The following is a 57,671-nucleotide window of genomic DNA, read 5'->3' as shown; positions in this document are numbered from 1 at the left end:
ATAGTCACCACCGGATGGGCGATAACGCCGACCTCGACCGCCGGCTGGCGCAGCATGCGCATTAAATGATGCTGAAACTCATCGTCACCAATGAACGGCGCCAAATGGTCGGGATGGCCGTTTCTCAAATAACCGATGCTCAGAGGTTGTATGTCCACGCCTGCATCCGCCGCGGCGTGAAGCAGCCGGCTATGGAAGGGCAGGACGGTCACTCCGGCTGTGGTGGTGCCTTCGGGAAACACCAGCACCGATTGCCCGTTCAGAAGGGTGCGGGCAATTTCGTCGCGGGCCTGGCCGGCTTTGCCACTGCCGCGCTGAATGAACAGCGTGCCCGCCTGCGTGGCCAGCCAACCGATCACCGGCCAGCGGCCTACTTCCGCTTTGGACAGGAAGCGCAGGGGCACCTGTCCGCCAAGTACAGGAATGTCCGACCAGGAGATGTGGTTGCTGACATAGAGCACGGGCCTGTTGCTGAAGGTGCCCTGCGTGGACATGCGAAAGCCAAGGCAGCGACTGGCTCCGTTAAAGCAGATGCGGGCGAAGGGCGCGCGGTCGATTTGGCAACGGAACAGGGTCTCAACCAGTAACAGAGTGCCGGCAAGCGTTGCCGTCAGGCCCATGAAGCCGGTAAAGAGTACCAGTCTTGCGGTCAGGCGTATCAGTTCCATAACCAATCCTCGGGTTGCCAGGGTAGTCCCGGTTGTCTACTGGGCCTGTTTGCGCATGAAATGGCGGCTGTAGCGACTGGCCAGGTTGTTGACGTCCAGCACCACCAACAGGTCTGCGCAACGGAAGTCCGGGTCCCAGCAGGGCTCGCCGCAGACGCGGGCGCCGAGGCGCATGTAGGCCTTGATCAGCGCGGGAACGTCCACCGGGCGATCCTCGCTGACAGTGTGGGTCAGGTGCGGCATTGCCCGTAACGGGGTTACCCGGTACTCCTCGCCGGCCAGGAATTCCCGCTGCAGGTATCGGGCTATGCGCCAGGCTTTCAGGCCGCCATCTGACATACCGATACTGGCGCAGCCAATCAGGTAATCCACGTTTCGCGATACCAGGTATTCCGCAACGGATGCCCACAACAGGCTGATGGTCGCACCATTACGATAGTCCGGGTGCACGCAGGTTCTCCCAAGCTCGGCGACAGTCCCGGGGAGTTGGTAAAGGGAAGAGAGTTCGAACTCACCCTCGGAATAGAAGCCTCCGGCTTCCATGGCCTGGCTGTGGTGAAGCACTCGTGTTGTAGCGACCAGTTCACCGGTGTTCTCATCGGTGACAATCAGATGATCGCAGAATCGGTCAAACTCGTCCGCATCAATGCCAGGGACGGTAGCCCCCAGGTCAGAACCATACTCTTCCGAGAAAACCTGATAGCGCAATTTCTGAGCGGATTCAACGAGATCCGGCTGTTGGGTAATGACGGTTTTGAGCTGTCGGGCCGAGCGTGACAGGCGGGCGGTCTGGGCGTTCATGGCAATGTCTCTTTGTTTCCACTTTTCGACAAGGCTATGAATCCCGTGTGACATCGGAATGAACGGGGGATGACGACTTTGTGACAAGTCCCGTTATCGGTGTGGAGGTGTGACCTTTGTCACGGGCTGTAACGAACAGGCGGTTCCATGTATATTTCTGAATAGCATGTATAATTGCTGTTACAGGAGGTAGCCTGTATTGTCAGTTGGGTAGCTGATCTTCTGACAGGCAGCTCTGTTCCGGCCATGTGGGGTGACGTTGGCCGGACGTTTCAGAAACCGGAAAAACAAAATCAGAGATGGATGGCGTGGAACAGACGAACGAAAGTTGGCGGATTCTTATAGTCGAAGATGATGAGAGGCTGGCAGAGCTGACCAGGGAGTACCTGGAGAGTAACGGGTTGACTGTCACCCTCGAAACTCACGGTGGGAACGCGGTGGAGCGCATTCGCAAGGAACAGCCGGACCTGGTCGTGCTTGACCTGATGTTACCGGGTGAGGATGGACTGTCTATCTGCAGGCGTGCGCGGCCTTTTTATCCAGGCCCGATTATCATGCTTACTGCCCGCACGGACGATCTGGACCAAGTGCTCGGCCTGGAAATGGGTGCCGACGATTACATCGGCAAACCGGTTCAGCCAAGGGTGCTGCTGGCGAGAATCCGCGCCTTGCTGAGGCGGGTTACCGAGAATGGTTCGGTGGCTGCGGAAGAGGGTAGCGGTGAAGAACCGGTCAGGCTGCAGTTCAACAACCTGGTGGTGGACAGGTCAATGCGTGAAGCATGGTTGAGCGACGACAGTATCGACCTCACCAGCGCGGAATTCGACCTGCTCTGGCTATTGGCAAGCAATGCTGGCCGAGTGCTCAGTCGGGAGGAAATCTTCACCGCCCTGAGAGGGATCGAATACGATGGCCAGGACCGTTCGATCGATGTCCGGGTTTCGAGGATACGTCCCAAGATTGGCGACGATCCCATCCACCCGAGGCGCATTAAAACCGTACGCAGCAAAGGCTACCTGTTCGTAAAGGAAGCCTGACTGTTCAGTCTCTGGCGCTGGCCCGGCGGGGCCGGCGTTCATTGCCAGGGTTATCGCAATGCCCCTCAAGTTTTTTCTCAAGCTTTACGCCCGGCTGATTGGTCTTACCTTTCTGATTCTCCTGTTTTGTGCCGCATTGTTCCTGGGTGTGAATTCCGTCAGGGAGCAGTACTGGCAGGAGCGTTTTTCAGAGCCCCTGTTGCGTTGGCTTGTCGCGACTCCTCATCCTCAGCAACAGTATCCCTGGCTCAAGTCTTTCTACGATTTCCGGGTGACGCCGCCGGGTAACCTGTCGGTGTCCGATGTCATCATGGAGCGCCTTTCCTATGGCCAGGTAGTGGCGATGGACACCAGTATCGGCCAGCAGGTGATGGTCCGGAACGATAGCGGTGGGATCATCGACCTGCGATTTCGGGATATCTACAGCGATGTTGCCGAGGCAACCGCTCTCATCGCTCGCCTGCATCTTGATGACATGTCTTCGGATGGCAGGGAAGGTGCCATGTCGCAGCTATCCGATACGCTCGGGGTAGAGCTGATGGCGGTTCGGGATCAGGCCGCACTCCCGGATTCCGAGGTTCTCGAACGCGTCTCCGAGCGGGGTATCTCGCTATACCATCATCCCTCCCGGGATCGTGCCCAGGTGTTGATCCGTCTGGAAGATGGCACTCTCGTGGACATGGCTATGCCTGCGCCCTTCAGTCCCTGGGCATGGCCGGTAATGCTGCTATTGCTTGTAGTGGCGGGAAGCGTTCTCGCACTGGCTCTCTATCTGGCGTTAAGGGATGTAGACAGCAATCTCCGGGCCGTGGAGTCGGTGGCAATTCGCATAGCCCGCGGCGAGATGGGGGCGCGGGTGGATGCAGGCGACAGTCGCCTTGTGTCCCGGTTGGCCGCAGCCTTCAACGGTATGGCGGAGCATATTCAGCGGCTGGTAGGGGTTCAGCGGGAAATGATCCACGCGGTTTCCCATGAGCTGAGAACACCGGTTGCCCGTATTCGATTCGGTGTCCAGATGATCGAAAGCGCCAATTCTCCGGAGGCGCTCCAGAAGCAGCTTGATGGCATTGACGGCGACATCCAGGAGCTTGATGAGCTGATCGATGAAATCCTGACCTACGCCCGGTTGGAGCAGGGTGGTCCCGTATTTGCGCTTCAGGAGCGGTCGGTCAGTGATATCGTTCGCCAGGTGGTGAGCGAGCAGCAGATGGTCCGCCCGGATCACACCATCGAGGCAGACATTGACGATGAATCCGAGCGTTGGTCACTGTCTGATGTGGAGCCTCGGTATCTGCACCGGGCGGTTCAGAATCTGGTAGGAAACGCTGCACGCTACGCGGCCGGCCGCGTGAAAGTCCACTGCCAGTTTGATGAGGATAATTGCCGCATTGATGTGGAGGATGACGGCCCTGGTATTCCCGAAGAGGATTGGGAAAAAGTGTTTACTGCATTTGCTCGCCTCGATGACAGCCGTACCCGAACCTCGGGCGGTTATGGCCTTGGCCTCTCCATTGTCAGGAGAATCCTCTACTGGCATGGCGGGCAGGCGTTTGTCAGTCGCAGCGACGAGTTGGGCGGAGCCCGCTTCAGTCTGGTCTGGCCTCGCAAGAAGCCGGTGGAGCACACCCTCTAAGCCGTTTTGTGATGCGCCTCTCAGCCCCTAACCTGATGTAACAAAGGCGCAACACAACCTCAACTGAAGGCTGGGCAATCCGAGCCGATACTAAATGTGTAAGGGATGACTTTTGAGGTTGTAGTTCTTACGAACTTTCCTTGTTTCATTCGTCATTTGAGGGCCGGTTTTCCGGCCCTTTTTTTATGCCCGACTTTACCGTAGCGTTCTTAGCAATCCTTTGAGAAGATTGCAGCATTGACCAGAATAATGCTGAAGCCCCTGAAAGGACGCCCCATGACCCAGCACCTGCTCGCCATCGATCAGGGGACCACCAGTTCCCGCGCGATCATTTTCAATGCCTCCGGCCAAGCCATCGCCACGGCGCAACAGGAATTTCACCAGTACTTTCCGAAAGATGGCCAGGTGGAACATGAGGCCGGCGAAATCTGGCAAAGTACATTGGCGGTGTGCAGGGAGGTTCTCGAGTCGTCAGGGCTGGATGCCTCAACCCTGGCAGGTATCGGCATCACCAATCAGCGGGAAACCACGGTGATCTGGGATCGGAAAACCGGAGAGCCAATTCACCGCGCGATTGTCTGGCAGGATCGACGCACAGCGTCTGTTTGCACCAAACTCAAGTCCGATGGCCATGAAGGTAGGGTGGTGGAACGCACCGGGCTCCTGATCGACCCGTATTTCTCCGCCACCAAGATTGCCTGGATACTCGACCATGTGGACGGTGCCCGTCAGAGGGCGGAAGCTGGCGAGCTTGCCTTCGGTACTGTGGACTGCTGGCTGCTCTGGAATCTGACTGGTGGGCGCTCCCACAAGACCGATGCCACTAACGCCTCGCGCACCGCGTTGTTCAATATTCATAGTCAGCAATGGGACGACGAGTTGTTGACCCTCTTCCGGGTTCCCCGGGCGCTGTTGCCGGAGGTGCTCGATTCTGCCGCGGATTTTGGCACCACCGACAGGCAGTGGCTGGGGGCATCGGTGCAGGTCGCCGGTATCGCGGGCGACCAGCACGCAGCATTGATTGGGCAGGCCTGTTTCGAGCCCGGCATGGCGAAAAGCACCTATGGCACCGGTTGTTTCCTGATGCTGAATACCGGCGAAAAGGCGCTACGCTCCGAAAACCGGTTGCTGACAACCATGGCTTATCGTTTGAATGGCAAACCGTGCTACGCCATGGAAGGCAGCATCTTTGTTGCCGGCGCCGCCATGCAATGGCTCAGGGACGGGTTGAAGCTTATCAGTCACGCCAGCGAATCCTCTGATTACGCCTCGAAAGTGGGGGCGGAAAACCCTGTTTATCTGGTTCCGGCCTTTACCGGTCTGGGTGCGCCACATTGGGATCCTCACGCCCGCGGGGCGATTCTTGGCCTTACCCGGGACACCGGAATCGGCGAGATCGTCACCGCCGGCCTGCAATCCGTCTGCTATCAGACCAAGGACCTGATCCGCGCCATCCAGAACGATGGTGCGTCCCTGCAGGCACTGCGGGTGGATGGTGGCATGGTGGTCAACGACTGGGTGATGCAATTTCTGGCGGATATCCTCAACGTGCCAGTGGACCGCCCCCGCGTGACAGAGACCACGGCTCTGGGGGCGGCCTATCTGGCCGGGCTGCAGACCGGTGTATACCAGGGGCTGGACGAGATAGCACAACTCTGGGAGCGGGAACATCGCTTCGAGGCGGCTATGAAGCCGGCACTGCGGGAGACCCTGTACGCCGGCTGGCTGGATTCCGTGGAGCGGGTTTGTAATAACTGAGGCTCGGGCTCTCAGGTTCTCTCGAAGGCGATCAGATGGTCTGCCTCCACCCGGACTGGCACGTGTTCGCCCAGGTGAAAGTCCAGATGGCTCCGGAACAGGGCCTCGAACTCGGTGTCTTCCGAGCAGCGAAAGCGATAGAGCGTCGACGTCCCGGCAAAGGTCTTTTCCACCACTTTTGGCTTAAGTTCGGAGTTGGCATCGTAGACGATGTCGTCTGGCCGGATCAGCACGTCGACCAGCGTGCCGGGTTGCCAGGTGTAGGCGCGGTTGCCGCGGATGACCCCCAGCTCGGACTCAATCGTGTCCGGCCCCAACGCTTTTCCTGGAACGAAGCCTCCCTGGCCCACGAAACCTGCAACAAAACGGTTGGCGGGTTCGTGGTATAAGTTGTAGGGCACGTCCCATTGCTGTATTCCGCCGTCTTTCAGAACCGCCACCTGATCACACATGGCGAAGGCTTCCTGTTGATCGTGAGTGACCAGGATGGCACTGATGCCCAGTGTCTTGAGGATTTCCCGCACATCCAGGCTGAGTCGGCGGCGCAGATCTGCGTCGAGGTTAGAGAACGGCTCGTCCAGCAGTATCAACGTGGGTTCCGGTGCCAGGGCACGGGCAAGCGCCACCCTTTGTTGCTGCCCACCCGACAGTTCATGGGGGTAGTTGTCGGCAAGATCCTGCAGATGAACCACCTTAAGCAACTCGGTGACTTTCTGATGTTTTTCCTCGCGATCCTCTCTGCGCAAGCCGAAGCCGACGTTTTCGGCAATTGTCAGGTGTGGGAACAGGGCGTAGTCCTGAAACACCATGCCGATTCGGCGCTTCTCAGGGGCGAGAGTGCGACCGGGCAGGCTGATGGAACTGGACTGCAGGCAAATCTCACCGGTATTGATGGGAAGAAATCCTGCCAATGCCCTGAGGATGGTGCTTTTTCCGCAACCGCTGGGGCCCAGCAGGCAGCCGATATCGCCGTGACTGAGGGCAAAGTTGACGTTCCTGACCACTGAGCCATCGCCATACCCGCAGGACAGGTTGTTTACTTCCAGCAGCCAGTCAGCAGGCTGAGCCAGGCTATCGGTCATTCGGTCAGTCCAGTCGATTGAGGATCAGGAATTCCAGCAGCGCTTTCTGGGCGTGCAAGCGGTTTTCGGCTTCGTCCCAGACCACCGAACGCGGGTGTTCCATCATGTCCGCGGATATCTCCTCGCCACGGTGCGCCGGCAGGCAGTGCATGAACAGGGCGTCCTTGTCCGCCAATTTCATCAGCGAGGGATTGATCTGGTAGTTCTGGAAGACTCTCTGACGGGCTTTCTGTTCATCTTCCTGCCCCATGGAGGCCCAGACATCCGTGACCAGGAGATCGGCACCTCTGGCGGCTTCAGCCGGATCATGAACCACAGACACCCGATCCTGATGGGTTTTCAGCAATTCACTGTCAGGTTCGTAACCCTCCGGGCAGGCAACGCGCAGGTTAAAGCCGAACTGCGTTGCTGCATTGATGTAGGACTGGCACATGTTGTTGCCATCGCCAACCCAGGCAACCGTACCGCCACGAATGCTGCCGCGATGTTCCCGGTACGTCTGCATGTCGGCCAGCAGCTGGCAAGGATGGAAATCATCTGTCAGAGCGTTGATGACGGGCACTCTGGAGGCCGCCGCGAATGCGTCGACGGTATCGTGGGAAAACGTCCGGATCATGACAGCGTCCACCATGCTGGAAATCACGATGGCGGAGTCTTCAATGGGTTCTCCTCGTCCGAGCTGGGTATCACGGGGAGAGAGGAACAGAGCAGCGCCACCGAGCTGGGTCATGCCCGCCTCGAAGGATACCCGCGTACGGGTTGACGACTTCTCGAAGATCATTGCCAGGACACGATTCTTCAGGGTTTCGCGCACGACGCCCTGGCGCCAATCGTTGCGGAGTTTAGTGCCGTGGTCGACCAGACTTTCAAGCTCGTCGGAGCTTAAGTCATTGAGTGTGAGAAAATGTCTTGCTGCCATGGAGTGGCCCTTAATTAATCGATAACCCTATCCAAGAAATCCGGATCTATTCGTGGTTACAACCGGCCCGCGGTGGTCATTGTCCTGAAACGGCAATACGCCAGCACGCGGTGAGAGCCGCACTGGCGGGAAATACGGAAACGGAGGTTGCCTGAAAGGCAGGGGCTCAAGTCTAGCCCGTCAGGGGGCTGAAGACAACGCCAGGGCATATGCAGGTGTCAGGCGGTGTTTGGTGAGCGTCACGGGACGTGTACAATAGTGTCAGGCATGTCGCAACCGGGCGACCCCGTTTCCAATGAGAGGTGAGAGTTCATGGACATCAACGAAACCATCAAGAGCCAGCTTGAGGAAAACGCCATTATCCTCTATATGAAAGGCACTCCACAGGCTCCGCAGTGCGGTTTCTCAGCGAAGACCGTCCAGGCGCTGATGGCATGCGGCGAGCGGTTCGCCTTTGTAAATATTCTTGATAACCAGGAATTGCGTGAAGGCCTCAAGGTCTATTCAAGCTGGCCCACCTACCCGCAGCTCTATATCAATGGTGAGCTGGTAGGCGGCTGCGACATTATTCTCGAAATGTCGGAAAGTGGTGAGCTGGCCGAGCAGGTCAAAGCCGCTGCGAAACAGGCAGAAGCCTGAGTTAACCGTGTTTAAAGTCGTTCCGGGGCGAAAATGAGTTCGACCCGGAATTGCTTCCTTCCTGAGTATTCTTCCGGTGGTTTTGGATAAGGGCTGGCTAGCAGGGCAGCCTGATAAATCGCTCGGTCTATGTCGTTGAACCCCGTCGATTTGGTGACCTTGGCACCAGTAAGTGCTCCGCTTGGGAGTAGTTTCAGCTCAAGTTGACTGCTCACCGGCTCGGTGACACTGCGGCTGGAAGGAACCGGTCGTTTGCCGAGTTCCTTACCAATGTGTACGGCCAGGCTTGCCGTATAGGGATCCACATCTCGTGGCGACGATGTTATCCGAGTGACCTTTTCCGGCGTGTCCTCCACCGGTTGCTCCGGGTTGCCTGCGGCAGTAGCGGCCGAGTCCTGCGAGGGCGTTGTCCGTGCTGGAGATTGGGGCTCCACCACGGGTGTTTGTGGTGATGGCGCCGAACGCGCAGTTGGTTCTTTGTGCCGGGGATGACTGGTGTCGACTTGCGGCGATTCCACAGCAACGGGGTCACGCTGGTCGCTGGTGGACGTTGGTTCAGTTGTGATCGTGTTACGGTCCGGAGCTGTCGCGCGAGTCGACGATGTCGCGCTGGCGGCGGATTCCGGCAAGGGAATACTGCCAGGACTGACCAGTTCCACTTTCACCGTCTGGCGATGGCTTTCCGCGCTTGGAGCCGTATAGGGAAGGGTGGCCATTATCAGGGTATGAAGCAGTAAGGCAACCGATATCGCCAGGGTGATCCGGTATTTGTCCGGGAGGCCGGTAACACTGCCATACTCCAGCATTGTTGCTCAGACGCTCCCAGTGCTTTTAACCTGCCTTGCTCCGCAAGCTGCCCACGACTGCGTCCAGCGCCCGGTCAATCAGCGCTCCCTGCTCAAGGACGGTCAGACGGCCGCGCCGCATCTCATGGGCCAGGTCGGTGCGGGTTTTCTCGATCACCTTGAGCCCCATGCGATTTACGAAAACAAAGCAGTCTGCTTCCTCAATGATGGCGGACAGTTTGCAGCGGAAGCTGGCCCCGTTGACCAGGTTGAACTCCACCCAATTGCCGATTTCAATAGCATCGATCTGTGCCACATATTCGGCGATGGCGGCGTCCTCAAGCTCCTGTTGGCGCTCAATGGCAGTCTGATGAGCCGTGGGGATGTCTTCTTCGGGTTCCGGTTCGGGAGAGTCCTCCATGGCCTCGGCCAGCGCGTTGGCCCGAAAAGCTTCCGTTAACTCGTGCTTGAGGTCCGCCATCATCTCATCCAGCTTGGATGAGTTGTAGGAAACCTCTTCAAGCCCGGCCCGGAGTGACTTCAGCAAGCCGGGAACCACGCGAACCCACTGATCCCGCTCTTCATCTTCCTGATGCGGATGCAGGCACCAAATGAGGTCATCCACCACGCGGACAGTCTGTAGCCAGCGGTGTTCCACGTCGTCCCTCAGGTAAGCCAGGAACATCACTCGGCTCCAGCCGTTGATCAGGATGTTCCGCACTGGCTCCTGAAGCTTGTATCGCGCCAGTTTTTTCTGCAGCAACTGATCGACGGTTTCCTGAGCTTTCTGCGATTTGATACGTCCGCGCTCGGATTCCCGGGTGCGCTGCTCCACCAGGGAGGACTTGCGGTTTTCCCTTGCCAGGAACTGTTCGAACTCCTCGCCCAGGGTTTCAAAGAGTGTTACGTCACCATCGAATTCGTTCAGTATGCGAACGACAATGGCGTGGATCTGCTCGTACAGCTTGTCGCGGGTTTTCTCGTCACTCTCGCTCCAGCCAATGCCGGCCCGTGCCAGGGAGTTCAGCAGGCGGCGGGCTGGGTGAGTTGCTTTACTGAAGAATGACTTGTCCTTGATCACCACCTTGAGGATGGGGATCTGTAATCGGCTGATCAGGACCTGCACGGGGGCCGAGAGGTTGTAATCGTCGAGAATGAATTCAAACAACATGGACACGAGGTTGATCAGGTCCTCGTCCATTTCCGCCAACGCCGGCTTTTTGCCATCGCTGGTCGTTCCGGCCTGTGCCAGCAACTGTTGGACAACCTGATGGAGGTCAACCATCACCGGCTCGCCGGCACTCAGGTTGCCGCTAATCTGTTCGCCAGGGGGGTGTTGGGGAAGTGAGCCGAGCAGACTTGCCAGTTCCGCTCCCCCAACGACATGAATATTGGGGTCGGATGCCCGCGGCGGAATGCCTGCGTTGGCGCGCTGGAGCGCCAGCATCTGCCGGATCTGGTCGAACATGGCGCCTTCATGGTGCCCTTGCTGACTTTCCGCAGCAGCGGGTTCCGTCATCGCGCTGGCGTTCCCACCTGTTTCGTCAGCGTGAGTGCCGGATGCTGTCTTGCTCTGCTGTTTACCAGCCTTGCCGTGGTAGCGGAAATTCGGAATCACGCCGGCCTGGATGAGGATTCGGTTGGCTTCGTCCAGCAACATGCCAAGGTTGGAAACAACGTAACGATCAAATTGCTTGAGCAGAATCAGGCGTTCGCGTATCTGGATTTCCAGCGCCTGGATGGCTTCCACAAAGGCGCTGCAGAGATGTTCTGGCGCCATGGGGTTAACCGGCGCTTCGTCACTGGCGCCCGGATAAACCACGCTGAAGCGTGTCTGCAGTTGTAACAGGGGACCCTGAAAGTGGACCTTGGACTTGGTGATCATGGCATTGAGGGCAACCTGTTCTTCCAGGTCGTCGTCGCCTACCAGCGACAGGCTGTCTGAGCTGGTCTGGCTGGCTAGACTTTCGTCGGCTGCCACGCTGCCGCTTTGAGGCGGATTGGCGAACAGTTGTGCTACCGCATTCTGGAAGTGACGCTCTACACCCTTCCGCTTGATACGGATTTCGCGCATGGCCTCGAAATAGCGGTTCTGCTCGTTGTTGCTTCTGGCGTTGTTTGCCAGCTCGAACAGCGAGTCATCAACTGCATCAAATGCACCCTGCAACAAATCCCCCAGTCCAGCAACGACAGTGTCGCGGATGCGAACCACCTGCGCAGGTACGGGATTTGAGCTCCCTGCCTCCCGGTGCTCGCGGAGATAATGTATGCCGGACTGCTTATTCATGGCCGACTCCTGTGTACGCCTCAACCGGATACATGACCGAGCTTACAGCTGTATTTTTTCTTTATACGTTAAATCTACCGCATTTTAACACACGGTAACATGACCAAACGCTAACAAAACCCACTAATGTTCCAAAGCACCCTAAGGAACGGCGGATCATATGCCTTACGGCATGTTGTTATTATTTTTTGCGTGACTCCAGTCTTGGGTGGAACCGCATTTCGGTCAAGAAAAATATTAAAATTTGATCTTTCTAAATAGTCAGGTGTTATAGCCAGATGATCTAGCCCATAGCGCGCTTTTTCTTCTTTTTGGGGTGAACGATCGCAGCCTTGACCACATTGTCCTTGATTTGGAGCACCTCAACGCGGTGCCCGCCCACCTTCAGGCACACGTTGGTGTCCGGGATGTTTTCCAGGGTTTCGGTGATGAGGCCGTTGAGTGTTTTGGGACCATCAATAGGTAGCTTCCAGCCAAGGGTTTTGTTGATGGTTCGCACAGCGGACGTACCATCGATGATGTATGTGCCGTCGTCCTGGGGAATGATGTCGGGGCTGGTGGCGGCGTAATCGGTGGTGAATTCGCCAACGATCTCCTCAAGAATGTCTTCCAGTGTCGCCAGGCCGAGTACTTCTCCGTACTCGTCAACAACGATGCCGAAGCGTCGTTTCTCCTTCTGAAAGTTGATCAGTTGGGTGTTGAGGGGTGTGCTTTCCGGAATGAAATAGGGCTCACGGCACAGCTGCATCAGCATGGCCTTGTTGATTTCATCGTGAAGCAGGAGTTTTGAGGCGTTGCGCAGGTGAAGCACGCCCTGAATGTTGTTGATGTCCCCCTTGAACACCGGCAAGCGAGTGTGCTGACTGCTTCTTAGTTGGCGCAGGATGGTGTCCAGGTCATCATCCAGATCGATGCCGACCACCTCGTTGCGTGGCACCATGATGTCGTTCACGGTCACTTTCTCAAGGTCGAGGATGCTAACCAGCATGTCCTTGTGTTTGGCTGGGATCAGTGCGCCCGCCTCATTTACAAGGGTTCTCAGTTCTTCGCGGCTGAGGTGCTCGTTGGCGGCATCGTCGGCGGACACGCCGATGATCTTCAGGATGGCGCCTGTAAACAGATTAACCGCCCAAACCACGGGATAGAGTAATTTGAGCAGCGGTCCCAGTACGTGGCTGGCTGGAAAGGCAATCTTTTCGGGAAACAGTGCAGCAAGGGTTTTGGGGGTGACTTCCGCAAAAATCAGGATAACGATGGTCAGCAGAACGGTGGCAATGGCAATCCCGGCGTCGCCCCAAATGCGGATGGCGATCACCGTGGCGATGGCTGAGGCAAAGATGTTGACGAAGTTGTTGCCGATCAGGATGACGCCGATCAGCTGGTCGGTGCGATTGAGGAGAGACTGGGCTCTGCGGGCGCCTCTATGGCCGGTCTTGGCCATGTGCTTCAGCCGGTACCGGTTCAGTGACATCATCCCGGTTTCAGAGCTGGAGAAGAAGGCGGAAAGCAGGATGAGTCCTGCCAGGATGATGAACAGCGCAGTAAGCGATGTTTCGTTCAAGACTGAGTGTCCTTATGTTGCCGACAAGTTGGGAAAATAGGTGGTTGAAAGTCGGGGTGTCAAGTTGGTGTCTGTCCGGGGAAATTCATGGTAGCGTCAGCCGCCCCGGTGAAAGATCAGTTCCAGCACGAACTTGCTTCCATAGAAGGCGAGCATTAACAGGGCGCACCCTGCCAGTGTCCAGCGGCTGGCGGTAATGCCGCGCCAGCCCTTCGTGTAGCGTCCGATCAGCAATGCGATGAAGACGATGAGTGACAACAGCGAGAACAGCGTTTTGTGGGCCAGATCCTGAGCGAACAGGTCGTCAATGAACAGGGCGCCGGTCACGATGGCCAGAATCAGCATGACCACGCCTGCCCACACCAGCTCGAACAGCAATGACTCCATGGTCTGCAGCGGCGGCAGGTTGCGTATCAGGACGCTGTTATAGTTCTGTTTGAGCTGGCGATTCTGCAGGTAAAGCAGCACCGCCTGTATGGCGGCCAGCGTAAACAGGCTGTAGGCTGTCACCGACAGTGCGATATGGGAGAGCATGCCGTAGTGGTCTTCCGGCACCAATCGGGAAGGGGAGTGAGTAATCAGACCCATAATGATGGTCAGCGCTGCCAGCGGGTAAACGCCAAGGAAAAGGCTTTGTACCGGTTTGCGAAGGTTGAGGGCTAGCAGCAAAAAAGCGATCAGCCAGGAAATAAGGACAGAGCTTTGGAAGAAGCCGAAATCGAAACCGCCTTCACGATGAACGGTCTGGGCAATCAACAGTCCATGTGCTGTCAGGGCCAGCAGGCCGATAAGGGTGGTGATGGCAATGCTGGTGTGTACCCGTCCCCGGAAGCTGAGAGCCTGCAGGGCGGTACCTACGCTGTAAAGCAATAACGAAGTGACCGCGAGGATCAACGTTCCCATGACGTCCTTTTTATAACCACTTTCTGACTCGAGATCGGCGGGGTTCCACGCCGATTTGACCGGGCTGGTCGTTTCAGGGCGATAGTCTGGTTATAATGTCGCGATTATGCAACAGGAATCAAGGAACCTGATCGGGTTCCGGTGTTTCATGCAACCAATTTATCCGGGTACGGAAGAGCAACATGTTTGAAAACCTCCAGGACCGACTTTCCGGCAGTCTGCGCAAGATATCTGGGCAGGCGCGGCTGACCGACGACAATATAAAGGAAACGCTGCGTGAAGTGCGCATGGCGCTGTTGGAGGCGGACGTTGCCCTGCCTGTGGTCAAGGCATTCATTGAGGGCGTGCGTCAGCGGGCAATCGGGCAGGAAGTTCAGCGTAGCCTGAGTCCGGGCCAGGTATTCGTGAAGGTTGTCCAGCAGGAGCTGGAACGCGTGATGGGGGATGGCAACGAATCCCTCAACCTGGCAGTACAGCCACCGGCAGTGATTATGATGGCCGGCTTGCAGGGTGCCGGTAAGACCACCACGGTGGCCAAGCTTGCCCGCTTCCTTAAGGAAAGGCAGAAAAAGTCCGTTCTGGTGGTGAGCGCCGACGTGTATCGCCCGGCGGCCATTCGTCAGCTGGAAACGCTGGCCGGTGAAGTGGGTGTGGAGTTCTTTCCCAGTTCTGAGGACCAGGACCCTGTTGATATCGCCAATGGCGCCATGGATGCAGCCCGCAAGAAACATGTTGATGTTGTGATTCTGGATACCGCCGGCCGCCTGCACGTCGATGAGCAGATGATGGGCGAGATTGGTCGTCTTCATAAAGCCGTCAACCCGGTTGAAACCCTGTTTGTGGTCGACGCCATGACGGGCCAGGATGCTGCCAATACGGCCAGGGCCTTTAATGATGCGCTGCCACTGACGGGCGTTGTCCTGACCAAGACCGATGGTGATGCCCGTGGCGGTGCCGCGCTGTCGGTGCGTCACATTACTGGCAAGCCGATCAAGTTCCTGGGTGTGGGCGAGAAGTCCGATGCCCTGGAGCCATTCCACCCTGACAGGGTGGCGTCCCGGATTCTGGGTATGGGGGATGTGCTCTCCCTTATAGAGGAAGCCGAGCGCAAGATTGATCAGAAGAAAGCCCAGAAACTGACAAAGAAGATCAAGAAGGGTAAGAGCTTTGATCTTGAAGACTTCCGTGACCAGCTTCAGCAGATGAAAAGCATGGGCGGCATCGGCGGTCTGATGGATAAGCTGCCCGGTATGGGCCAGATGGCACAGATGGCCCAGCAACAGGTCAATGACAAGTCCATGGGGCAGATGGAGGCCATTATCTGCTCGATGACGGCAAAGGAGCGCCGCTACCCGGATGTGATCAATAACTCTCGCAAGCGCCGCATTGCGACGGGGTCCGGTACGCAAATCCAGGATGTGAATCGTCTGCTAAAGCAGCACAAGCAAATGCAGAAAATGATGAAGAAATTCGGCAAGAAGGGCGGAATGGCTAACATGATGCGCGGTCTTGGCGGTATGATGCCGCCGGGTGGCGCAGGCGGTGGTATGCCTCCGCGTGGGCGTATGTAGAAACCGGGATGTTTTCCCTGTTTTCTTTGGCGTTCATTTAGCATAGAATAGCGCCCCTTTCGAGTATGGGTCTTCGCGCCAGCCAGTGATTTCTGAAGCTTGGCGGGTGTGAATCGTACAAAGTTCGTACAACAGAACAGGATATTGGTCGAAATGGTAATAATCCGTTTGGCTCGTGGCGGCTCCAAGAAGCGCCCGTTCTACCATCTGACAGTGACAGATAGCCGCAAATCCCGCGACGGTCGTTTTATCGAGCGTGTTGGTTTCTTCAACCCGGTTGCCCGTGGCCAGGAAGAGCGTCTGCGTATTGATCGTGATCGCATCGATCATTGGCTGGGTCAAGGCGCCCAGACCAGCGAGCGCGTTGCACAGCTGCTGAAAGGCGCTGCTGCAGAGTAATTGAAAGAACGTTTCACCACCGGGGTTAGGGTATGGCTCAACATTCGCAGGAAACTGTGATTGGTCAGATTACCTCGGTGTTTGGGGTTAAGGGGTGGCTCAAGGTCTACTCCTATACTGACCCCAAGGACGGAATACTGAACTACCGGGACTGGACCTTGGTTCACAACGGCAAGCGTATCCCGGCCAGGCTTGAGGAAGGTCGCCGGCAAGGCCAGGGGATCGTCGTCAGGCTGAAAGGTATCGATGATCGTGAAGTGGCCCGCAGTTACTGTGGTGCCGACGTTGTTGTGTCTACCGAGGAATTGCCGCAGCTCCCCGAAGGGGAATACTACTGGCATCAACTGGAAGGCCTTGACGTTTTCACGACAGAGGATGAGTGCCTGGGTAAGGTGCATCATCTGATAGAAACAGGCTCCAACGACGTCCTGGTGGTGCGGGCAACCGACGCCTCCATTGACCAGCGTGAGCGGCTGATTCCCTATCTTCCGGACCAAGTGGTCCGGAGTGTGGATCTGGCCGGCTCGCGTTTGGTGGCCGACTGGGATCCGGAGTTCTGACGGGTGTGGATTGGCGCAGTCAGTCTGTTCCCGGAGATGTACGCTGCGGTGACGGATTACGGGATTACCGGAAGGGCCGTTCGTGATGGTCTGTTGACGTTCACGGCCTGGAATCCTCGGGAATTCACTCATGATCGTCACCGAACGGTAGACGACCGGCCTTACGGTGGAGGCCCCGGTATGCTGATGAAAATTCAGCCACTGCGGGATGCCATCCATGCGGCAAGGGAGTCTGCACCCGGACGCGCCTGCGTGGTTTATCTGTCTCCCCAGGGGGAGGCGATGAATCAGGGCGTGGTTGAATCGCTGGCAGCGGAAGAGAGTCTTATTCTCGTCGCTGGGCGATATGAGGGTGTTGATGAGCGCCTGATATCGGCGGAAGTCGATCGGGAGGTGTCACTGGGAGATTTCGTGCTTTCCGGTGGCGAGTTGGCGGCCATGGCTGTCATTGATGCGGTTACACGCCTCATCCCCGGAGCGCTGGGTCATGCGCAGTCGGCAGAGCAGGATTCCTTTGCTGACGGTTTGCTGGATTGTCCGCACTACACCCGGCCGGAGGTTTACGAAGGTCAGGCTGTGCCGGATGTTTTGTTAGGCGGTCACCATGATCAGATCCGGCGTTGGCGGCTGAAACAGTCGTTGAGGCGAACCCGGGAGCGACGCCCCGACCTGCTGGATAAGCGGGTGTTTACGGACGAAGAGCGTGAGCTGCTGGAAGAGATTTTGAACGAACCGGGTGCCTCTGAATCATCAGGGCATTAAAAGATTGGGTATCAGGAGCACATACGATGAGCGGCAAGAACAACATCATCAGTCAAATTGAATCAGAGCAGATGACCAAGGAAATCCCTGCCTTTGCGCCGGGTGATACCGTGGTAATCCAGGTTCGCGTTACCGAGGGCAACCGTGAGCGTCTGCAGGCGTTCGAAGGCGTTGTGATCGGCAAGCGCAACCGTGGCATGAACTCTTCCTTCACTGTACGGAAAGTGTCCTACGGTGTGGGTGTTGAGCGTACCTTCCAGACCTTCTCCAAGCTGATCGACAGCATCAGTGTGAAGCGTCGTGGTGACGTTCGCCAGGCTAAGCTTTACTACCTGCGCGACCTGTCTGGCAAGGCAGCTCGTATCAAGGAAAAGCTGGGCTGATCAGCAGAAGTTGCTGGTACAGTTCGTCAGGAAAAGGCAGCCCAAGGCTGCCTTTTTCGTATCCGGTTGCCGGAACTTTTCGTGCCCGTTTCGTTTCGAGTAGGCCGCCATGCCCCGGAAACCCACCTCCAGAGTTGAGCTTAGATCCCAGGATGAAGCGGTCATTGTGCGCTTCACCGATGCCATCTGGCTTGAAGATGGCTTGGGCGAAAAAACCCGTCAGGCGTACCGGAGTGATCTTGAGCGGTTGGCGGCCTGGCTGCAGGAGCAGCCGGGAACGCCCCTGCTGACCGAGGTGCGCCGGACCGACTTGCTGGGCTGGATATCCCGTGGGTTGTCTGATGGTTTCAAAACCTCCACGGCTGCCCGTCGCCTCTCCGGTCTTCGTCGTTTTTTCCGCTACCTTTTGCGAGAAGGCGTGATCGCTGAAGACCCTACACTGCGAATAGATAGCCCCCGCCTTCCTCGACGGTTGCCGGATTCTTTGTCGGAAGACGACGTGGAAAACCTGTTGTCGGAACCCGATCCTGAAGTGCCCATTGAGCTTCGCGACAAGGCGATGATGGAAATCCTGTACGGCTGCGGTTTGCGGGTTTCGGAGCTTGTGGCTTTAACGGTGGATGAGGTGAACCTGCGCCAGGGGGTGATCAGGATTGTTGGCAAGGGAAATAAGGAGCGCCTGGTTCCGCTTGGTGAAGAGGCAGTTGATTGGCTGGTACGTTACATGAGGGAGGGGCGAGGTGAGCTTCTCAAGGGGCGGGCCAGCAACGCACTGTTTCCGGGTAACCGTCCCGCTGCGATGACGCGGCAGACCTTCTGGCATCGGATCAAACATTACGCACTCCGTGCTGGAATTCACAAGCATCTGTCACCCCATACCCTTCGCCATGCCTTTGCGACGCATCTGTTGAATCATGGTGCCGACTTACGGGTGGTTCAGATGTTACTTGGGCATTCGGACTTGTCGACAACCCAGATATACACCCATGTGGCACGTCAGCGATTACAATCGCTGCATCAGGCTCACCATCCGCGCGGTTAGTTAGGGTGTCGTAACATCCCGGGTTAGTCGGCGGGCATGGCGCTTGGTACACTGAACTTTTTGCGGGCAGCGGTGTCGCACAAACTCGGCGGAATTCGCCGTCTGACAGGCTATATACCTTCGTGATTCTGGAAAACTGGAAACCAATATGCTGATCAAGAACTTGTTTAAACCCTTGCTGCCACTGGTGCTCGCGGCTCTGGCGGCTGGCGCTCACACTGCTCATGCGGGCGAGGTCGAGGATGCGATTGCCGACAAACTCACCGCAGCGATTCCGGGGCTGAAGATATCCGATGTCCGCAAGTCGGAGGCTGAGGGTTTGTACGAGGTGTACAGTAATAACGGCGATACCATTTTCACAACGGCCGATGGTCAGTATCTCCTGACCGGCGACCTGCTGAAAGTGACCGCGAACGGTATTGCCAATATCTCTGAACAGGGCAGGGCGTCCCAGCGCGCTCAAACCATGGACGAGTTCGGTGATGAGGGGCTGATCAGTTTTCCGGCCAAGGGCACCGAAAAGGCTTCTATTGCTGTGTTCACCGATATCGATTGCCCATACTGCCGCAAGCTGCATGACGAGGTTCCGCGACTGAACGAATTGGGTATTACTGTCAATTACTATGGCTTTCCCCGTTCCGGCCCCAATACGCCCTCTTTTCGCAAGTATATTTCCGTCTGGTGTTCCGATGATCCGCAGGCTGCCATGAATGCCGCCAAGCAGGGTCGATCCGTGGATGATCAGAGCTGCGAGAACCCGGTCAGGGAGCAATTCGAGCTGGGTAGTCGCGTCGGTGTGACGGGTACCCCGGCGATCGTACTGGAAGACGGTAATATGGTGCGTGGTTACGTGCCGTCTGAAAAACTGGCTGAAGGCCTGGGGCTGCTCTGATAGGCTACGGAATGCCTTGTTTGCCTGTTCATCAGGCGGGGCTTATTCGGGCGCCCGTTAACCGTTATACTATCGCTCCCCACAGCAACCCATCGGGAACAGAGGTGAAAGCTTGAAAGACGTCAATGTCGGAATCTGCGGACTGGGAACAGTCGGTGGTGGTACGTTCAACGTACTGACCCGTAATGCCAGCCTGATCACAGGCCGGACAGGTTTCAATCTCCGTATTGCCCGGGTGGCGACACGCACCCCGCGCAATGATATTGATCTGGGGGATATCCCGTTCAGTACCGACATTTTTGACGTGGTGAACGACCCGTCTGTGGATGTTGTGGTCGAATTGATTGGTGGTTACGAAACCGCTCGGGAGCTGGTGCTGGCTGCCATCCGAAATGGCAAGCACGTAGTCACCGCCAACAAGGCGTTGATTGCGGTCCATGGCAACGAGATTTTCGAGGCAGCGGCGAAGCAGAATGTGATCGTTTCCTACGAGGCTGGCGTTGCTGGCGGTATCCCCGTCATCAAGGCTGTTCGCGAAGGCATGGCCGCCAACCGCGTTGACTGGATCGCCGGCATCATCAACGGCACCGGTAACTATATTCTCACCGAGATGCGCGCCGGTCGCGAGTTCGCTGAAGTGCTGAAAGAAGCTCAGGACCTGGGGTATGCCGAGGCGGACCCGACCTTCGATGTGGAAGGCATTGACGCTGCACACAAATTGACGATCCTGGCCTCTGCAGGCTTTGGTGTGCCGCTGCAATTTGAAAAAGCCTACACCGAGGGGATTTCGGAAATCACCCCTTACGACATCGCTCACGCGGAAATTCTTGGTTATCGCATCAAGCACCTGGGGATCGCACGTCGCCGCGATGAGGGCATCGAGTTGCGGGTGCATCCCACGCTGGTTCCGCGCAGCCATCTCATTGCACAGGTGGATGGTGTGTTGAACGCAGTTCTGGTGGACGGTGATGCCGTTGGCCAGACCATGTATTACGGCCCCGGCGCCGGCGATGAGGCCACGGCATCAGCGGTTATCGCCGATATCATCGACGCGGCCCGTTCCGTGGCTGCCAAGAGCAACCAGCGGGTTCCCTACCTTGGCTTCGAGCCTGCGGCAATGGAAGATCTGCCGGTGCTGCCGATGGAGGATGTTCAGTCCGCCTATTACCTGCGCATACAGGCGCTGGACCGTCCCGGCGTGCTGGCGAAAGTCGCTTCCATTCTCAGTGAGCACGGCATCAACATCGAGTCCATTATGCAGAAGGAATCGGAGCTGAAAGATGGCCGCATCCCGGTAATTATCCTGACCCACACGGTCCAGGAGCGACAGATCAACCGCGCTATTGAAGAGCTGGAAGCCCTGAGCGATATCGACGAAAAAGTCGTCCGTATCCGCGCCGAAAACTTTAACTGACAGGAACGCAAGGTGAGATACATCAGTACACGGGGCGAAGCTCCCGCCCTGGGCTTTGAAGACGTCCTGCTGACAGGCCTGGCCACCGACGGTGGCCTGTATGTCCCGGAATCATTGCCTCATTTCAGCCTGGAAGAAATTCGCAGCTGGCGTGGGCTTTCCTACAGCGAGCTCGCTTTCAAGGTAATGCACCCGTTTGTCGACGATGCGATTCCTGCGGAGGATTTCCGCAGGATGCTGGACGAGACCTACGGTGATGTATTTGCCCATAAAGCGGTGGCCCCACTGGTTCAGTTGGACACCAATGAGTGGGTCATGGAGCTTTTCCGTGGCCCAACCCTGGCGTTCAAGGATTTTGCCCTGCAACTGCTGGGGCGCCTGTTGGACTACGTGTTGGAGAAACGCAAGCAGCACGTGGTGATCATGGGGGCAACGTCCGGTGATACCGGCTCCGCCGCCATTGAGGGGTGCCGCCGGTGCGAACACGTCGACATTTTCATCCTGCATCCCCATGAACGGGTGTCCGAGGTGCAGCGTCGCCAGATGACCACCGTGAAGGGTGACAATATCCATAACATCGCGGTGCGCGGCAACTTTGATGACTGCCAGCGCATGGTGAAGGCGAGCTTTGGTGACCAGTCGTTCCTCGGTGGTCAAACCCAGCTTGCGGCGGTGAATTCCATTAACTGGGCCCGTATCATGGCTCAGATCGTCTACTACTTTCATGCTTCCCTGGCGCTCGGCGGTCCGGATCGGAGTATGGCTTTCTCGGTGCCCACGGGTAACTTCGGCGATATCTTCGCGGGTTATCTGGCCAAGAAAATGGGTTTGCCGATCTCCCAGTTGGTGATCGCCACCAACCGTAACGACATCCTGCATCGCTTTATGAGTGGCAATCGCTACGAGCAGCTCCAGCTTGAGCATACCTTGTCACCAAGCATGGATATCATGGTGTCCAGCAATTTCGAGCGCCTGTTGTTCGACCTGCACGGCCGCGACGGGGCTGCGGTAAAGGACCTGTTGGAGAATGCCACCAAGGGCCCAGTCAGCATTGAAGATTACCGCTGGAAGCACGCTCGCAAACTGTTTGACAGTGACGCGGTGGGTGATGAGGGCACCACAGACACCATCCGTGAGGTGTTTGACCAGAACGAGTACTTGCTCGACCCCCATACCGCCATCGGCGTGCGTGCGGCCCGAAACTGTCGTCGCGACCCGGCGGTACCGATGATTACCCTGGGTACTGCGCATCCGGCCAAGTTCCCGGATGCCGTGTTGCGCTCAGGTGTTAAAGCCGAGCCGTCCCTGCCGGTGCATATGTCGGATCTGTTCGAACGGGAGGAGCGATACACCGTTTTGGATAATGACCTGTCCGCCGTGCAGGACTTTATCGCCAAACACTGGAAAAATACCTGAGTGGTATGACGCCCAAAAAAATCCTTCGTCGCCCCAGCCCGGACACCACTCCGGACTGGGGCCAGAATCTGCCCCCACTGCTTCGCCGTCTATACGCCGCCCGTGGCGTGACTTCCGATGACCAACTCACCTACACACTGAAACACCTGGCATCGCCCATGGATCTAAGAGGTGTCGACCGTGCCGTTGCGCTCCTGGCGGACGCCATCACCAGTCAGCAGCGAGTGCTGGTGCTTGGGGACTTCGACGCCGACGGCGCCACCAGCACGGCAGTTGCCATGCTGGGATTGGGGATGCTGGGGCTGAACGATATTGACTTCCGCGTGCCCAGCCGGTTTTCCGACGGTTATGGATTGACGCCGGGCATTATCCACCGGTTGAGAGATGAGGGTGCGCTGCCGGACCTGCTGGTGACCGTGGACAACGGTATTTCCGCCGTGGAAGGTGTTCGCGCAGCCCGGGAACTGGGCATCCGGGTGGTTGTAACCGATCATCACCTGGCCGGTGAAACCCTGCCCGAGGCGGACGCCATCGTGAACCCCAACCAGCCCGGCTGCCCCTTCTTGAGCAAGAACGCGGCGGGCGTGGGTGTGATGTTCTATGTGCTGACGGCTCTTCGAAAGCATCTGCGTGAGCAGGGCCTGTTGCCAGAGCCGCAACCTAATCTCGGCAATCTGTTGGATCTTGTGGCGCTTGGCACTGTAGCGGACGTTGTTCCCCTGGACCATAACAACCGCATCTTTGTGGAACAGGGCCTGCGCCGCATCCGCCAGGGGGAGGCCCGCCCCGGTATTCTGGCGCTGCTGGAAGTGGCAGGCCGCGACCACAGCGAAATCAGCTCCACGGATCTCGGGTTTGTGGTTGGCCCAAGGCTGAATGCTGCCGGTCGCCTGGACGATATGAGCGTGGGCATTGCCTGCCTGCTGGCGGACAGCCGTGACGAAGCCCAGCGCCTGGCCCGTGAACTGGATACCTTCAATCGTGAACGTCGCACCATCGAAAAAGATATGAAAACCCAGGCTCAGGACCTGCTGGCGTCCATGTCGCTGGACATCGAGGGCCTGCCATGGGGCCTGGCCCTGTTTGACACCGACTGGCACCAGGGTGTGATCGGCATACTGGCGGCCCGTATCCGCGAGCAGACTCACCGCCCGACGATTGCGTTTGCGCCGGACGACAACGGCGAGGACATCAAGGGTTCGGCCCGTTCCATCCCGGGCCTGCATATCCGCGACGTGCTCGCCGTGGTTGATGCCAGGCACCCGGGGATGATGAAAAAATTCGGCGGCCATGCCATGGCGGCAGGCATGACCCTGTCCCGCGGTGACCTGGACGCGTTCAGTGACGCGTTCGACCGGGCGGTCCGCGATACCCTGCGGGCGGAAGACCTTGAGGCGGCCATTACCACCGATGGCCCCCTGAGCCCGGACGAGCTTCACCTGGAAACCGCCACCCTGTTAAAGCGTGCCGGTCCCTGGGGGCAGCATTTCCCGGAGCCCCTGTTTGACGGCAACTTCCGTGTGGTCAGCCAGCGCATCGTTGGCGAGAACCACCTGAAGCTGGTACTCCAGCCGGAAGAGGGCGGCGCCATCATCGATGGCATCGCCTTCAACACCGGGCCGGAAGTGCCCGACTACACCAGGACTGGTGCGCGGGTGGTTTACAAACCTGATGCCAATACCTTTCGTGGGCGTACTAACCTGCAGCTTTTGGTGGATTATCTGGAGCCTCTGGCCTGAAGGTTGGGAGTCTGGCATTTGGGGACTTGGCCTTGGCGGGCTGGGCCCGGGGTGGGGGTATCTTTTCTTTAGAAAAAGAACTCGCTTCGCTCAGACACCTTTTTCTGGCAGAAAAGATACCCCCACCCCGAGCCCGATCACACCTTGTATGAATGCCACACCCAACTTTGGGCGCCAGGCAGGGCCGTTGTTCCGGGAGTGTCGAAAACATGGATGTTTTCGTCAAGCGTACATGGACGTATTCACAGCGTCTCCCGGAACAACGGCCCTGCCTGACGCTTTCACCGAAGTAGCGGTTACCACCGGCTGATTTAAAAACAGATTTCCGGTAGAATCTCGCGTCTGATTTTGATCGCATTCATTTTTCGAGCGAGAGTAAGGATTTCATGGAAATCAATCCCATTGTTACGAAGATAAAAGACCTTCGTGAGCGCACTGAAGCGCTCAGGGGGTATCTTTGACTACGATCAGCGTAGTGAAAGACTGACTGAAGTTGAGCGTGAGTTGGAAGTGCCCTCCGTATGGGAAGATCCAGAGCGGGCGCAGGCGCTGGGCAAGGAACGCTCCGATCTTGAATTGATTGTTCGTACCATCGACAACCTCACCTCCGGCCTTGAAGATGCCGAAGGTCTGCTCGAAATTGCGGACGAGGAAGAGGACGAGGGCACGGCCGCGGAGATCGAAGCCGATCTGGCCGGGCTTGATAAAGAGCTCGAGAAGCTCGAATTCCGCCGCATGTTCTCCGGCGAGATGGATGCCAACAACGCCTACCTGGACATTCAGGCCGGCTCCGGCGGTACTGAGGCCCAGGACTGGGGCAATATGCTGTTGCGCATGTACCTGCGTTGGGCTGAGCGCCGTGGCTTCAAGGCCGAGATCGTCGAATTGCAGGAAGGCGATGTGGCTGGTATCAAGAGTGCGACCATCCACATCCAGGGCGACTATGCGTTTGGTTGGTTGCGCACGGAAACCGGTGTGCATCGTCTGGTGCGAAAGTCGCCGTTTGATTCCGGCAACCGCCGTCACACGTCGTTCTCATCCGTCTTTGTCTCACCGGAAGTGGACGACAGCTTCGAGATTGAAATCAATCCGGCAGACCTTCGTGTCGACGTCTATCGCGCCTCGGGTGCGGGTGGTCAGCACGTAAACCGGACCGAATCTGCTGTGCGTCTGACTCACAATCCCACTGGTATTGTCGTGGCCTGTCAGGCTGGCCGAAGCCAGCATCAGAACAAAGACCAGGCCATGAAACAGCTGAAAGCGAAGCTGTTTGAGCGTGAGATGCAGGAGCGTAACGCCGAGAAACAGAAGGCTGAGGATGCCAAGGCGGATATCGGCTGGGGCAGCCAGATCCGCTCCTACGTGCTGGACGACAGCCGTATCAAGGACTTACGCACCAAGGTGGAAACCAGCAATACCCAGTCGGTGCTGGACGGTGACATCGACAAGTTCATCGAAGCCAGCCTGAAGATGGCGCTGTAAACAGCGCCTTTGCCATGCTAACCCGGACAATTCCCGATTTTGCGAGCCAACATGACTGAACACACCCCGAATGCACAGCCAGAGGACAACAAGCTGATTGCCGAGCGTCGCGCCAAGTTGGCGGAGATGCGTGATCAGGGCAATGCCTTTCCCAACAACTTCCGTCGCGACGCCACCGCGGCCGAGCTTTTGGCCAAATATGGCGACAAGAGCAAGGAAGAGCTGGCTGAGATGGGCATTCAGGTGGCTGTTGCCGGCCGCATGATGCTTGATCGTAAAGCATTCAAAGTGGTTCAGGATATGACGGGCCGCATTCAGATCTACGCCTCAAAAGATGTCCAGAAAGACACCAAGCACTGGGATCTGGGCGATATCGTGGGGGTGCGGGGTATTCTGTGTAAGTCAGGCAAGGGTGACCTCTATGTAAGCATGGACGAGTACACGCTGTTGACCAAGTCGCTGCGTCCATTGCCGGAGAAACACAAGGGGCTGACCGACACGGAAGCCCGGTATCGTCACCGCTACGTTGACCTGATGGTGAACGAAGACAGTCGCCGTGTGTTCTATGCACGTTCGAAGATTATCAGCGTCATGCGTCAGTACTTCACCGACCGAGACTTCATGGAAGTCGAAACCCCGATGTTGCAGGTGATTCCTGGTGGTGCCACGGCGCGTCCGTTCGTGACTCACCACAACGCCCTGGGTATCGACATGTACCTGCGTATTGCTCCGGAGCTGTTCCTCAAGCGCCTGGTGGTCGGTGGTTTCGAGCGGGTATTCGAAATCAACCGCAACTTCCGTAACGAAGGGCTTTCCACCCGTCATAACCCGGAATTCACCATGGTGGAGTTCTATCAGGCCTATGCCGATTACAACGACCTGATGGACCTGACCGAAGACATGCTGCGCACCATTGCCCAGAAAGTACTCGGTACCACCACGGTGGTGAACACCCGTACCCTGTCCGATGGCGAAGAAGAAATCATTGAGTACGACTTCGGCAAGCCTTTCGAGCGCCTGACCGTGGTGGACGCCATCCTGCGATACAACCCCGATATCAAAGCCGAACAACTGGCCGATGAAACCAGTGCTCGACAGGTGGCGAAGGATCTGGGCATTCACCTTAAAGAAGGCTGGGGACTGGGCAAGGTGCAGATCGAAATCTTTGAAGCGACTGCTGAGCATCGCCTGATGCAGCCCACATTCATTACCGATTACCCGAAAGAAGTGTCACCGCTGGCCCGCTGCAAGGACAACGATACGTTCGTCACTGAGCGTTTCGAATTCTTCGTGGGTGGCCGCGAGATTGCCAACGGATTCTCCGAGCTGAACGACGCGGAAGACCAGGCTGAGCGCTTCCAGGATCAGGTGGCCGAGAAAGACGCCGGCGACGACGAAGCCATGTTCTACGACGAAGACTACGTCATGGCGCTGGAATATGGCCTGCCACCAACCGCAGGTGAAGGCATTGGCATCGACCGTCTGGCCATGCTTCTGACGGATTCCGCCTCGATTCGCGATGTCATCCTGTTCCCCGCCATGCGCCCGGAGCACAAGGCTGAAACGAAGAAAGACGAGGGCTGAACATGCAGCCGGTGGAGATACTGGCAAGCCAGCTAAAATCAGGGCGAGGTTGGACGGAGCACCTTGGTGACGAATTCCGTCAGCCCTACATGCAGCAGCTGGCTGAATTCCTCGCGGCGGAAGAGCAGGCGGGAAAGACCTTGTTCCCCGCCAGCCAGCATTGCTTCAACGCCCTGAACAGCACACCGCTGGATAAGGTGCGCGTGGTTATTCTCGGCCAGGACCCCTACCACGGTCCCGGCCAGGCCCACGGCCTGTGCTTCTCCGTGCGCCCGCACGTGGCCACGCCGCCGTCGTTGGTCAACATCTTCAAAGAAATCCACGCCGACCTCGGCATTCAGCCCCCAGACCACGGCTGTCTGCAACCCTGGGCGGAGCAGGGCGTGCTCCTTCTCAACAGCGTTCTCACCGTTGTCCAGAGCCAAGCTGGCGCCCACCAGGGCAAAGGCTGGGAAACCTTCACCGACCGCGTCATCGAAACCATTAACCGCGAGCGTGAAGGGGTGGTGTTTCTACTCTGGGGAAGCTACGCCAAGAAAAAAGGCCAGCACATCGACCGAAGCAAGCATCTGGTACTGGACGGGCCACATCCATCGCCGTTAAGCGCCTACCGCGGCTTCTTCGGCTGCAAGCATTTTTCCCGGGCCAACGAGTGGTTACAGCAGAAGGGCCTGCCGACCGTTGATTGGTCTTTGCCAAACAAATCGCAGCTACTGGAACAATACGGTAAGAGCCAATCCTGAAAAAATGAAGCGGCCCGAAAGAGCGGCCCGCAACTGTATTGATCGGCCGGAGGTGGGGGTATTTTCTCTGACAGGAAAAGGTGTCCGAGCGAAGCGAGTTCTTTTCCCGAAGAAAAATACCCCCACCTTCGGCCAGCCCCCAAACCTACTGAAGAAGCGCCATAGCAGCTTCCATCTGCGCATTCAGGTCCTCTTCCTCGCTCATATCCACCTCAGGATCCAACCCAAGACGATCAAACGCCGAAATCGTCTTCCAGTCCACCTCCGTCCAGGGATGATCTGTCCCGGCAATCAACTGCAGATTGGCAATCATCACCAGATCCGCATAATCCGCTGCCGGCACCTCACGATGCAGGTTCGCGTATTCCAGAGGCACATTCTGAAGTTCTTTCGGGAAATCCCATTTCTGCAGAATCGTCGCCCCGATACGCGGATGAATCTCATCAATCACATTGTCCAGCATGATGCTACTGATCTGAATATCCCGGTCTTCCACATAGCGCAGAATCGGCAACACCCCGATGAGGTGAACCAACCCGGCCAGGGTGGCCTGGTCTGCCTTGAGATTGGTGTAATGCTGTGCCAGCACATGGCACACCCCGGCCACCTCAGTGCTCTTTTGCCAGGTGGCACGCAGGCGCTTGTCGATCATGTCCGAAGTGGCCTGGAACATCTGCTCCATGGCAAGACCCATCGCCAGGTTGCTGGTATAAGCCATGCCCAGGCGACCAACCGCCATATTCAAGTTCTCAATCGCCCGGCTGCCGCGAAATAGCGGGCTGTTGCAGACTCGAATGATACGGGCTGACAGGGCCGTGTCGTTGCTGATGACCTTCACCAGGTCAATAATGGCCGAGTCCTCGTTTTCTGCGATGTCGCGTACCTGAAGCGCAACTTCCGGAAGTGTCGGAAGTACCAGTTTGTCGTTTTCAATAGCGTCGGTCAGGTCGGTTTTTATGGTTTCTACAATGTTGGACATAGTCAGTTTGAATCCGCCTGTTAAGTGTCACCTGGCCGGCAGGAACGTCCGGAAAGGCTAATATGTTCATGTATATGACGTACTTTATAGCAAATTATCGGGATTCTTCCTGTCAACTTATGTATCAGGCGTGTCGGTTTTTTCACGCTCCGGAACAGAATACGGCAAGGGGCGCAGTGACAGAACCGCGTCGGAGGCGCTCTCGGGTACCAATGATTTCTCCGCCGCATCGTGGCGCACAACGGCCAGAATCTCCGAGTGTCCGTGAGAGAAACCAACAGAATTCACGACATTTCCCACTGACCGATCTCCGTCCAGCAGCGACTCACCGGGGGCAGGCAGGGTGCCGGCATCGCTGCAGGTATACCGGAAAAGGCTTTTTTTGAGTTGCCCCAGGAAGTGCATGCGCGCGATCACTTCCTGCCCGGTGTAGCAGCCTTTCTTGAAGTGGATGCCTCCAACATGCTGCCAGTTCAGCATTTGCGGCACGAAGCTCTCCGTGGTGGCGGCCGTGAGCGATGCTACGCCGGCAGCAATTTCGGAAGCCTGCCAATCGGCGAGGGGGGCTGCAGGAATGTCCGCCAGAGCCTGTTGTAGCGATGTGTCCAGATCACCCGTTTGCCAGAGTTCATAGCGAGCCATGCCCTCGGCGGTGTCCATCGTACGTATCACGTGGCCTCCGTTGATTTTCACGGAATCGCCTGCGACTGCCAGTGCACCGGTGCCTTCTGGCAGCAGTTTTTCTACTGCGGCATCGCCCAGAAGTCCGATGATCCGAGCGTCCGACTCTACCTCCATTGACGTACCACGGAACAACATCAGGTACTTGCGCAAATGAGTCACCGTGCCGTCGGAGAGATCCGCTGGCAGCTCCATCAATATGTCATCACCATCCCTCACCAACCGGGTCAGGCAATAGGCGCGCCCCTTGGGTGTACAGGCTGCCGCTCTTGGCGAATGACCCTGGGTGACATCGTCGATCTGCTGGCTGAACTGCCCCTGCAGGAACTTGTCAGTGCCTGGCCCGGATATTCGAACCATGACACGGTCAGAGATGAAAACGCAGCGGGGCTGGGGAAGCGGATGGTTGGCCAACGGACTTTCGATGTCTGACATGAAACACTCCAGAATCAGTGGATTTCCTGCGTTTGGCGACCAGATGCCTTGCTGCCAGAGGTCGGGCCCAGGCGAAGCCAGACCCGCAAACGGCGGAATGCATCGGAAGGGATGTTGCGAAACCGCGGCGTAACGGCAACCAGGACAACAGGATATGTACACGATATGGTGCCGGAATGCTGCAGTTTCAAGATCGCAAAGTGGGCACCCAGACGACTTTCGTCCGCAACCTGGACAGCGCGGTCCTGCCCAGAGCGAAGGCGCACGTATAATTGCTCGCCCTCAACCCGTAGTTCGGTTACGGCTTCCGGACCGACCAGCAAGCCGGTTCGGCGATACTGGAAAACCGCACCCACGAGTGAGGGGATAGCCAGCACCAGAAGGAGGGGGCTGAACTCACTGGCTACGGCGGATACGAACAGGGTCAGCGCCAGCCAGGGCAGGGCGCACAGTAACCCGACAGCGTGGGATGGAATCAGTGCCAGTTCAATCCGGCTGGACACGGTTCAGTATGAGGTCAACGATGCGTTGCAGGTCGGGATCTTCCGGGCGGCTGCGCTGCATGAACCACTCGAACATATCGGTGTCCTCGCAGTTGATCAGCTTTTGGTACCGTGCCTGGTCCTCAGCGGGAAGATCTCGATAGGCGTTCTCAAGGAATGGGATCAGCAAAACGTCCAGTTCAAGCATGCCGCGGCGGCTGTGCCAGTAGAGGCGGTTGAATTCAGTATTGTCAGACATTGATTCTCTCAGTTAACCAGTGGGCATTGGAGTGGACCGAGCCATTTCCTTCAGGGAGACGACCGTCGGTAAGTGGTGGGAACCAGTACAGTATCCCTTGCCTCGTGGAGTAGTCCGGGGAAATCCAGTGTGTAGTGCAGGCCGCGACTTTCCCGGCGCTGCAACGCGGAACAGATAATCAGGTCCGCCACGGTCACCAGGTTGCGCAGCTCAAGCAGGTCGTTCGAGACGCGGTAGTTGCTGTAGAACTCGCCAATTTCCCGTTCCAGCAGATCAATCCGGTGCTTGGCTCTCTGCAGGCGTTTGGTCGTACGAACGATGCCAACATAGTCCCACATGAAATGCCGCAGTTCGTCCCAGTTGTGGGAGATTACCACGTCTTCGTCGGAATCCCTTACCTGGCTTTCGTCCCAGTCCGGTGCTTGGGGTGGTGCGGGAATGTCCGATTCCCGTCGCGCTATATCCGCAGCGGCGGCACGGCCGTAGACCAGGCATTCAAGCAGGGAGTTGCTGGCCATGCGATTGGCGCCATGCAGACCGGTAAACGCGGCCTCGCCGACAACATAGAGCTGGTTGATGTCGGTGCGGGCGCGTTCGTCACTGAGTATGCCGCCACAGGTGTAGTGCGCGGCGGGTACCACCGGGATCGGTTCTTTGGTGATATCAATCCCGAACGTCAGGCATTTTTCGCGAATGGTTGGGAAATGCTGTTTGATGAACTCGGCCGGTTTATGGCTGATGTCCAGGTATAGATGATCAGCACCCAGCCGTTTCATTTCGTGGTCGATGGCGCGGGCCACGATATCCCGGGGCGCCAGCTCGCCTCGATCATCGAAGCGATCCATAAAGCGGGAGCCGTCCGGAAGCTTCAGCACACCGCCTTCACCCCTCACTGCCTCGGTAATCAGGAACGACTTGGCATGTGGGTGGTACAGGCACGTGGGGTGGAACTGGTTGAATTCCATATTGCCGACCCGGCAGCCGGCGCGCCAGGCCATGGCTATACCGTCTCCCGAAGCTCCGTCCGGGTTGGTGGTATAGCGATACGCCTTGCTGGCGCCGCCCGTGGCGAGGATAGTGAACCGGGCCCGGAACAGTTCGACATGGTTGTCTTCCAGGTTCAGTATGTAGGCGCCTACGCACGCGTTTCCAGGCAATGCCAGCTTGCGATTGGTGATCAGGTCTACGGCAACCCTGCGGGACATCAGGGTAATGTTGGGGCGCGCCTGGGCCTGGGACGTCAGGGTGGTGGAAACAGCGTGGCCGGTGGCATCGGCCGCGTGGATAATGCGGCGGTGGCTATGCCCGCCCTCCCGTGTCAGGTGGTACTGGGACTGGTCATCGCGGGTAAAGGTGACGCCGCTGTCGATCAGCCAGTTGATGCTCTCGCGGCCATGCTCAACCGTAAACCGGACAGCATCCTCGTGGCAGAGGCCGCCCCCGGCGTTGAGGGTGTCGCTGACGTGATTCTCAAGAGAGTCGTCGTCATCCAGCACGGCGGCAATGCCGCCCTGGGCCCAGAGTGTTGCGCCGCTGCTGATATCGGCCTTGCTGATGACGGCGATCTGCAGGTGCTCGGGCAAATTCAGGGCAACAGTGAGGCCGGCAGCACCGCTGCCGACAATCAGGACATCGAATTCGTAGGACTGTGGCATCGGGTCGTAATCGCGGGCCATAATGTGGATGTGTATTGAACTAAACTTTGCGCTCGCTGTCTATTTGGCCTGACGGGGTGCTCCCGGATAAAAGGGGGCATTGTAGACTCATCGGATGCCGGACAGCAGCATGATTCCATTGAATAGCAGGCAAGTGGGCCAGACGGTCGAACGCTATGGCAACTCCGGCACTCCGTCCATGAATGCGGATACAGAAAGACACAAGGAAGACGGCAGCGAAAGCCAGACAGACCTTCAGCTGGTAAGAAAGGTCCGTCATGGTGATCGGCCCGCCTTTGATCTTCTGGTTGTCAAATATCAGTCCAGGGTTGCGTCGATTATCAGTCGTTATGTCTACGACAGCCAGGAGGTGATGGACCTTACCCAGGAAACCTTCGTCAAGGCGTACCGGGCGATTGACCGTTTTCGGGGAGACAGCGCGTTCTACACCTGGCTGTACCGTATAGCCGTGAATACGGCCAAGAATTTTCTTGAGTCCCGCGGGCGTCGTCCGCAAGGCAGTGCCGACGCGGGGGAAGCCGAGAATTACGACGACGGTTCAAGACTCAGGGACAATGCGTCACCGGAGAAACTGTTGCAGCGGGATCAGTTGCAGAGCGCGCTCAGGGTGGCGATATCAAACTTGCCGGAGGAGCTTCGATCTGCGTTTTTGCTCAGGGAGTACGATGGGCTGAGTTACGAAGACATCGCCGGTATTCTCGAGTGCCCCATCGGCACGGTAAGGTCACGAATATTCAGGGCACGGGATGCAGTGGATCGCCACCTGGGCCCTTTGTTAAATGATTCCCGGACGTAATGAGGTTGCATCCTATGGATGATCGTCTCAAAGAAACGCTGTCGGCAATGATGGATGACGAGGCAGACGAATTGTCAGTTCGCAGACTGCTGTCACACGCTGAGCAGGATCAGGTTCGTTCGCAGTGGCAGCGTTGGCAGCAGGTGCGGGATCTCATGCATCAGGGCAGCGTGGCACCGGAGGCTGTGGATGTCAGTGCTGGGGTCAGGGATGTTCTGGATGGCAGCGGTGCGGTATCGCCTGCCGCGACAGTCGGCTCGATGCCCCGCCGGGACAAAAACTGGCATTGGCCAGCGGTTGCGATGGTCACACTGGCAGCGGTGATTGGTTTTGGCGCCGGTGCTGGTTGGGAGTCCGCCGAAGATGGTGGAGCGATTGCAGCCGCGGGCGTTTCAGAAGAACAGGATCGGCAGGAGTCGGCGGTCGAGCCGGTGCCGGAGGTGGCATTGCAAGGACTTGATGAAGAGCAATGGGAACATCTTAGCCGCTATCTTCTTGAGCACGCCCAACATAACAGCGTAGGAGCCGGTCGAGGCTCCGTTGGCTATGCGCGTGTCGTTAGCGCGTCCGGACCAGGGTATTGACGTTTCATGTTTGCAGGACACTGGCTGGAGTTAAACGGCTGATGGGCAGAATCGCAATGGCAATCCAGAGTCGATTCCCTGGTGCAATCAGGCACGGGCTGGTCATGTTGACGTTGCTCACCGTTCTGACAGGGCAAGTGTCTGCCGAGACGGCGGAGAGCGCCGGGAAGAATGAACAGAGCGCCGAATATTGGCTCAACCGTCTTGGTCCTGCCCTCAACATGACGTCCTATCGCGGCGTCTTTGTGTATGCCCGGGGTGATCAGGTCAGTTCGATGCAGATTGCGCACCGGTATCGGGATGGCATGGTGGAAGAGCGGCTGGTTCTGCAGGACGGAGCCAGCGGTGAGATCGTGCGAAAGGGGATGCGGGTTGTCTGTGTGCTTCCTGACCATGGGCGCATCCAGTTGGATCAGGTTATTCCGTCGGGTCCTTTTGCCGAGGCATTTTCCCATCAGTTGATGCCGGTCAGTCAATGGTATCAGCCAGAGCTGGTGGGCGATGATCGTATTGCTGGTTACGATGTGGTCAAGCTCGGGCTCAGGGCGAGGGATGATCTTCGATACAGTCACCAGTTATGGCTGGAAAAATCCACCGGTCTGTTGGTGAAGAGCCATGTGCGTTCCGTCGGCGGTGAGGTGCTTGAGCATTTTCAGTTCACCAGCCTTGAAATAACGGACTCTCTCCCGGATAGCGAATTTATCGTGCAAACGGAGGGAGAGGCCATCAAACGGGAATTGAAACCGGAACAGACGTCGTCTCCCGCGGCACGGATGGATGGTTGGACGCTCGAGTGGCGCCCGGATGGTTTTGTTCCCGCCGCTGCCCCGCGATCAGGCAAAGGGCAGGCAGTGGCGTTCTCGGATGGGCTGGCAGCCTTTTCTGTGTTTGTCGAACCAGCACGGAAGATGGTGATGCCCACCGGCGCTTCGCGAATTGGCGCCACCACGGTGTACATGAAACAGCTCAGTGTGGATGACATCGCGTTTTTCGTGACTGTGGTTGGGGAAGTTCCACCGACGACGGCCCGTAAGGTGGCCGAATCAGTGACGATTGACGATACCCTGGCGTTCGGCGGAGGCCGGAAATGATTACGGAAACCGGGAGGGTTGTCGGTGTTGCCGGCGACCGGGTATGGGTGCAGACGATTCGCACCAGCGCCTGTGAAAGTTGCTCGGCTCGTCATGGCTGTGGCCAGCGTGCACTGGCCGGTGTTTCAGGAGGCAGGGCCAATCAGGTTCTGGTGGCCAACAGCCTTGGTGCCGAGGTGGGTGATGAGGTGACGGTGGCCATTGATGAGTCCGCGCTGCTTGGTGCTTCCCTGCTTGTTTACGCCCTGCCATTGGTGTCGATGGTGGCCGGGGCTGTTTTGGGGCACCAGTTGTCGGCAGGCCACGCGGCCAGTGAGGCCGTCGCCATGATGGGTGCTGCGGCGGGACTTGCCCTGGGCTTCCTGGCCGCTCGCAGGGGGCAGTCACGTAAAGCGGGAACCTGGGAGCCGACACTGGTGGAGGTCAGGCAGGGGGTGGTCGCTTCCCCGGAATGATGTTCCAACAGGCTCTGTTGAAATTATCGGCTTTGACCGCACATTGAGTTTATAACGTCCGCTGAACAGGGGGTCTTTAATGCCTGAAGTAAAGAACGATCAAGACATGCTGCGCCGGCCTCAGCGCCAGGGTTCCATTGTGTTCGTCTGGTATCTTTTGTGTCTTCTTGTTCCCTTGTCTCTGGCTCAGTCTGTCTCAGCTCGCAGTCTCCCTGACTTTACCGAGTTGGTCGAAGAGAACTCGAATGCTGTGGTCAACATCAGTACAACGACCGAGCCCAAGTCAGCGAATCGTGGCCGCTCAAACGGTCTCCCTTTTAACGATCGACAGCTTGAGCAGTTACCGGAGTTTTTCCAGGATTTCTTCCGCGGTCCCCAGTCACCGTTTGGCGGCAGCCCTGGTGGTTCAGCCCCGCGTCAGTCCATGGGGTCCGGGTTTATCGTTTCCAGTGATGGCTATGTGTTGACCAATAACCATGTGGTGGAAGGGGCCGACGAGATCATTGTGCGCCTGAATGACCGTCGGGAATTGCCTGCCAAACTGATTGGCACCGACCCACGTTCGGACATGGCGGTTCTGAAGATTGAGGGCGGCGACGACTTGCCTGTGGTGCGGGTCGGGCGCTCCAATGACCTGAAAGTGGGTGAGTGGGTCCTGGCTATCGGCTCGCCCTTTGGTTTTGATTACACCGTAACAGCGGGCATTGTCAGCGCCCTGGGCCGTTCACTGCCATCGGAAAACTACGTTCCGTTTATCCAGACTGACGTTGCTATCAACCCGGGTAACTCCGGCGGGCCACTGTTTAACCTGGACGGCGAGGTTGTGGGTATTAACTCCCAGATCTACACCCGCTCGGGTGGATTCATGGGGGTGTCCTTTGCAATCCCCATTGATGATGCCATGAATGTGTTCCGGCAGCTTCGGGACGATGGATCGGTGTCCCGTGGCTGGCTGGGTGTGCTGATACAGGAGGTTAATCGAGATCTGGCGGAGTCATTTGGCCTTAAGCGTCCTCGAGGCGCCCTGGTTGCAGAAGTGATGGCGGGCTCGCCTGCCGAGAAAGCGGGATTGCAGGCGGGTGATATTGTGCTCGAGTACGAGGGCGAGGACGTGACGTTGTCTTCGGATCTGCCGCCGATGGTAGGCCGTACGCCGGTCGGTGAAACGGCCACCATGGAAGTAATGAGGGAAGGCCGGCAGATTACACTGGACGTTGAAATCGGCAAACTGCCGGAAGAGGGTTCGGAGCAGGCCTCCGCTCCGGCGTCCAGCAACAACGGCCCATCATCGGCGCCATTGGGGATGACGGTTGAGCCTCTGCCAACTGAGCTTCAGGAGTCGCTGGGGATATCTGGGGGCGTGCTTGTGGCAGAGGTTGCCCGCGGGCCAGCGCTTGATGCGGGTATCCGTCCACGGGATGTGATCACCGAGCTGAACCGCCGCAAAGTCACCTCTGTGGAGGATTTCCGCGAAGCGGTATCCTCCTTGCCAGACGACAGCGCCGTCTCGGTGCGCGTTGTTCGCCAGGGGCGGGCCACTTATCTGGTGATGAAGCCCTGACGGTTGATCCGCCGGATCGGCGGACACAAAATGGTACAAAACTGAGAGCCCTGCTGGGGGTCGTTTAAACGACAGCCAGTGGGGCTTTTGTTATACTTCCCAAAATAATCAGATTACTGGCCACGGATCGGACCTGCACGAGAATGATGAACAGAAAGGAACTTCCCCTCCGGAAACTGCTCCAGCTGCGCTACTCGTGGGCAGCATGGCTAGTGCTGATTGCATCTCTCGCTGTCACCGTCCTGTTATGGCAAGTTTCCATTCGCCTGGTCGAAGACCGTACCGAAGCCCGTTTCAAAACACAGTCACTACAGCTGCGAACTGCTATTGAAGAGCGCCTGCTGAATTATGAGCAGGTATTGGCCGGCAGTGCGGGCCTGTTTGCCGTTGCCGGTGAAGTGGATAGGGACGATTGGCGTGAATACGTCGACAATGTGGATATCAACCGGTATTACCCGGGCATCCAGGGTATTGGCTACGTGAAAAGAATAGGTGTCCGCCAGATGGCGGACCACATCGCGTCGGTCAGGAAAGATGGTGTCCTCAATTACCTCGTGACGCCTCTTGGTACCGGGCCGGATTACTACCCCATGGTGTATCTGGAGCCCGGAACAGAGCGGAATCGCAAGGCACTTGGTTACGACGCCTTCAGTGATCCTGTGCACCGGCATGCCATGGCGAGGGCACGGGACCATGCCGAGCCAAAAGTGACGGGTAAAGTCGTGCTGGTTCAGGAGGAAGTGGCGGAGGATCAGGCTGGCTTCCTGATGTATTACCCTGTTTACCAGGGTGGGGAAATACCTGAAAGTCGTGTTGAGCGGCAGATGATGCTCGCCGGTTATGTGTTCAGTGCCTTTCGGATGAACACCCTGCTCGATGGCATCGTCGGCCTGATCTCGCCATTCCTGGACGTGAAAATATACGACAGCGGGGAGGTGTCACGGGATACGCAGATGTATGGGTCAAACCTGGGCTCCCTGGATGAGGATTTCAGTTTTGAAATGAGTCAGACCATTACCCACGGTGGGCGCGACTGGTTGCTGCAAACCCGTTCCACACCGGCGTTTGACTACTTGGCGTCTGATCCGCGACCGCCCATCGTTCTCGGTTCCGGTATTGTTATCAGTCTGCTGATGTTCCTGTTCGTGTTGACCATGATTCGCGGCCGGATCATGGCGCAGATTGGCGCGGGTCGCTACCGGGCTATTACCGAAGGTGCCGCGAACGTGACTCTTGTGCTGGATCGCGATGGCACGCCGCGTTACGCCAGTCCGTCCAGTCACGACATTTTGGGCTTCGATCCCGACAAGGTTTATGGTCTGGAGTTGGCCTCCCTGGTGCATGCCGAGGATTGGCCGCAGTTAAAGTCCGGGTTTGATGAAGCGGTCAAATCACCTGGGAAGCAGATGCCGGTGATCCGTGGTCGTATACGCGATGCGCAAGGTCAGTGGCGGGATATGGAAGGCACGTTCACAGCCATGCTGACGGTGCCCGGCGTGAATGGGGTGGTGTTGAGCCTCCGTGACCTGACCCAGCTGAAAGCCGCACAGACGGAGCTGCATCGCCTGGCGTTCTACGATCCGCTGACCGGGCTTGCCAATCGCCAGTTGTTCCGTGACCGGCTTAACCATGTGGTGCGCAGAAGTCGTCGCACCGAAGAGCCGGCCGCCCTGATGTTCCTGGATCTTGACGGCTTCAAACGTATCAACGATACCCTCGGCCACGATAGTGGCGACGAACTGCTGAAGCAGGTTTCCCAGTGGTTATCCGGCTGCGTGCGGGAGGAAGATTCGGTGGCCCGGCTGGGTGGCGACGAGTTCGTGGTGCTGTTGTCACGAATCAGCGGTCCCGATGACGCTGGCAAGGTTGCCGAAGCCATACTGCGGAGGCTGTGCCAGCGAATTCGTCTCAACGATCACGAAGTGGGGGTTACCGTCAGTATCGGTATTACCATGATCCCTCACGACAGTGAGGACCCTGGTACGCTGATGAAATACGCCGACCTGGCCATGTACCGGGCCAAGGAGTTAGGGCGCAACACCTACCAGTTCTTTACCCCGGCCATGAACATCAAGGCCGCCAGGCGGCTGCTTCAGCAGGAAGAACTGGCGACCGCACTGGAAGGCGATCGGTTTGTGCTGCATTACCAGCCCAAGGTGGATCTCGAGAGTGAGCGGGTGATTGGCGTCGAGGCTTTCCTGCGCTGGCACCACCCCGAGAAGGGGCTGGTCAGTGCCCAGCAATTCATTACCCTGGCCGAGGAAACGGGCCTGATCATACGCCTTGGCGAGCTGGCGCTGAGGCAGGCCTGTATCCAGGTTCAGGCCCTCGAACGGGCTGGGTTTGAATCGTTGAAAATGGCGGTCAACCTGTCCGTTCGCCAACTGACGGATTCCGGGTTTCTGGATATGATGCGCCAGGTCATTACCGAAACGGGGGTGTCGCCAGAGCGGCTTGAACTTGAAATGCCAGCGGAGCTTCTGAATGAAGACCCGCGCATGCTGAGAGAGCTCCTTGTGTCGCTGCACGACATGGGTGTCTGCCTGATCCTGGATGATTTTGGCACCGGTTCCTGTTCTCTGGTGGCGCTCCAGCAGTTGCCATTGGACGTTATCAAGATTGACCATCGTTTTATTCGCGACATCCCGTACAACGTCAGTGCAACCGATGTTGCCTCGGCGGTGATCGCACTGGCCAGAAAGTTACACTTGACCGTTGTTGCCGAGGGTGTGGAAACGCCTCAGCAGTTGAGCTTCCTCAAAAGCGCCGGTTGCGCCCAGTGTCAGGGCAACCTGTTCAGTTACCCGCTGGACGAGGATGCGCTTATCGGCTTCCTTATTCGGCAATATGAACGGCCGCTGATCTCCTGATCATGGCAATAGCGGCCGGTAACCGGTAAAATCACGCCGTCGCCGGACTCCGGCAACGGCCCTTCCGGGCTCAATCCTTCGTCTTTTGCGAGTATTCATTGTCTGTGACTGAACTGAGCCGAATCCGAAATTTTTCGATCATCGCCCATATTGACCATGGTAAATCCACTCTGGCAGACCGCTTTATCCAGATCTGCGGTGGCCTGACAGAACGCGAGATGGCTGAGCAGGTCCTTGATTCCATGGATCTTGAGCGTGAGCGTGGTATTACCATCAAGGCCCAGAGTGTGACTCTGAACTACAAGGCTCGGGACGGCATTGAATACAAACTGAATTTCATCGATACACCCGGCCACGTCGACTTCTCCTACGAGGTATCGCGTTCACTGTACGCCTGTGAAGGTGCGTTGCTGGTGGTGGATGCCGGTCAGGGCGTTGAGGCCCAGTCTGTCGCCAACTGTTACACCGCGATTGAACAGGGGCTGGAAGTGGTTCCGGTGCTCAACAAGATGGACCTGCCGCAGGCTGAGCCGGATCGCGTAGCCCAGGAAATTGAGGACATCATTGGTATAGAGGCAACCGACGCCGTGCGCTGCAGCGCCAAGAGTGGTTTGGGCGTCGAGGATGTTCTGGAAGATCTGATCAGGAAAATCCCGCCACCCAAGGGTGATCGAAACGCGCCCTTGCAGGCACTGATTATTGACTCCTGGTTCGACAACTACCTGGGGGTTGTGTCGTTGGTCAGGGTGACTGAGGGCACCCTCAAGAAGGGCGACAAGATCGTCATGAAGTCGACAGGCAAGGCCTGGAATGCGGACAAGGTCGGTATTTTCAATCCCAAACCCAAAGACACGGATATTCTGGAATCCGGGGATGTCGGCTTTGTGGTGGCCGGCATCAAGGACATTCATGGGGCGCCGGTGGGTGACACCATCGTTCAGCAGAAAGGCTCGGACGACATCCCGATGCTGCCCGGCTTCAAGAAGGTCAAGCCTCAGGTCTATGCGGGCCTGTTTCCAGTCAGTTCCGATGACTACAACGATTTCCGGGATGCTCTTGAAAAGCTGACCCTGAACGACGCCTCGCTGTTCTTCGAACCGGAGAGCTCGGATGCCCTCGGATTCGGTTTCCGTTGCGGCTTCCTGGGCATGCTCCACATGGAGATCGTCCAGGAGCGGCTGGAGCGGGAATACGACATTGACCTGATTACCACGGCCCCGACGGTTATCTATGAAGTCGTTACCAAACAGGGTGAGACGCTGTCGGTAGACAATCCGTCCAGTCTTCCGGATATTGGGTCCATCGAGGAGATGCGCGAGCCAATCGTGGAGGCCAGTATTCTGGTGCCCCAGGAACACCTGGGCAACGTGATCGCCCTCTGTGAGGAAAAGCGCGGCATCCAGAAGAACATGCACTTTATGTCCACTCAGGTTCAGGTGACCTACGAGTTGCCGATGGCCGAGGTGGTGCTGGACTTTTTCGACCGGATCAAGTCCGCCAGCCGCGGGTTCGCATCGCTGGACTATCAGTTTGTGCGGTTCCAGGCGGCCAACCTGGTGCGCCTCGATGTGCTGATCAACGGCGAGCGCGTGGACGCACTGGCGCTGATTGTCCATAAGGACCAGTCCCACTACCGGGGTCGCGCCCTGATCGACAAGATGAAAGAGCTGATCCCACGCCAGATGTTCGACATCGCCATTCAGGCGGCTATCGGGAATCAGGTGGTATCGCGAGTGACCGTCAAGGCGCTTCGCAAAAACGTCACCGCCAAGTGTTACGGTGGCGACGTCAGCCGGAAGAAGAAACTGCTGCAGAAGCAGAAAGAAGGTAAGAAGCGCATGAAGCAACTGGGCAATGTTGAGGTGCCTCAGGAAGCATTCCTTGCCGTATTGAAAGTGGATAACTAAAAGGCACCTGAATGGATATTGATTTCCCCCTGGTTCTGGTTGTTCTGACGTTTGCAACGGGGCTGATCTGGCTGTTGGATGTTGTATTTCTGCGTAAGCGCAGGCTCGCGGTTGTAGAAGGCGCCAGCGGGGAGGTTGAGGCTGAGGAAGAACCTAAGGAGCCCTACCTCGTTGATCTTAGCCGTTCGTTCTTCCCGGTGCTGGCGGTGGTGCTGGTTCTGCGCTCGTTTCTGGTGGAGCCTTTCCAGATTCCGTCCGGCTCCATGTTGCCTACCCTTGAAGTCGGAGACTTCATCCTCGTTAACAAATACGCCTACGGGCTTCGCCTGCCGGTTGCGGGCAACAAAATCCTGGCAGTGGATGACCCCCAGCGCGGTGACATCATGGTGTTCCGCTATCCGGATGACGGCAGCACCAATTACATCAAGCGGGTGGTCGGGCTTCCGGGAGACCGTATCCGATACCAGGATCGGGAGCTGTTTATCAATGGCGATAAAGTGGAGACACGCTTTGTTGCCCGGCTGCCACCAGTGGAGCTGAGACGTGAATACCTGGGCGACGTTGAGCACGACATCTTCCTGACCCTGGGGCGCACGGGGCGCTCTGGTGAAGGCGAGTGGGTGGTGCCCGAAGGCGAGTATTTCGTGATGGGTGATAATCGGGACAACAGTAATGACAGTCGCTATTGGGGCTTTGTTCCGGATGAAATGGTCGTTGGCAAGGCGTTCGCGATCTGGATGCACTGGCAATCGCTCACCAGTCTGCCATCCTTTGACCGAGTGGGCGGTTTGGAATAAGTACGTTGTTATTCAGGGGTGTATCTAACATGAAGAAGAACAGTCTTTCCTCCATGCATCGGCAGTCGGGTGCATCGGCGCTCGTTATCATGATTATGGTGCTCTTTTTCGGCGGCTTGCTGACACTGGCCATCAAGCTGGGGCCAGCGTATCTTGATGACATTACCATTCAGGAAGCGCTTGAGAGCCTGGAAGGAACAGAGGATCTTTCCACCATGGGGCCTGCTCAGGTGAGAAGTCTGATAAACAAGCGACTTAGCGTGAACAATGTTCGCGGTTTTGATGAAAAGAACATCACCGTTGAGAAGGACGGGGATCTGGTCATCATCAATGTGGATTACGAAGTCCGTAACAACCTGTTCCGTAATGTGGATACCGTTATCCATTTTCAACATGAGTATGAGATGAAGGGCAAGTGAGTTCGCAACCGGATCTCGAGCAGTTACAGCGACGTATCGGCTACCAGTTCAAGACGCCTGAGCGGCTGTTGCTGGCGCTGACCCATAGGAGTTTTGGCAACCAGAACAATGAGCGCCTGGAGTTCCTGGGTGATTCCATCGTTAACATGGTCATTGCTGAATACCTGTACCTGCATTTTGAAAAAGCCCGGGAAGGTCAGTTGAGCCGTCTGAGAGCCCGTATGGTCAAGGGGGTAACCCTCGCGGAAATTGGCCGTGAATTCGAATTGGGCAAGTACCTCAGGCTGGGTTCCGGTGAAATGAAGAGCGGTGGTTTCCGTCGTGAATCCATTCTTGCCGACGCTGTTGAATCCATCATCGGTGCCATATACCTGGACAGTGATTTTCACACCTGTCGGGAACAGGTTTTGCGCTGGTTTGAGGTGCGCCTTCAGAAGCTGGATCTGCAGGATACCCAGAAAGACCCCAAAACCCGGCTCCAGGAGTACCTGCAGTCACGGCAGTTTCCGCTGCCTCGCTATGACGTCATTTCCGTGGACGGTGAAGCCCACGCCCAGACGTTCCATGTTTCCTGTGCCCTGCCATCGCTGGACCGCAAAACGACCGGCACTGGCAATAGCCGTCGAATCGCCGAGCAGCAGGCCGCCCGCAATGCCCTTAAGCAACTGGGTGTGGAGAATGACTGATGAATGATGTGACTCGTCCGGAAAACCCGGACAGCCGTTGTGGTTTTGTGGCGATCGTCGGTCGGCCCAATGTGGGCAAGTCCACATTGCTGAACCACATTCTGGGCCAGAAGCTCAGTATTACGTCCCGTAAACCCCAGACAACCCGTCATCAGGTACTGGGCATCAAGACCGAAGGCCCGGTTCAGGCAATTTACGTGGATACGCCGGGAATGCACGAAGAAGAACCTCGCGCTATTAACCGGTATATGAACAAGGCGGCGACATCGGCCCTCAAGGATGTCGATGTTGCTGTGTTTGTTGTCGACCAGATGGCGTGGACGACGGCGGACGAAATGGTTCTGGAGAAGCTCAGTAGCCTGAAGTGCCCGGTGATTCTGGCAGTGAACAAGGTCGACCGCATTGAAAATCGGGAGGCCCTGTTGCCGCACCTCGATATGCTATCCCGGAAGCGCGAGTTTGCCGAGATCATTCCGTTATCAGCTCTCAAGGGGATGAACCTGGAGCCGCTGGAGGCTGCGGTCAGTCGGTTCCTGCCGGAAAGTGTGCATTTTTACCCGGATGACCAGATCACGGATCGCAGCGAGCGGTTTATGGCCTCCGAAATGGTGCGGGAGAAAATTACCCGGCAACTGGGAGCAGAACTGCCTTACTCCGTGGCGGTCGAGATCGAAGAATTTCGCAAGGACGGTAAGACTCTTCACATTTCTGCGCTGATACTGGTAGAGCGTGAGGGCCAGAAGAAGATCATTATTGGCGACAAGGGCGAACGCCTGCGGCGCATCGGTCAGGAAGCCAGAACAGATATGGAGCGCCTGTTCGACAGTAAAGTCATGCTGAGGCTCTGGGTCAAGGTCAAGCGAGGTTGGGCGGACAGCGACCGGGCATTGAAAAGCCTGGGTATGAACGACTTCTGAGGCAGCTATGACGGGGCCAATGCAACAGGAGCCCGCGTATGTCCTCCACCGCCGGCCCTGGCGCGAAACCAGTCTGATGGTGGATGTGTTTTCCCTCAACGCGGGCCGGGTAACCGTGATTGCCCGTGGTGGCAACAGCGCAAAGAGCCCGCTCAAGGCACAGTTGCAACCGTTCCAGCCTCTGTTGCTGGACTGGACCGGACGCAGCGACCTGAAGACGCTGACTCAGGCGGACGTTCGCAGCGGCCCCACCCTGAAGCGCACTCTCTCCCTGTACAGTGGTCTTTACGTGAATGAGTTATTGCAGCGTCTGCTGCCGATGGCCGACCCTCACCACCAACTCTTTGCTGCCTACATTGATGTGATTGCTGAGTTGTCGGAAGCCAGTGACGTGGAGCCGGTTCTTCGACGTTTCGAGCAATCCCTGGCTGCGGAACTCGGGTATGACTTCGTCTGGGATCAGGCGATGGATAGTGGGCAGCCGGTCGAGGCCGGTGGGCTTTATTGCTATGATCCGGAGCAGGGGATTCTGGCCGAGCCCTCGCCGGGCTCCAGGCTCCGGAACCTGCCCGGGGATACACTGTTGGCGCTGGCTGATGGCGACCTCGAATCTGCGGAGTGCCGGCGCATCGCCAAGCGGGTAACAAGGGTACTTGTGGACTACCTGTTGCAGGGCAAGGTGCTCCATAGCAGAAGCCTGTTCAGTCATCATCGAGGAGACCGTAATGACCTCTAGCTCAATGAAGCCCAGAGTTTTGCTGGGTGTGAATATTGATCATGTTGCTACCTTGCGTCAGGCCAGGGGAACCCGATATCCGGATCCGGTACAGGCTGCGATTCTGGCGGAAGAGGCGGGTGCCGATGGTATCACCATCCATCCCCGCGAAGATCGCAGGCACATCCAGGACCGTGATGTGCTCCTGCTGAAGGAAATCCTCACCACCAAGATGAACCTGGAAATGGCGGTCACTGATGCGATGCTGGCATTCGCCGAGCAGGTGCGGCCGGAATGTGTGTGTCTGGTGCCCGAAAAGCGTGAAGAGCTGACAACTGAAGGCGGCCTGGATGTGGACGGCCAGGAGGCGAGGGTGGCCAAAGCCTGTGACAGGTTGGCAAAGGTTGGTGCCGAGGTCTCCCTGTTTATCGATCCGGATGTGGCGCAGATTGATGCGGCAGTCCGTTGCGGTGCGCCGGTGGTGGAGCTACACACCGGGGAATACGCGGAAGCGACAGACCCTCAGATTGTTGAGGCGGCTTTTAACACCTTGCAGGACGCAGTGACTTACGCTCGCAAGAAAGGGTTGGTGGTCAACGCCGGCCATGGGCTGCACTACCACAACACCGAACGCGTTGCCGCCATCGCGGGTATCAACGAGCTCAACATTGGCCATGCCATCATTGCCAGGGCGGTGTTTACCGGGCTCAAAGAGGCGGTAAAGGATATGAAAACAATCCTCGAAAGCGCCCGAACCTAAGGCGCTGATCGTCCCTCAGTCCACGGTTGCCTGCCGAGGGTTTTGCTGCCGGAACAACTGCTGCCAGTCAGTTTGTTCGCTCCAGGTCTGCAAGCGCTCCATGGCTGCAAGCAATTGATTCTTCTGGTACTCCATATCCGGCGCTGCGCACTTCAAGGCGGTTTCCAGTTGGTTTGCAGCAGCGCGTAACTCCGGCACGCCACAGTAACGCGTGGCGCCATGCAGTTTGTGGACGCACTCCAGTAGCTCGTCCATGTCGCCTTTGCTCCAGAGTGCCGGCACCTGGTTAATGTCGGTATGGATCTGTTCGATCAGCATGCTGAACAGTTCCTCGGCCAGATCTGCTTTTCCGGCGGCCAACTGTACGCTTTCGGCCACGCTGACACAGTCAGGCTGTTTCTTTCTGGTTGACGGGCGAACCGAGCGGCGTGTATCGCGCACCTCGGGTACCGGCAGGTGTCCATCATCCGGGTCGGGGTGGCAGGTATAGCCAGTGTAGTCATGAATAATGTCGATCAGTTGGCTGTTGCTAATGGGTTTGGCCAGGTAGCCATCGAATCCCTGCTGGATCAGGCGGTCCTGCTCCTCTGCAAGGGCATGGGCCGTGAGCGCAATGATCGGAGTACGATGGCTGGCGCCATCAAGGCTTCTCAATCTCTCAGTGGTTTCCACCCCGTCCATTCCGGGCATCTGAAGATCCATGAAAACCAGGTCGAACGAGTGTTGGCGCGCCTTGCTCAGCGCTTCAAAGCCGCTGGTTGCTCCCTCAGCTACAACGCCGCAGTCGTTGAGCAGGGTCATTACCAGCTTCAGGTTGGCATCGTTGTCGTCCACCGCCAGCACTCTGGGTACGCGTGTTGATTGGGTTGGCAACTCACGGCTAATGGCATGGGAATGATCCGGCAACTGGCGTTGCCGGTTGCTGATACCGTGCACCAGCAGCAACAGTTCGTCGTACAGGGAGTCGCGGCATACTGGCTTGGTCAGGTGGCCACTGGCCAGCCCCGATAGCGGTGTATCGTGAGTTTCAAGGGTAGGGGTCAGCAGCAGTGTGCGGCAATCCCGCTCCAGCTCCAGGGACCGTACTAACGAGCAGTATTGGCTTGAATTCAGCAGGTGACGGGTGATGCCGACAACCGCAACGGCGTAACCGGACTGCTCTTTTTGAGCTTCCTCTATCTGCTCCTGCATGGCACCCGGTGATGAAACCCGGTCGACCGTCATGCCCCATTCCCGGAGCATATGTTCTACCGCCAGGCCGGTGGTTTTCTGTTGGTCAAGGTAGATGGCCCTTTCGCCGCGCAAAGAGTCTTTGGGCGCGATGGCTTCGCCGTTAGAAGACAGTTCCGAGGTCAGGGTAAACCAGAACGTGGAGCCCTTGCCCAGCTCACTCTCAAGCCCGATCTTGCCGCCCATTTCCTCAACCAGGCGCTTGGAGATCGCAAGCCCCAGTCCGGTGCCACCGTATTGCCGGGCAGTAGACGCGTCGGCCTGGCTGAAGGCGTTGAACAGGGACTGCTGCTGAGCTCGCGAGAGCCCGACACCGGAATCGGTAATGCTGAGTCTCAGGGTGATCCGGTTACTCTCTTTATCTTCTTCTTCAAGGCTGGCGCGCAGGACCACTTCACCGGTCTGGGTGAACTTGATGGCATTGTTGACCAGGTTGGTGATCACCTGCTTTACCCGTAGGGGATCGCCCATGATGTTGTCGGGTACATCATTGTAGACCAGTGGTACCAGGTCCAGGTTCTTGCTGTGAGCCGCCGGAGCCAGCATGACCATGACCTCTTCTACGATGTCCCGGAGTTGGAAGGGAATGCGGTCGAGGATGAGTTTGCCGGCCTCGATCTTGGAGAAATCCAGAATGTCGTTGATGATGGTCAGCAGTATTTCCGATGACTTGCGGATGGTGCTCAGGTGATCCCGCTGCTGGCGCGGTAGCGGGCTTTTAAGCAGTAACTCGGTGAAGCCGATGATGCCATTCAGCGGGGTGCGGATTTCATGGGACATGTTGGCCAGGAATTCCGATTTGATGCGGCTGGCTTCCAGGGCTTCCTTGCGGGCGAAATCGAGTTCGATGTTCTGGATTTCGATGGTTTCCAGGGTTTCTCTCAGGTCTTCCGTGGCCTGGTCAATGTTCTGCTGCATTTCCGCCTGGGCTTTGCTCAGTTCCCCGGCCATGGCGTTCAGGCCAGATTCCAATTGCTCGAATTCAGGGCCGGCGCGGGTATAGACCCGAGTGTCCAGTTTGCCTTCCTTGAGTTTGGCCACCGCCTCATTGAGTTCAAAGACAGGATCGGTAAACGAGCGGCTCATGCGTAGCGCAATCATCAGGCTGAGGAGTACGCCGCCTAAGACGAGCAACAGGGAAATCAGCAGTGCTTTATAGGTTTCCTTTTCGGTGCGTATGTGGGACATCTCCACGGTTACCCAGCCGATCGGTTTCTTGCCCGCCCCCACGTTCTGGCGGGAATCCGGGTCCAGCATGCTTTCGATCATCAGGTCCTGGAGATAGACCGGTGTCACGAAAACAGTACTGTCGGCGCGGGTAACCCGTACCGCTTCTTCGCCGGTCAACGTGTCCTTGCCAATATCGTCGGAGCTGCCGGGGCCTGTGTGCAGCAGCCGGTTATGCTCGCTGTCGAAGAAGGTAATCGAGCGCACATCCTGCTCTTCCAGAAGGGCGTTGGAGAGGCTGCTGAGCAGGCTTCTGTTGGCAGTGAACAGGCCGTATTCCGAGCCGGCTGACAGCTGCCGCGAAAGCGACTCGCCACGATCCTGCAGGAGGCTTTCAATGTTGTTGACCCAGCTGTAGGTGAAGAAAAGCCCCAGCATCAACGTGGTCAGAAGGGTGGGGACGAGTGTCACCACCAGTACTTTTTTGCGTATGCCCCAGCGCCGCATAGTGAGTTCCCGATTGACGTCGCCGGCCTGATATCCGGCATTCTTCCCTGTCAGAATAGTTGATTCCACGCAGTCTGGCCGTGATGGCGTCCCCGGATATAGCCCACAGTCATGGATATAGCGAGAAGCTGTATTGGGAGACTGCGGATATTCCGCGTATCATGCGAACCCGGAGTGTATCACAGGCTTGTGTCGTCGGCGTTACCCGCTGGCGGCGGGTTCCGGAAGAATTGAGGAAGGTTACAACATGCATTTCCCGACCATCGAAGATTATGTAGGGCATACGCCTCTTGTGCGTCTGCAGCGACTTCCGGGCGAGACCAGCAATGTGATTCTGGCCAAGCTTGAGGGTAATAACCCCGCCGGTTCGGTGAAAGATCGTCCTGCTATCAGCATGATCCAGGAAGCAGAGCGCCGGGGTGAAATCAAACCAGGCGATACCCTGATCGAAGCCACCAGTGGAAATACCGGAATTGCCCTGGCGATGGCGGCTGCCATCAAGGGCTACCGTATGGTGCTGATCATGCCAGCGAACATGAGCGAGGAGCGTCGAGCGTCGATGCGCGCCTATGGGGCGGAGATTGTCACCGTCACCAAAGAGGAAGGCATGGAAACCGCCCGCGACCTGGCCCAACAAATGGAGGCGGAAGGCAAGGGTAAAGTGCTGGATCAGTTTGCCAACCAGGACAACCCGCTGGCGCATTACCGCACCACCGGCCCGGAAATCTGGGAGCAGACGGCAGGGCGGGTTACGCATTTTGTCAGCTCCATGGGTACCACCGGAACCATCATGGGCGTGTCCAGGTATTTCAAGGAACGGAATCCCGATATCCAGATTGTTGGCCTGCAGCCCCAGGAAGGAGCGTCTATCCCCGGTATCCGGCGCTGGCCGGAGCCGTACCTGCCGAAAATTTTTGATGCCACCCGTGTGGACACGGTCATGGACATCGGCCAGCAGGAAGCTGAGGACACCATGCGTGCCCTGGCCAGCGAGGAAGGCATTTTCTGTGGTGTTTCATCAGGTGGCTCCATCGCTGCAGCCCTCAAGCTGTCCGCACAGGTTGAAAACGCGGTGATCGTGGCCATTATCTGTGACCGGGGTGATCGTTACCTTTCCACCGGTGTGTTTCCCGGTGCCTGAACCCATCAAGACCTGAATCCAGTTAAGAGACTTTCTATGAGTAGAAGACGCAGGAAGGCCCTGCCAAGCGAACCGGTGCGCTGTGTGATTGAAACCCTCAGTCACGATGGCCGGGGCATCGCCCGGGACAACGGTAAGGCACAGTTCGTCGACGGCGCCCTGCCTGGCGAGACGGTCATGGCCAAATTTACCAGTACACGCAGCAAGTTCGATGAATTACGTGCTGTGGAAGTGCTTGAAGCCGACGACGCGCGTATGACTCCGCCCTGCGACTTTGCCGACCTGTGTGGTGGGTGTAGTCTTCAGCACATGAGTGGCGATGCCCAGATCCGGTTCAAGGAAGATACCCTGCGGGAGCATTTTGCCCATTTTGGGGGCATTGAACCGGACGAGTGGGTGGCGCCCATGCGTTCCCCGGCTCTGGGCTATCGTCGCAAGGCACGGCTGGGCGTGAAATACGTGCCAGCACGGGAATCGGTGCTGGTCGGGTTTCGGGAAAAGCGCAACAGTTTCCTGACCGATATTGATCGTTGCGTGGTGTTGGATCCGCGTATCGGCGATCGCATCACGCCGCTACGTGAACTTCTTCATGGCATGGACGCCTATCGTCGCATACCGCAGGTGGAAGTCGCCTGCGGCGACGATTCGGCGGCGATGATATTCCGCAACATGGATCCGTTGAGCGATTCCGACAGGCAGTCGTTGATCGATTTTGGCCAGGCCCATGACTTGCATATCTATCTGCAACCGAAAGGGCCGGATACGGTTCACAGAATCTGGCCCGAGACCGGCGAAGAGCGACTGTCCTACGACATGGAGGAATTCGACCTGACCATGAAGTTCCATCCCATGGACTTTACCCAGGTCAATGTGGACATCAATCGAAACATGGTACATCGGGCCGTCGAGTGGCTGGACGTCCAGCCCGGTGAGCGGGTGTTGGACCTGTTTTGCGGACTGGGTAATTTCACCCTGCCGCTGGCTCGCCGTGCCGGGCAGGTGGTTGGAGTGGAAGGTGACGATGCCATGGTCGTCCGCGGGCGGGAAAATGCGGAACTCAACGGGCTATCGAATGTCGCATTCCACGGCGCTGACTTGCAGGCGGATTTCACAGCACAACCGTGGGCAGCGGAAGGGTTTGACAAAATCCTGATTGATCCGCCGCGTTCCGGAGCCCAGGAGGTGTGTGAATACCTAACAGCCTTTGGTGCGAAGCGAATTGTTTATGTCTCCTGTAACCCGGCCACGCTGGCTAGGGACGCAGGGGTGATGGTGCGTAATGGTTATCGACTGGTGAGGGCGGGCGTTATGGACATGTTTCCCCACACCACTCATGTTGAATCCATGGCGATGTTCGAGCGCGTGGATAATTGATGCCTCTCGGGACCGGTCAGGGATGGCCGGATAAGCGACCAGGAAGAACAAGAGCGATATGGTAAAAGTTCGCGAAGACTATGCAGTGACGGGTGACGGCCAGGTTGATATCGAGCGTTGGGTCCGTCAGATCGAGTCACAGACGCATCTTGAGGATGCTGAACAGTTCCGGCGGGCCTGTGAAATGGCCGCCGCGATTGATGTCCAGGCGGTACGCGAGGACAGGGTCTGGGCCCCGGGGGCCAGCAGCTTCCGAACCGGCATCGAAATGGCTCAGGTACTGGTGGAACTGCACCTCGACCAGACCAGCCTGGTGGCAGCAATTCTCTACCGGGCAGTGCGGGAGGAACGGATTCCCCTGGAGGACATCCGCAAGGAGTTCGGCGATGAGGTGGCCGGGCTGATTGATGGTGTTCAGCAGATGGCGGCAATATCGTCCATCCATCACCCTCTTAAGGGTAATGTGCTGGGCCAGACCGAGGGCCAGCTCGATAACGTTCGCAAGATGCTGGTCACCATGATCGACGACGTCCGGGTGGCGCTGATCAAGCTTGCAGAGCGGACCTGCGCCATTCGTGCGGTGAAAAACGCGTCTGAAGAGAAGCGCATGCGTGTGGCCCGCGAGGTGTTTGATATCTATGCGCCGCTGGCGCATCGACTGGGAATCGGTCACATCAAATGGGAACTGGAAGATCTTTCGTTCCGCTACCTGCACGAAACCGCTTACAAAAAGATCGCCAAGCTGCTCGATGAAAAACGGCTTGACCGCGAAAGCTACATCAAGCGTGTCATCACCACCATCAAGGACGAACTGGATGCGTCTGGAATAGACGGTGAGCTTTCAGGGCGTGCGAAGCACATCTACAGTATCTGGCGGAAGATGCGGCGCAAGGGCATCGACTTTTCCCAGGTGTACGATGTTCGGGCCGTCCGTATCTTGGTGCCTGAGGTCCGTGACTGTTACGCCGCGCTTGGTATCGTGCACACACTCTGGCGCCATATTCCCAACGAATTCGACGACTACGTTGCCAATCCCAAGGAAAACGGGTATCAGTCCCTGCACACGGCTGTCATCGGCCCTGAAGGCAAGGTGATGGAAGTGCAGATCCGTACCCAGGCCATGCATGAGGAAGCTGAGCTTGGCGTTTGTGCTCACTGGCTCTACAAAGGCATGGATAAGGGCAACCGGTCCGTGGGCTATGACGCCAAGATCAACTGGCTGCGGCAAGTGCTGGAGTGGCAGGAGGAACTCGGCGACCTGTCCGGGCTGGCGGATCATCTCAAATCCGATGTCGCCTCCGATCGGGTCTATGTGTTCACGCCCGAAGGCCATGTGGTGGACCTGCCACAAGGCGCGACGCCGGTGGACTTCGCCTATCGTGTGCACACGGAAATCGGTCATGCCTGTCGCGGGGCCAAGGTTAATAGCCGTATCGTGCCGCTGACTTACCCGCTGAAGACCGGCGACCAGATATCCATTCTCACGTCCAATAACCAGGCGCCCAGCCGTGACTGGCTTAACCCGAGCCTGGGCTATATCCAGACTTCCCGTGCCCGGGCCAAGGTTACCCACTGGTTCAAGCAACAGGACCGCGATCGCAACATTGTTGATGGTCGGGCCATTTTGGAAGACGAGTTCAAACGCCTGTCGCTGTACGAGGTGGACCTCAACGACCTGGCTCGCAAAGTGAATTACCAGGCTGCCGAGGACATGTATGCGGCAGTGGGGGCCGGGGATCTTCGACCCACCCACGTGGCCAACGTCGCCCAGCAGATGCTGGAGCCGAAATCCGAGCAACTGGATCTGAAACTCAGCACCCAGAGGCGCAAGCCCTACGACACCGAATCGGATATCCAGATTCTGGGTGTTGGCAAACTCAAGACCCAGGTGGCGAAATGCTGCAAGCCCCTGCCGGGTGATCCGATCGGTGGCTACATCACCGTCGGCCGTGGTGTCACCGTGCATCGGCAGGATTGCATCACCTTCCTGAATCTGAAGGAGTTCGAGCCCAATCGGATTATCGAGGTGAGTTGGGGCGGTCAGCCTGTGGCCGTGTATCCCGTTGATGTAGAAATTGAAGCTTACGATCGCTCCGGGTTGTTGCGGGATATCACCCAGGTGCTGTCGTCTTCCAAAAGTGACGTTCTGGCACTCAATACCCTGTCCAACAAGGATGAGAACACAGCCACCATGACCGTGACCCTGGAAATTTCCAGCCTTGATCAGTTGGCCAAGTTGCTCGCCCAGATTCGCAATCTCCCCAACATCATTAATGTCAGGCGAAAGCGATCATGAGCTATTCCATTGACGATCTTAAAACCTTGATGACACGGCTTCGGGACCCGGAGTCCGGGTGCCCGTGGGATACCCGCCAGAGCTATAAGACCATCGTGCCCCACACCATTGAAGAGGCCTACGAGGTTGCCGATGCCATCGACCGTGAAGACTACCCGCACCTGGAAGATGAACTGGGTGATCTGCTGTTTCAGGTGATCTTCTACAGCCAGATGGGGAAGGAAGATAACCACTTCGACTTCGACTCGGTGGTTGATAACCTCGTGCGCAAGCTGGTCCGGCGTCATCCCCACGTGTTTCCGGAAGGCACCCTGGAAAGCAGGATCGATCCGCACAACCGGCCCAGTGAGGCTGACATCAAGGCGAGCTGGGAACGTATCAAGGCAGAGGAGCGGGCGGCGAAGCCGGAGGCGTCTGTGGAGACTGCGCCATCAAGCCGGCTCGACGGCATTGCCCGGACGCTCCCCGCAATGGTGCGCGCTGAGAAACTTCAGCGTAGGGCCGCCAACCATGGCTTTGACTGGCCAGAGGTTGAACCGGTCTTCGACAAGCTTCACGAAGAGATCGATGAGCTAAAGAAAGCCTGGTATGACGCGAGCTCTGGCGATGGTCCGGCGGAGGCGGTGGAGGACGAGCTGGGTGATCTGTTGTTTGTGTGCGTCAACCTGGCACGTTTCATGAAGGTTAATCCTGAGCAGGCCCTCAACAGCACCAATCACAAGTTTGAGATGCGATTCCGTGCTATTGAGGAGCACCTCGAACGCGAAGGCCGTGATCTTGATGGCGAATCGCTGGAGGCATTGGACGCCGTCTGGCAAGCCGTCAAAGGGGTTGAAAAGACTCGTAAAAGGTAACGGATAAGTACAATCCGTTACCAAGTTTTCCGCCCCTGGTGCGGTCGCTTCGTCTACACTTCCGGTTAAGGATGCACACACTTCGTGCACCCTGTGGGCCACCAAGAAGATGCAGGAGTGAAGGCACCATGAAAATCAAAGATCTGGTCAACTACTGGGACAAGCACGCACGTGGTCGGCTGACCCGTGATGCGTATTTTGCCGACCTCTCTGACCAGCATCACAAGCGACTGGAAAAACTGGCCGCGTTGTATCCGATGAAGTCTTCCCAGGACCTGATGCGAGACCTGATTTCCGCTGCTCTTGATGAGCTGGAAACCAGCTTTCCGTACGTTCAGGGGTCTAAGGTTGTTGCGTTCGATGAAGACGGCTTCGAAATCTATGAAGATCAGGGGATGACCCCGCGCTTCATCAGTCTCAGCCAGAAGCATATCCAGCGGCTGAAGGCGCGCCAGCTCGAATCGGTTGCCTGATCAGGCCAACGCCTGATTGATCGCGACGGCCCTGTGATACCCGACGGGGTGGCTTCACCACCCCGCAGAGAAGTGCCCCCGCTTTATTTATCCTTGCCTTCCAGCTTGTCCTTCAACGGGCTCAGCCTGACCAGGTCGTCCAACGCGGCGCCAATCATGTCATTCAGTATGTCGCTCTCTGAACGGTCCGGGTAAAGCTCGGCCAGTGCTGCTATGCGCGCGGCATCTTCCAGCGGCAAGCGGAGATTGTAATCGTGGCTGCGCTCAACAGACTCTTTCTTGCTTTCCCAGTGCTTGGGCAGATCGGTTACTTTCATGGATACTCCTTGCGGCGACAGGCTTTAATCGTTAGAAAGGCTTTATAAGAGTAAACAGTATCGTTAGTTTACTTCGCCTCCGTCAATTTAAAAGGACGTCAATGTGACTGAGCTACACCCTGACCTTCGAGAAAACGTTCGCATGCTGGGCGAGTTGCTGGGGCAGAGTATCCAGCGTCACCCCGGGCAAGATTGCTACGAGTTGATAGAAGAAGTGCGGGCGGCTGCCAAGGCCGACCGTCGCCAGGAAAGCGGTTCCGGCCAGCGCCTGGTCAACCTGCTGGGCAAGCTTCGTGATGACGAGTTGCTGCCGGTAACCCGCGCCTTTAACCAGTTCCTGAACCTGGCCAATCTGGCGGAACAATACCACGGCATCCGCCGCAAGCGGGGTCATCAATCGGACCTGATGGTGGAATCCCTCGAAGAGGTGTTTGGCCGCCTCAAAGACGGTGGCGTCAGTGCCGATGAACTGCACAGGCGAGTGGCTGACCTTCGTATCGAGTACGTTCTGACAGCACATCCCACCGAAGTGGCCCGCCGTACGCTGATCATGAAGTACGACGAAATGTCCGATTGCCTGGCCCGACTGGATCATGAGGACCTGTTGCCCGCGGAGCGTGATGAAATCGTCGGACGCCTGTCGCAACTGGTCACCGAAGCCTGGCACACGGATGAGATTCGGCATGAGCGCCCGACGGCGGTTGACGAAGCCAAGTGGGGATTTGCCGTTATTGAGAACAGTCTGTGGCAGGCATTGCCGCGTTTTCTGAGAAGCCTGGATCTATCGCTTTCAGACGCCACGGGGAAGGGGTTACCGCTGGACGCGTCGCCCATCCGGATCGCCTCCTGGATGGGCGGTGATCGCGATGGCAACCCCAATGTAACCCATGAAGTAACCCGCAAGGTGTTCCTGCTGGGCCGCTGGATGGCAGCCGATCTCTACCTGCGGGACATCCAGTCCCTGCGAGCGGAATTGTCCATGTGGCAGGCCAGTGATGAGCTGCGGGACGTCGTTGGTGATACCCGGGAGCCCTATCGCCAGGTGCTGGCCGGGCTGAGGGAAAAACTGATCAAAACCCGGGACTGGGCGGAAGCCAGGGTTGCCGGCGAGCCCTCCGACGCCACCGGCATTCTGTTTGCCAACGAGGACTTCACAGGGCCGCTGGAGCTTTGTTATCGGTCCCTGGTGGACTGCGGGCTGGAATCCATTGCCAATGGTCCGCTGCTGGACACCATTCGCCGCGCCCACACCTTTGGCTTGCCTCTGATTCGCCTGGACATCCGCCAGGAGTCGACCCGTCATGCCGAGGCGGTTTCGGAAATGGTGGATTACCTGGGGCTGGGCGATTATCTGTCCTGGTCCGAACAGGAACGCCAGGATTTCCTGGTGCGCGAACTCAAGGGGCGCCGGCCACTGATACCCAGGCACTGGAAACCCTCCGACGAAGTCGCCGAGGTGCTGGCTACCTGCGAAGTGGTGGCAGAACAGACGCCGGAAGCGCTGGGTTCCTATGTCATCTCCATGGCCAGCAAACCGTCGGACGTGCTGAACGTGATTTTGCTGCTACGTGAAGCGGGTATGAAAAACCCGATGCGGGTAGTGCCCCTCTTTGAGACCCTGGATGACCTGCGCGGCGCCCCTGACAGTATGGCGGCGCTCTACAGCGTGGACTGGTATCGGGACTATTGCGAAGGCCGGCAGGAAGTCATGATCGGCTATTCCGATTCCTCCAAAGACGCTGGTCAGATGATGGCCGCGTGGGCTCAGTACCAGGCTCAGGAAAAGCTCACCGAGGTCGCCAATCAGTATGGCGTCCACCTCACGCTGTTTCATGGCCGCGGTGGCACCGTCGGCCGTGGTGGTGGCCCGGCCAACCGTGCAATCCTGTCTCAACCGCCGGGTTCGGTGAACGGCAGTTTCCGGATCACCGAGCAGGGCGAGATGATCCGCTTCAAGTTTGGCCTTCCCCGGCTGGCGGAACAGAGCCTGACGCTGTACACCACGGCGGTGATTGAAGCCACCCTGGCGCCACCGCGAGGGCCAGAGCCGGAATGGCGGGAGGCTATGGACTGGCTCACCGAACGCTCCCTCAAAGCTTACCGTGACGTGGTTCGGGAGAATCCCGACTTTGTTCCCTATTTTCGCCAGGTCACTCCGGAACAGGCGCTGGGCAAGCTGGCC

Annotated in this window: 51 protein-coding genes (1 of these 51 cut by a window edge); 36 read left to right on the top strand and 15 right to left on the bottom strand. The window is 57.5% G+C overall.

Annotation, left to right across the window (positions count from 1 at the left end; all coding sequences use genetic code 11):
* Positions 1-668 carry the 5' portion of a lysophospholipid acyltransferase family protein gene (locus B3M52_RS12870; RefSeq protein ID WP_075195991.1) on the bottom strand. It extends 139 nt beyond the left edge of the window, so 668 of the gene's 807 nt are visible here — the first part of the coding sequence; the start codon lies at positions 666-668; the stop codon falls past the left edge of the window.
* A gap of 36 nt (positions 669-704) precedes the next feature.
* Positions 705-1,469 (bottom strand): GNAT family N-acetyltransferase, encoded by a 765-nt coding sequence (locus B3M52_RS12865; RefSeq protein WP_075195990.1) that lies wholly within the window; start codon positions 1,467-1,469, stop codon positions 705-707.
* Positions 1,470-1,768: 299 nt separating this feature from the next.
* Here B3M52_RS12865 and B3M52_RS12860 point away from each other — a divergent pair, with 299 nt between their 5' ends.
* The 3 genes from B3M52_RS12860 to glpK all read left to right on the top strand — a co-directional run bounded on the left by B3M52_RS12860 (position 1,769) and on the right by glpK (position 5,897).
* Positions 1,769-2,506 (top strand): response regulator, encoded by a 738-nt coding sequence (locus tag B3M52_RS12860; protein ID WP_036204113.1) that lies wholly within the window; start codon positions 1,769-1,771, stop codon positions 2,504-2,506.
* Between the two features lie 58 nt (positions 2,507-2,564).
* Entirely contained in the window at positions 2,565-4,139 is a 1,575-nt protein-coding gene (locus tag B3M52_RS12855) for an ATP-binding protein (protein ID WP_036204115.1), read from the top strand.
* Between the two features lie 276 nt (positions 4,140-4,415).
* A complete protein-coding gene (gene glpK / locus B3M52_RS12850) occupies positions 4,416-5,897 on the top strand; it encodes a glycerol kinase GlpK (protein ID WP_036204117.1) in 1,482 nt (493 codons plus the stop codon).
* An 11-nt stretch (positions 5,898-5,908) separates the two neighbouring features.
* On the opposite strand, the gene B3M52_RS12845 is transcribed toward glpK, so the two are convergent.
* Both B3M52_RS12845 and argF read right to left on the bottom strand, forming a co-directional pair.
* The gene (locus B3M52_RS12845; RefSeq protein WP_036204120.1) at positions 5,909-6,979 is read right to left on the bottom strand and encodes an ABC transporter ATP-binding protein; all 1,071 of its coding nucleotides are present in this window, start codon (positions 6,977-6,979) and stop codon (positions 5,909-5,911) included.
* Positions 6,980-6,983: 4 nt separating this feature from the next.
* A complete protein-coding gene (gene argF / locus B3M52_RS12840) occupies positions 6,984-7,898 on the bottom strand; it encodes an ornithine carbamoyltransferase (RefSeq protein WP_041333511.1) in 915 nt (304 codons plus the stop codon).
* Positions 7,899-8,210: 312 nt separating this feature from the next.
* On the opposite strand from argF, the gene grxD reads away from it, so the two are divergent.
* On the top strand, positions 8,211-8,537 hold the full coding sequence (grxD, locus tag B3M52_RS12835) for a Grx4 family monothiol glutaredoxin (protein WP_036204127.1): 327 nt from the start codon (positions 8,211-8,213) through the stop codon (positions 8,535-8,537).
* 11 nt (positions 8,538-8,548) lie between these two features.
* On the opposite strand, the gene B3M52_RS12830 is transcribed toward grxD, so the two are convergent.
* The 4 genes from B3M52_RS12830 to B3M52_RS12815 all read right to left on the bottom strand — a co-directional run bounded on the left by B3M52_RS12830 (position 8,549) and on the right by B3M52_RS12815 (position 14,073).
* A complete protein-coding gene (locus B3M52_RS12830) occupies positions 8,549-9,343 on the bottom strand; it encodes an energy transducer TonB family protein (protein WP_036204130.1) in 795 nt (264 codons plus the stop codon).
* Between the two features lie 25 nt (positions 9,344-9,368).
* Positions 9,369-11,609 (bottom strand): DUF1631 domain-containing protein, encoded by a 2,241-nt coding sequence (locus B3M52_RS12825; protein ID WP_036204133.1) that lies wholly within the window; start codon positions 11,607-11,609, stop codon positions 9,369-9,371.
* Between the two features lie 283 nt (positions 11,610-11,892).
* Positions 11,893-13,170: an HlyC/CorC family transporter gene (locus tag B3M52_RS12820; protein ID WP_041333515.1), complete on the bottom strand. Its 1,278-nt coding sequence runs from the start codon at positions 13,168-13,170 to the stop codon at positions 11,893-11,895.
* Between the two features lie 96 nt (positions 13,171-13,266).
* Positions 13,267-14,073 (bottom strand): cytochrome C assembly family protein, encoded by an 807-nt coding sequence (locus B3M52_RS12815; RefSeq protein WP_036204139.1) that lies wholly within the window; start codon positions 14,071-14,073, stop codon positions 13,267-13,269.
* A gap of 182 nt (positions 14,074-14,255) precedes the next feature.
* Between B3M52_RS12815 and ffh the strand changes: the two genes are divergently transcribed.
* The 13 genes from ffh (at position 14,256) to ung (ending at position 28,060) form a co-directional block, all read left to right on the top strand.
* The gene (ffh, locus tag B3M52_RS12810) at positions 14,256-15,644 is read left to right on the top strand and encodes a signal recognition particle protein (protein WP_075195989.1); all 1,389 of its coding nucleotides are present in this window, start codon (positions 14,256-14,258) and stop codon (positions 15,642-15,644) included.
* A 153-nt stretch (positions 15,645-15,797) separates the two neighbouring features.
* The gene (rpsP, locus tag B3M52_RS12805; RefSeq protein ID WP_007154391.1) at positions 15,798-16,043 is read left to right on the top strand and encodes a 30S ribosomal protein S16; all 246 of its coding nucleotides are present in this window, start codon (positions 15,798-15,800) and stop codon (positions 16,041-16,043) included.
* 32 nt (positions 16,044-16,075) lie between these two features.
* Entirely contained in the window at positions 16,076-16,603 is a 528-nt protein-coding gene (gene rimM / locus B3M52_RS12800) for a ribosome maturation factor RimM (RefSeq protein ID WP_075195988.1), read from the top strand.
* 3 nt (positions 16,604-16,606) lie between these two features.
* Positions 16,607-17,365, top strand: a complete 759-nt coding sequence (gene trmD / locus B3M52_RS12795; protein WP_036204148.1) for a tRNA (guanosine(37)-N1)-methyltransferase TrmD — start codon at positions 16,607-16,609, stop codon at positions 17,363-17,365.
* A 26-nt stretch (positions 17,366-17,391) separates the two neighbouring features.
* Positions 17,392-17,748 (top strand): 50S ribosomal protein L19, encoded by a 357-nt coding sequence (rplS, locus tag B3M52_RS12790; protein ID WP_007154388.1) that lies wholly within the window; start codon positions 17,392-17,394, stop codon positions 17,746-17,748.
* A gap of 109 nt (positions 17,749-17,857) precedes the next feature.
* Positions 17,858-18,790: a site-specific tyrosine recombinase XerD gene (gene xerD / locus B3M52_RS12785; protein WP_075195987.1), complete on the top strand. Its 933-nt coding sequence runs from the start codon at positions 17,858-17,860 to the stop codon at positions 18,788-18,790.
* A gap of 148 nt (positions 18,791-18,938) precedes the next feature.
* Positions 18,939-19,682: a DsbC family protein gene (locus tag B3M52_RS12780; protein WP_075195986.1), complete on the top strand. Its 744-nt coding sequence runs from the start codon at positions 18,939-18,941 to the stop codon at positions 19,680-19,682.
* A gap of 112 nt (positions 19,683-19,794) precedes the next feature.
* Positions 19,795-21,096: a homoserine dehydrogenase gene (locus B3M52_RS12775; protein WP_036204154.1), complete on the top strand. Its 1,302-nt coding sequence runs from the start codon at positions 19,795-19,797 to the stop codon at positions 21,094-21,096.
* A gap of 12 nt (positions 21,097-21,108) precedes the next feature.
* Positions 21,109-22,512: a threonine synthase gene (gene thrC, locus B3M52_RS12770; RefSeq protein WP_041333520.1), complete on the top strand. Its 1,404-nt coding sequence runs from the start codon at positions 21,109-21,111 to the stop codon at positions 22,510-22,512.
* A 5-nt stretch (positions 22,513-22,517) separates the two neighbouring features.
* Positions 22,518-24,251, top strand: coding sequence for a single-stranded-DNA-specific exonuclease RecJ (gene recJ, locus B3M52_RS12765; protein ID WP_075195985.1), 1,734 nt, complete (start codon positions 22,518-22,520; stop codon positions 24,249-24,251).
* Positions 24,252-24,637: 386 nt separating this feature from the next.
* A protein-coding gene (gene prfB / locus B3M52_RS12760) for a peptide chain release factor 2 (RefSeq protein WP_126810486.1) occupies positions 24,638-25,733 on the top strand; the annotation gives its coding sequence in 2 pieces (ribosomal slippage) (positions 24,638-24,709 and positions 24,711-25,733; 1,095 coding nt in all).
* A gap of 51 nt (positions 25,734-25,784) precedes the next feature.
* A complete protein-coding gene (lysS, locus tag B3M52_RS12755) occupies positions 25,785-27,317 on the top strand; it encodes a lysine--tRNA ligase (RefSeq protein WP_075195984.1) in 1,533 nt (510 codons plus the stop codon).
* Between the two features lie 2 nt (positions 27,318-27,319).
* Positions 27,320-28,060: a uracil-DNA glycosylase gene (ung, locus tag B3M52_RS12750; protein ID WP_036204167.1), complete on the top strand. Its 741-nt coding sequence runs from the start codon at positions 27,320-27,322 to the stop codon at positions 28,058-28,060.
* A gap of 145 nt (positions 28,061-28,205) precedes the next feature.
* On the opposite strand, the gene B3M52_RS12745 is transcribed toward ung, so the two are convergent.
* From B3M52_RS12745 to nadB, 5 genes are all read right to left on the bottom strand, one after another.
* Positions 28,206-29,039 (bottom strand): HDOD domain-containing protein, encoded by an 834-nt coding sequence (locus tag B3M52_RS12745; protein WP_036204169.1) that lies wholly within the window; start codon positions 29,037-29,039, stop codon positions 28,206-28,208.
* Positions 29,040-29,156: 117 nt separating this feature from the next.
* On the bottom strand, positions 29,157-30,155 hold the full coding sequence (locus tag B3M52_RS12740) for a YgfZ/GcvT domain-containing protein (protein ID WP_075195983.1): 999 nt from the start codon (positions 30,153-30,155) through the stop codon (positions 29,157-29,159).
* 14 nt (positions 30,156-30,169) lie between these two features.
* On the bottom strand, positions 30,170-30,658 hold the full coding sequence (locus tag B3M52_RS12735) for a hypothetical protein (RefSeq protein ID WP_075195982.1): 489 nt from the start codon (positions 30,656-30,658) through the stop codon (positions 30,170-30,172).
* Positions 30,642-30,896: a succinate dehydrogenase assembly factor 2 gene (locus B3M52_RS12730; protein ID WP_007152075.1), complete on the bottom strand. Its 255-nt coding sequence runs from the start codon at positions 30,894-30,896 to the stop codon at positions 30,642-30,644. The genes B3M52_RS12735 and B3M52_RS12730 overlap by 17 nt, the downstream gene beginning before the upstream one ends.
* Before the next feature lie 50 nt (positions 30,897-30,946).
* A complete protein-coding gene (gene nadB, locus B3M52_RS12725) occupies positions 30,947-32,551 on the bottom strand; it encodes an L-aspartate oxidase (RefSeq protein WP_177190603.1) in 1,605 nt (534 codons plus the stop codon).
* 199 nt (positions 32,552-32,750) lie between these two features.
* Here nadB and rpoE point away from each other — a divergent pair, with 199 nt between their 5' ends.
* The 13 genes from rpoE (at position 32,751) to pdxJ (ending at position 46,130) form a co-directional block, all read left to right on the top strand.
* Positions 32,751-33,368: an RNA polymerase sigma factor RpoE gene (rpoE, locus tag B3M52_RS12720; RefSeq protein ID WP_127402363.1), complete on the top strand. Its 618-nt coding sequence runs from the start codon at positions 32,751-32,753 to the stop codon at positions 33,366-33,368.
* A 14-nt stretch (positions 33,369-33,382) separates the two neighbouring features.
* Entirely contained in the window at positions 33,383-33,952 is a 570-nt protein-coding gene (locus B3M52_RS12715) for a sigma-E factor negative regulatory protein (protein WP_075195981.1), read from the top strand.
* 41 nt (positions 33,953-33,993) lie between these two features.
* On the top strand, positions 33,994-35,043 hold the full coding sequence (locus B3M52_RS12710) for a MucB/RseB C-terminal domain-containing protein (protein ID WP_227544260.1): 1,050 nt from the start codon (positions 33,994-33,996) through the stop codon (positions 35,041-35,043).
* Positions 35,040-35,498, top strand: a complete 459-nt coding sequence (locus B3M52_RS12705; RefSeq protein ID WP_036204183.1) for a SoxR reducing system RseC family protein — start codon at positions 35,040-35,042, stop codon at positions 35,496-35,498. The genes B3M52_RS12710 and B3M52_RS12705 overlap by 4 nt, the downstream gene beginning before the upstream one ends.
* Before the next feature lie 106 nt (positions 35,499-35,604).
* Positions 35,605-37,059 (top strand): DegQ family serine endoprotease, encoded by a 1,455-nt coding sequence (locus tag B3M52_RS12700; protein ID WP_083637228.1) that lies wholly within the window; start codon positions 35,605-35,607, stop codon positions 37,057-37,059.
* A 143-nt stretch (positions 37,060-37,202) separates the two neighbouring features.
* Positions 37,203-39,929 (top strand): bifunctional diguanylate cyclase/phosphodiesterase, encoded by a 2,727-nt coding sequence (locus B3M52_RS12695; protein WP_036204191.1) that lies wholly within the window; start codon positions 37,203-37,205, stop codon positions 39,927-39,929.
* 104 nt (positions 39,930-40,033) lie between these two features.
* Entirely contained in the window at positions 40,034-41,836 is a 1,803-nt protein-coding gene (lepA, locus tag B3M52_RS12690) for a translation elongation factor 4 (protein ID WP_075195979.1), read from the top strand.
* A gap of 11 nt (positions 41,837-41,847) precedes the next feature.
* On the top strand, positions 41,848-42,633 hold the full coding sequence (gene lepB, locus B3M52_RS12685) for a signal peptidase I (RefSeq protein WP_075195978.1): 786 nt from the start codon (positions 41,848-41,850) through the stop codon (positions 42,631-42,633).
* A gap of 29 nt (positions 42,634-42,662) precedes the next feature.
* Positions 42,663-43,052 (top strand): DUF4845 domain-containing protein, encoded by a 390-nt coding sequence (locus B3M52_RS12680; protein ID WP_036204200.1) that lies wholly within the window; start codon positions 42,663-42,665, stop codon positions 43,050-43,052.
* Positions 43,049-43,738: a ribonuclease III gene (rnc, locus tag B3M52_RS12675; RefSeq protein WP_007152064.1), complete on the top strand. Its 690-nt coding sequence runs from the start codon at positions 43,049-43,051 to the stop codon at positions 43,736-43,738. The genes B3M52_RS12680 and rnc overlap by 4 nt, the downstream gene beginning before the upstream one ends.
* Positions 43,738-44,655, top strand: coding sequence for a GTPase Era (gene era / locus B3M52_RS12670; RefSeq protein WP_036204205.1), 918 nt, complete (start codon positions 43,738-43,740; stop codon positions 44,653-44,655). Before rnc ends, era begins: the two co-directional genes overlap by 1 nt.
* Positions 44,656-44,662: 7 nt before the next feature.
* On the top strand, positions 44,663-45,391 hold the full coding sequence (recO, locus tag B3M52_RS12665) for a DNA repair protein RecO (RefSeq protein WP_041335061.1): 729 nt from the start codon (positions 44,663-44,665) through the stop codon (positions 45,389-45,391).
* A 4-nt stretch (positions 45,392-45,395) separates the two neighbouring features.
* On the top strand, positions 45,396-46,130 hold the full coding sequence (gene pdxJ, locus B3M52_RS12660; RefSeq protein ID WP_075195977.1) for a pyridoxine 5'-phosphate synthase: 735 nt from the start codon (positions 45,396-45,398) through the stop codon (positions 46,128-46,130).
* 15 nt (positions 46,131-46,145) lie between these two features.
* Here the strand turns inward: pdxJ and B3M52_RS12655 are convergent, their stop codons facing one another.
* Positions 46,146-49,034 carry an ATP-binding protein gene (locus B3M52_RS12655; RefSeq protein ID WP_075195976.1) on the bottom strand — a complete coding sequence of 963 codons (2,889 nt, stop codon included), beginning with the start codon at positions 49,032-49,034 and terminating at the stop codon, positions 46,146-46,148.
* 247 nt (positions 49,035-49,281) lie between these two features.
* Between B3M52_RS12655 and cysM the strand changes: the two genes are divergently transcribed.
* The 5 genes from cysM (at position 49,282) to B3M52_RS12630 (ending at position 55,172) form a co-directional block, all read left to right on the top strand.
* The gene (gene cysM / locus B3M52_RS12650; RefSeq protein WP_036204217.1) at positions 49,282-50,175 is read left to right on the top strand and encodes a cysteine synthase CysM; all 894 of its coding nucleotides are present in this window, start codon (positions 49,282-49,284) and stop codon (positions 50,173-50,175) included.
* 36 nt (positions 50,176-50,211) lie between these two features.
* Positions 50,212-51,549 (top strand): 23S rRNA (uracil(1939)-C(5))-methyltransferase RlmD, encoded by a 1,338-nt coding sequence (rlmD, locus tag B3M52_RS12645; RefSeq protein WP_051946599.1) that lies wholly within the window; start codon positions 50,212-50,214, stop codon positions 51,547-51,549.
* A 58-nt stretch (positions 51,550-51,607) separates the two neighbouring features.
* Positions 51,608-53,845 (top strand): GTP diphosphokinase, encoded by a 2,238-nt coding sequence (relA, locus tag B3M52_RS12640; protein WP_036204223.1) that lies wholly within the window; start codon positions 51,608-51,610, stop codon positions 53,843-53,845.
* Entirely contained in the window at positions 53,842-54,699 is an 858-nt protein-coding gene (mazG, locus tag B3M52_RS12635; RefSeq protein ID WP_075195975.1) for a nucleoside triphosphate pyrophosphohydrolase, read from the top strand. Before relA ends, mazG begins: the two co-directional genes overlap by 4 nt.
* 128 nt (positions 54,700-54,827) lie before the next feature.
* Positions 54,828-55,172, top strand: a complete 345-nt coding sequence (locus B3M52_RS12630) for a hypothetical protein (protein ID WP_007152055.1) — start codon at positions 54,828-54,830, stop codon at positions 55,170-55,172.
* A gap of 83 nt (positions 55,173-55,255) precedes the next feature.
* On the opposite strand, the gene B3M52_RS12625 is transcribed toward B3M52_RS12630, so the two are convergent.
* Positions 55,256-55,489 carry a hypothetical protein gene (locus tag B3M52_RS12625; protein WP_007152054.1) on the bottom strand — a complete coding sequence of 78 codons (234 nt, stop codon included), beginning with the start codon at positions 55,487-55,489 and terminating at the stop codon, positions 55,256-55,258.
* A gap of 103 nt (positions 55,490-55,592) precedes the next feature.
* Here B3M52_RS12625 and ppc point away from each other — a divergent pair.
* On the top strand, positions 55,593-57,671 hold a 2,079-nt coding region (gene ppc, locus B3M52_RS12620; RefSeq protein WP_286749650.1), incomplete at its 3' end, for a phosphoenolpyruvate carboxylase.

The organism is Marinobacter sp. UBA2688 (assembly GCF_002352785.1).
In the GTDB taxonomy this organism is placed as follows: domain Bacteria; phylum Pseudomonadota; class Gammaproteobacteria; order Pseudomonadales; family Oleiphilaceae; genus Marinobacter; species Marinobacter salarius.
This window is presented reverse-complemented; position numbering and strand designations above follow the sequence as displayed.

Coding starts and splice junctions, on each gene's coding strand:
- B3M52_RS12865 (WP_075195990.1), bottom strand. CDS start 1,469: ATGAACGCCCAGACCGCCCGCCTGTCACGCTCGGCCCGACAGCTCAAA.
- B3M52_RS12860 (WP_036204113.1), top strand. CDS start 1,769: ATGGATGGCGTGGAACAGACGAACGAAAGTTGGCGGATTCTTATAGTC.
- B3M52_RS12855 (WP_036204115.1), top strand. CDS start 2,565: ATGCCCCTCAAGTTTTTTCTCAAGCTTTACGCCCGGCTGATTGGTCTT.
- glpK (WP_036204117.1), top strand. CDS start 4,416: ATGACCCAGCACCTGCTCGCCATCGATCAGGGGACCACCAGTTCCCGC.
- B3M52_RS12845 (WP_036204120.1), bottom strand. CDS start 6,979: ATGACCGATAGCCTGGCTCAGCCTGCTGACTGGCTGCTGGAAGTAAAC.
- argF (WP_041333511.1), bottom strand. CDS start 7,898: ATGGCAGCAAGACATTTTCTCACACTCAATGACTTAAGCTCCGACGAG.
- grxD (WP_036204127.1), top strand. CDS start 8,211: ATGGACATCAACGAAACCATCAAGAGCCAGCTTGAGGAAAACGCCATT.
- B3M52_RS12830 (WP_036204130.1), bottom strand. CDS start 9,343: ATGCTGGAGTATGGCAGTGTTACCGGCCTCCCGGACAAATACCGGATC.
- B3M52_RS12825 (WP_036204133.1), bottom strand. CDS start 11,609: ATGAATAAGCAGTCCGGCATACATTATCTCCGCGAGCACCGGGAGGCA.
- B3M52_RS12815 (WP_036204139.1), bottom strand. CDS start 14,073: ATGGGAACGTTGATCCTCGCGGTCACTTCGTTATTGCTTTACAGCGTA.
- ffh (WP_075195989.1), top strand. CDS start 14,256: ATGTTTGAAAACCTCCAGGACCGACTTTCCGGCAGTCTGCGCAAGATA.
- rpsP (WP_007154391.1), top strand. CDS start 15,798: ATGGTAATAATCCGTTTGGCTCGTGGCGGCTCCAAGAAGCGCCCGTTC.
- rimM (WP_075195988.1), top strand. CDS start 16,076: ATGGCTCAACATTCGCAGGAAACTGTGATTGGTCAGATTACCTCGGTG.
- rplS (WP_007154388.1), top strand. CDS start 17,392: ATGAGCGGCAAGAACAACATCATCAGTCAAATTGAATCAGAGCAGATG.
- xerD (WP_075195987.1), top strand. CDS start 17,858: ATGCCCCGGAAACCCACCTCCAGAGTTGAGCTTAGATCCCAGGATGAA.
- B3M52_RS12780 (WP_075195986.1), top strand. CDS start 18,939: ATGCTGATCAAGAACTTGTTTAAACCCTTGCTGCCACTGGTGCTCGCG.
- recJ (WP_075195985.1), top strand. CDS start 22,518: ATGACGCCCAAAAAAATCCTTCGTCGCCCCAGCCCGGACACCACTCCG.
- lysS (WP_075195984.1), top strand. CDS start 25,785: ATGACTGAACACACCCCGAATGCACAGCCAGAGGACAACAAGCTGATT.
- ung (WP_036204167.1), top strand. CDS start 27,320: ATGCAGCCGGTGGAGATACTGGCAAGCCAGCTAAAATCAGGGCGAGGT.
- B3M52_RS12745 (WP_036204169.1), bottom strand. CDS start 29,039: ATGTCCAACATTGTAGAAACCATAAAAACCGACCTGACCGACGCTATT.
- B3M52_RS12740 (WP_075195983.1), bottom strand. CDS start 30,155: ATGTCAGACATCGAAAGTCCGTTGGCCAACCATCCGCTTCCCCAGCCC.
- B3M52_RS12730 (WP_007152075.1), bottom strand. CDS start 30,896: ATGTCTGACAATACTGAATTCAACCGCCTCTACTGGCACAGCCGCCGC.
- nadB (WP_177190603.1), bottom strand. CDS start 32,551: ATGCCACAGTCCTACGAATTCGATGTCCTGATTGTCGGCAGCGGTGCT.
- rpoE (WP_127402363.1), top strand. CDS start 32,751: ATGAATGCGGATACAGAAAGACACAAGGAAGACGGCAGCGAAAGCCAG.
- B3M52_RS12715 (WP_075195981.1), top strand. CDS start 33,383: ATGGATGATCGTCTCAAAGAAACGCTGTCGGCAATGATGGATGACGAG.
- B3M52_RS12710 (WP_227544260.1), top strand. CDS start 33,994: ATGGGCAGAATCGCAATGGCAATCCAGAGTCGATTCCCTGGTGCAATC.
- B3M52_RS12705 (WP_036204183.1), top strand. CDS start 35,040: ATGATTACGGAAACCGGGAGGGTTGTCGGTGTTGCCGGCGACCGGGTA.
- B3M52_RS12700 (WP_083637228.1), top strand. CDS start 35,605: ATGCTGCGCCGGCCTCAGCGCCAGGGTTCCATTGTGTTCGTCTGGTAT.
- B3M52_RS12695 (WP_036204191.1), top strand. CDS start 37,203: ATGATGAACAGAAAGGAACTTCCCCTCCGGAAACTGCTCCAGCTGCGC.
- lepB (WP_075195978.1), top strand. CDS start 41,848: ATGGATATTGATTTCCCCCTGGTTCTGGTTGTTCTGACGTTTGCAACG.
- B3M52_RS12680 (WP_036204200.1), top strand. CDS start 42,663: ATGAAGAAGAACAGTCTTTCCTCCATGCATCGGCAGTCGGGTGCATCG.
- era (WP_036204205.1), top strand. CDS start 43,738: ATGAATGATGTGACTCGTCCGGAAAACCCGGACAGCCGTTGTGGTTTT.
- recO (WP_041335061.1), top strand. CDS start 44,663: ATGACGGGGCCAATGCAACAGGAGCCCGCGTATGTCCTCCACCGCCGG.
- pdxJ (WP_075195977.1), top strand. CDS start 45,396: ATGAAGCCCAGAGTTTTGCTGGGTGTGAATATTGATCATGTTGCTACC.
- B3M52_RS12655 (WP_075195976.1), bottom strand. CDS start 49,034: ATGCGGCGCTGGGGCATACGCAAAAAAGTACTGGTGGTGACACTCGTC.
- cysM (WP_036204217.1), top strand. CDS start 49,282: ATGCATTTCCCGACCATCGAAGATTATGTAGGGCATACGCCTCTTGTG.
- rlmD (WP_051946599.1), top strand. CDS start 50,212: ATGAGTAGAAGACGCAGGAAGGCCCTGCCAAGCGAACCGGTGCGCTGT.
- relA (WP_036204223.1), top strand. CDS start 51,608: ATGGTAAAAGTTCGCGAAGACTATGCAGTGACGGGTGACGGCCAGGTT.
- mazG (WP_075195975.1), top strand. CDS start 53,842: ATGAGCTATTCCATTGACGATCTTAAAACCTTGATGACACGGCTTCGG.
- B3M52_RS12630 (WP_007152055.1), top strand. CDS start 54,828: ATGAAAATCAAAGATCTGGTCAACTACTGGGACAAGCACGCACGTGGT.
- B3M52_RS12625 (WP_007152054.1), bottom strand. CDS start 55,489: ATGAAAGTAACCGATCTGCCCAAGCACTGGGAAAGCAAGAAAGAGTCT.